General features: G+C 70.1%; 50 protein-coding genes (2 of these 50 cut by a window edge). 27 read left to right on the plus strand and 23 right to left on the minus strand.

What is annotated here, in order from left to right; translation table 11 throughout:
- Positions 1-646 carry the 5' portion of a hydroxypyruvate isomerase family protein gene (locus QRN19_RS04535; protein WP_285025501.1) on the minus strand. It extends 182 nt beyond the left edge of the window, so only the first 646 of its 828 coding nucleotides appear in the window; the start codon lies at positions 644-646; the stop codon falls past the left edge of the window.
- Positions 647-794: 148 nt separating this feature from the next.
- Here QRN19_RS04535 and QRN19_RS04540 point away from each other — a divergent pair, with 148 nt between their 5' ends.
- From QRN19_RS04540 to QRN19_RS04570, 7 genes are all read left to right on the plus strand, one after another.
- Positions 795-1,679, plus strand: coding sequence for an NAD(P)-dependent oxidoreductase (locus QRN19_RS04540; protein ID WP_285025502.1), 885 nt, complete (start codon positions 795-797; stop codon positions 1,677-1,679).
- On the plus strand, positions 1,676-3,751 hold the full coding sequence (locus QRN19_RS04545) for a beta-galactosidase trimerization domain-containing protein (RefSeq protein ID WP_285025503.1): 2,076 nt from the start codon (positions 1,676-1,678) through the stop codon (positions 3,749-3,751). Before QRN19_RS04540 ends, QRN19_RS04545 begins: the two co-directional genes overlap by 4 nt.
- The gene (locus QRN19_RS04550; RefSeq protein WP_285025504.1) at positions 3,741-4,670 is read left to right on the plus strand and encodes a D-2-hydroxyacid dehydrogenase; all 930 of its coding nucleotides are present in this window, start codon (positions 3,741-3,743) and stop codon (positions 4,668-4,670) included. Before QRN19_RS04545 ends, QRN19_RS04550 begins: the two co-directional genes overlap by 11 nt.
- Before the next feature lie 75 nt (positions 4,671-4,745).
- The gene (locus QRN19_RS04555; RefSeq protein WP_285025505.1) at positions 4,746-6,050 is read left to right on the plus strand and encodes an ABC transporter substrate-binding protein; all 1,305 of its coding nucleotides are present in this window, start codon (positions 4,746-4,748) and stop codon (positions 6,048-6,050) included.
- Positions 6,050-7,015, plus strand: coding sequence for a carbohydrate ABC transporter permease (locus QRN19_RS04560; RefSeq protein WP_502928028.1), 966 nt, complete (start codon positions 6,050-6,052; stop codon positions 7,013-7,015). The genes QRN19_RS04555 and QRN19_RS04560 overlap by 1 nt, the downstream gene beginning before the upstream one ends.
- Complete coding sequence (locus QRN19_RS04565; protein WP_502928029.1) at positions 7,012-7,917, plus strand: carbohydrate ABC transporter permease; 906 nt, start codon at positions 7,012-7,014, stop codon at positions 7,915-7,917. Before QRN19_RS04560 ends, QRN19_RS04565 begins: the two co-directional genes overlap by 4 nt.
- Positions 7,914-10,052: an alpha-amylase family protein gene (locus tag QRN19_RS04570; RefSeq protein ID WP_285025507.1), complete on the plus strand. Its 2,139-nt coding sequence runs from the start codon at positions 7,914-7,916 to the stop codon at positions 10,050-10,052. The genes QRN19_RS04565 and QRN19_RS04570 overlap by 4 nt, the downstream gene beginning before the upstream one ends.
- Positions 10,053-10,128: 76 nt before the next feature.
- Here the strand turns inward: QRN19_RS04570 and QRN19_RS04575 are convergent, their stop codons facing one another.
- From QRN19_RS04575 to QRN19_RS04615, 9 genes are all read right to left on the minus strand, one after another.
- Positions 10,129-11,181, minus strand: a complete 1,053-nt coding sequence (locus QRN19_RS04575; RefSeq protein ID WP_285025508.1) for a LacI family DNA-binding transcriptional regulator — start codon at positions 11,179-11,181, stop codon at positions 10,129-10,131.
- Positions 11,182-11,247: 66 nt separating this feature from the next.
- Positions 11,248-12,138, minus strand: a complete 891-nt coding sequence (locus tag QRN19_RS04580; protein WP_285025509.1) for a siderophore-interacting protein — start codon at positions 12,136-12,138, stop codon at positions 11,248-11,250.
- Entirely contained in the window at positions 12,135-13,946 is a 1,812-nt protein-coding gene (locus tag QRN19_RS04585; protein ID WP_285025510.1) for an ABC transporter ATP-binding protein, read from the minus strand. The genes QRN19_RS04580 and QRN19_RS04585 overlap by 4 nt, the downstream gene beginning before the upstream one ends.
- Complete coding sequence (locus QRN19_RS04590) at positions 13,939-15,591, minus strand: ABC transporter transmembrane domain-containing protein (protein ID WP_285025511.1); 1,653 nt, start codon at positions 15,589-15,591, stop codon at positions 13,939-13,941. The genes QRN19_RS04585 and QRN19_RS04590 overlap by 8 nt, the downstream gene beginning before the upstream one ends.
- On the minus strand, positions 15,588-16,376 hold the full coding sequence (locus QRN19_RS04595) for an ABC transporter ATP-binding protein (RefSeq protein ID WP_285025512.1): 789 nt from the start codon (positions 16,374-16,376) through the stop codon (positions 15,588-15,590). Before QRN19_RS04595 ends, QRN19_RS04590 begins: the two co-directional genes overlap by 4 nt.
- Positions 16,377-16,387: 11 nt before the next feature.
- Positions 16,388-17,428, minus strand: coding sequence for a FecCD family ABC transporter permease (locus QRN19_RS04600; RefSeq protein WP_285025513.1), 1,041 nt, complete (start codon positions 17,426-17,428; stop codon positions 16,388-16,390).
- Between the two features lie 2 nt (positions 17,429-17,430).
- Positions 17,431-18,528 (minus strand): FecCD family ABC transporter permease, encoded by a 1,098-nt coding sequence (locus QRN19_RS04605; RefSeq protein ID WP_285025514.1) that lies wholly within the window; start codon positions 18,526-18,528, stop codon positions 17,431-17,433.
- 8 nt (positions 18,529-18,536) lie between these two features.
- Positions 18,537-19,598, minus strand: a complete 1,062-nt coding sequence (locus QRN19_RS04610) for an ABC transporter substrate-binding protein (RefSeq protein WP_285025515.1) — start codon at positions 19,596-19,598, stop codon at positions 18,537-18,539.
- A gap of 162 nt (positions 19,599-19,760) precedes the next feature.
- Positions 19,761-20,603, minus strand: a complete 843-nt coding sequence (locus QRN19_RS04615; RefSeq protein WP_159878645.1) for a helix-turn-helix transcriptional regulator — start codon at positions 20,601-20,603, stop codon at positions 19,761-19,763.
- Positions 20,604-20,781: 178 nt separating this feature from the next.
- Between QRN19_RS04615 and QRN19_RS04620 the strand changes: the two genes are divergently transcribed.
- Together QRN19_RS04620 and trxA are read left to right on the plus strand one after the other, a co-directional pair.
- A complete protein-coding gene (locus QRN19_RS04620) occupies positions 20,782-21,666 on the plus strand; it encodes a DUF2510 domain-containing protein (RefSeq protein ID WP_285025518.1) in 885 nt (294 codons plus the stop codon).
- A 95-nt stretch (positions 21,667-21,761) separates the two neighbouring features.
- On the plus strand, positions 21,762-22,139 hold the full coding sequence (gene trxA, locus QRN19_RS04625; protein ID WP_285025519.1) for a thioredoxin: 378 nt from the start codon (positions 21,762-21,764) through the stop codon (positions 22,137-22,139).
- Between the two features lie 20 nt (positions 22,140-22,159).
- Here the strand turns inward: trxA and QRN19_RS04630 are convergent, their stop codons facing one another.
- Genes QRN19_RS04630 through QRN19_RS04650 form a run of 5 tightly spaced genes read right to left on the minus strand, consistent with a single transcriptional unit; the run spans position 22,160 to position 30,677 of the window.
- A complete protein-coding gene (locus QRN19_RS04630) occupies positions 22,160-24,550 on the minus strand; it encodes a glycosyl hydrolase family 95 catalytic domain-containing protein (RefSeq protein ID WP_285025520.1) in 2,391 nt (796 codons plus the stop codon).
- Entirely contained in the window at positions 24,550-25,848 is a 1,299-nt protein-coding gene (locus QRN19_RS04635; RefSeq protein WP_285025521.1) for a glycoside hydrolase family 27 protein, read from the minus strand. The genes QRN19_RS04630 and QRN19_RS04635 overlap by 1 nt, the downstream gene beginning before the upstream one ends.
- Positions 25,845-27,377, minus strand: coding sequence for an alpha-N-arabinofuranosidase (locus tag QRN19_RS04640; RefSeq protein WP_285025522.1), 1,533 nt, complete (start codon positions 27,375-27,377; stop codon positions 25,845-25,847). Before QRN19_RS04640 ends, QRN19_RS04635 begins: the two co-directional genes overlap by 4 nt.
- 37 nt (positions 27,378-27,414) lie before the next feature.
- Positions 27,415-29,625, minus strand: a complete 2,211-nt coding sequence (locus QRN19_RS04645; RefSeq protein WP_285025523.1) for an alpha-galactosidase — start codon at positions 29,623-29,625, stop codon at positions 27,415-27,417.
- A gap of 53 nt (positions 29,626-29,678) precedes the next feature.
- The gene (locus tag QRN19_RS04650; protein ID WP_285025524.1) at positions 29,679-30,677 is read right to left on the minus strand and encodes a LacI family DNA-binding transcriptional regulator; all 999 of its coding nucleotides are present in this window, start codon (positions 30,675-30,677) and stop codon (positions 29,679-29,681) included.
- A 258-nt stretch (positions 30,678-30,935) separates the two neighbouring features.
- Between QRN19_RS04650 and QRN19_RS04655 the strand changes: the two genes are divergently transcribed.
- The 7 genes from QRN19_RS04655 to QRN19_RS04685 all read left to right on the plus strand — a co-directional run bounded on the left by QRN19_RS04655 (position 30,936) and on the right by QRN19_RS04685 (position 40,537).
- Entirely contained in the window at positions 30,936-32,195 is a 1,260-nt protein-coding gene (locus QRN19_RS04655; RefSeq protein ID WP_285025525.1) for an ABC transporter substrate-binding protein, read from the plus strand.
- Positions 32,196-32,277: 82 nt separating this feature from the next.
- Positions 32,278-33,237 carry a carbohydrate ABC transporter permease gene (locus QRN19_RS04660; protein ID WP_285025527.1) on the plus strand — a complete coding sequence of 320 codons (960 nt, stop codon included), beginning with the start codon at positions 32,278-32,280 and terminating at the stop codon, positions 33,235-33,237.
- The gene (locus QRN19_RS04665; RefSeq protein WP_285025528.1) at positions 33,237-34,130 is read left to right on the plus strand and encodes a carbohydrate ABC transporter permease; all 894 of its coding nucleotides are present in this window, start codon (positions 33,237-33,239) and stop codon (positions 34,128-34,130) included. Before QRN19_RS04660 ends, QRN19_RS04665 begins: the two co-directional genes overlap by 1 nt.
- Positions 34,127-36,481, plus strand: a complete 2,355-nt coding sequence (locus QRN19_RS04670) for a beta-glucosidase family protein (protein WP_285025530.1) — start codon at positions 34,127-34,129, stop codon at positions 36,479-36,481. Before QRN19_RS04665 ends, QRN19_RS04670 begins: the two co-directional genes overlap by 4 nt.
- Positions 36,482-36,483: 2 nt before the next feature.
- Positions 36,484-38,736 (plus strand): beta-L-arabinofuranosidase domain-containing protein, encoded by a 2,253-nt coding sequence (locus QRN19_RS04675; protein ID WP_285025531.1) that lies wholly within the window; start codon positions 36,484-36,486, stop codon positions 38,734-38,736.
- 49 nt (positions 38,737-38,785) lie between these two features.
- Positions 38,786-39,796 carry a LacI family DNA-binding transcriptional regulator gene (locus tag QRN19_RS04680; protein ID WP_158596572.1) on the plus strand — a complete coding sequence of 337 codons (1,011 nt, stop codon included), beginning with the start codon at positions 38,786-38,788 and terminating at the stop codon, positions 39,794-39,796.
- Between the two features lie 30 nt (positions 39,797-39,826).
- Positions 39,827-40,537 (plus strand): cyclodeaminase/cyclohydrolase family protein, encoded by a 711-nt coding sequence (locus QRN19_RS04685; protein WP_285025532.1) that lies wholly within the window; start codon positions 39,827-39,829, stop codon positions 40,535-40,537.
- 7 nt (positions 40,538-40,544) lie between these two features.
- On the opposite strand, the gene QRN19_RS04690 is transcribed toward QRN19_RS04685, so the two are convergent.
- Positions 40,545-41,552: a diacylglycerol/lipid kinase family protein gene (locus QRN19_RS04690; protein ID WP_285025533.1), complete on the minus strand. Its 1,008-nt coding sequence runs from the start codon at positions 41,550-41,552 to the stop codon at positions 40,545-40,547.
- A 79-nt stretch (positions 41,553-41,631) separates the two neighbouring features.
- On the opposite strand from QRN19_RS04690, the gene arfB reads away from it, so the two are divergent.
- Together arfB and QRN19_RS04700 are read left to right on the plus strand one after the other, a co-directional pair.
- A complete protein-coding gene (gene arfB / locus QRN19_RS04695; RefSeq protein WP_285025534.1) occupies positions 41,632-42,054 on the plus strand; it encodes an alternative ribosome rescue aminoacyl-tRNA hydrolase ArfB in 423 nt (140 codons plus the stop codon).
- 111 nt (positions 42,055-42,165) lie between these two features.
- Positions 42,166-43,152 carry an NAD-dependent epimerase/dehydratase family protein gene (locus QRN19_RS04700; protein WP_285025535.1) on the plus strand — a complete coding sequence of 329 codons (987 nt, stop codon included), beginning with the start codon at positions 42,166-42,168 and terminating at the stop codon, positions 43,150-43,152.
- Between the two features lie 12 nt (positions 43,153-43,164).
- Here the strand turns inward: QRN19_RS04700 and QRN19_RS04705 are convergent, their stop codons facing one another.
- Together QRN19_RS04705 and QRN19_RS04710 are read right to left on the minus strand one after the other, a co-directional pair.
- Entirely contained in the window at positions 43,165-44,496 is a 1,332-nt protein-coding gene (locus QRN19_RS04705) for an LLM class flavin-dependent oxidoreductase (protein WP_285025536.1), read from the minus strand.
- On the minus strand, positions 44,493-45,848 hold the full coding sequence (locus QRN19_RS04710; protein WP_285025537.1) for an O-acetylhomoserine aminocarboxypropyltransferase/cysteine synthase family protein: 1,356 nt from the start codon (positions 45,846-45,848) through the stop codon (positions 44,493-44,495). Before QRN19_RS04710 ends, QRN19_RS04705 begins: the two co-directional genes overlap by 4 nt.
- A 211-nt stretch (positions 45,849-46,059) precedes the next feature.
- On the opposite strand from QRN19_RS04710, the gene QRN19_RS04715 reads away from it, so the two are divergent.
- From QRN19_RS04715 to QRN19_RS04730, 4 genes are all read left to right on the plus strand, one after another.
- Positions 46,060-46,719 (plus strand): ThuA domain-containing protein, encoded by a 660-nt coding sequence (locus QRN19_RS04715; RefSeq protein ID WP_285025539.1) that lies wholly within the window; start codon positions 46,060-46,062, stop codon positions 46,717-46,719.
- A 177-nt stretch (positions 46,720-46,896) separates the two neighbouring features.
- Positions 46,897-47,247 (plus strand): hypothetical protein, encoded by a 351-nt coding sequence (locus tag QRN19_RS04720; RefSeq protein ID WP_079705855.1) that lies wholly within the window; start codon positions 46,897-46,899, stop codon positions 47,245-47,247.
- A gap of 72 nt (positions 47,248-47,319) precedes the next feature.
- Positions 47,320-48,363 carry an LLM class flavin-dependent oxidoreductase gene (locus tag QRN19_RS04725; RefSeq protein ID WP_285025541.1) on the plus strand — a complete coding sequence of 348 codons (1,044 nt, stop codon included), beginning with the start codon at positions 47,320-47,322 and terminating at the stop codon, positions 48,361-48,363.
- 45 nt (positions 48,364-48,408) lie between these two features.
- Positions 48,409-49,185, plus strand: a complete 777-nt coding sequence (locus QRN19_RS04730) for an SGNH/GDSL hydrolase family protein (protein WP_285025543.1) — start codon at positions 48,409-48,411, stop codon at positions 49,183-49,185.
- 24 nt (positions 49,186-49,209) lie between these two features.
- On the opposite strand, the gene QRN19_RS04735 is transcribed toward QRN19_RS04730, so the two are convergent.
- Positions 49,210-50,781: a molybdopterin-dependent oxidoreductase gene (locus QRN19_RS04735; RefSeq protein ID WP_285025544.1), complete on the minus strand. Its 1,572-nt coding sequence runs from the start codon at positions 50,779-50,781 to the stop codon at positions 49,210-49,212.
- 90 nt (positions 50,782-50,871) lie between these two features.
- Positions 50,872-51,516, minus strand: a complete 645-nt coding sequence (locus QRN19_RS04740) for an FMN-dependent NADH-azoreductase (protein WP_285025545.1) — start codon at positions 51,514-51,516, stop codon at positions 50,872-50,874.
- A gap of 71 nt (positions 51,517-51,587) precedes the next feature.
- Between QRN19_RS04740 and QRN19_RS04745 the strand changes: the two genes are divergently transcribed.
- The 3 genes from QRN19_RS04745 (at position 51,588) to QRN19_RS04755 (ending at position 54,196) form a co-directional block, all read left to right on the plus strand.
- Positions 51,588-52,886, plus strand: a complete 1,299-nt coding sequence (locus QRN19_RS04745; RefSeq protein WP_285025546.1) for a kynureninase — start codon at positions 51,588-51,590, stop codon at positions 52,884-52,886.
- 10 nt (positions 52,887-52,896) lie between these two features.
- A complete protein-coding gene (locus tag QRN19_RS04750) occupies positions 52,897-53,823 on the plus strand; it encodes an aldose 1-epimerase family protein (RefSeq protein ID WP_285025547.1) in 927 nt (308 codons plus the stop codon).
- A 133-nt stretch (positions 53,824-53,956) separates the two neighbouring features.
- Positions 53,957-54,196, plus strand: coding sequence for a hypothetical protein (locus QRN19_RS04755; protein WP_285025549.1), 240 nt, complete (start codon positions 53,957-53,959; stop codon positions 54,194-54,196).
- A gap of 14 nt (positions 54,197-54,210) precedes the next feature.
- Here QRN19_RS04755 and QRN19_RS04760 read toward each other — a convergent pair whose 3' ends face one another.
- The 3 genes from QRN19_RS04760 to QRN19_RS04770 form a co-directional block, all read right to left on the minus strand.
- Positions 54,211-54,375, minus strand: coding sequence for a hypothetical protein (locus QRN19_RS04760; protein WP_285025550.1), 165 nt, complete (start codon positions 54,373-54,375; stop codon positions 54,211-54,213).
- 80 nt (positions 54,376-54,455) lie between these two features.
- On the minus strand, positions 54,456-54,875 hold the full coding sequence (locus QRN19_RS04765; protein ID WP_064293757.1) for an organic hydroperoxide resistance protein: 420 nt from the start codon (positions 54,873-54,875) through the stop codon (positions 54,456-54,458).
- A 63-nt stretch (positions 54,876-54,938) separates the two neighbouring features.
- Entirely contained in the window at positions 54,939-55,838 is a 900-nt protein-coding gene (locus QRN19_RS04770) for a LysR family transcriptional regulator ArgP (RefSeq protein ID WP_285025552.1), read from the minus strand.
- A gap of 68 nt (positions 55,839-55,906) precedes the next feature.
- Here QRN19_RS04770 and QRN19_RS04775 point away from each other — a divergent pair, with 68 nt between their 5' ends.
- Together QRN19_RS04775 and QRN19_RS04780 are read left to right on the plus strand one after the other, a co-directional pair.
- On the plus strand, positions 55,907-56,524 hold the full coding sequence (locus tag QRN19_RS04775) for a LysE/ArgO family amino acid transporter (RefSeq protein WP_285025553.1): 618 nt from the start codon (positions 55,907-55,909) through the stop codon (positions 56,522-56,524).
- 36 nt (positions 56,525-56,560) lie between these two features.
- Positions 56,561-56,954 carry the 5' portion of a Nif3-like dinuclear metal center hexameric protein gene (locus QRN19_RS04780; protein ID WP_285025554.1) on the plus strand. The gene runs 422 nt beyond the window's last position, so the window shows 394 of its 816 coding nt (coding positions 1-394); the start codon lies at positions 56,561-56,563; the stop codon falls past the right edge of the window.

Genomic DNA, 56,954 nt, shown 5'->3' on the forward strand with positions numbered 1-56,954 from the left:
GTCCCGGGCTGTCCGCGATCTGCACGTGGCCGATCCGTCCGACGTGCGTCATGACGTCCCGCATGACGTCCGCACCGTTGTTGTGCAGGTGGTAGGCGTCGAACAGGAGTCGGACGTCGGGGTGGTCCACGCGGTCGAGCACGTCGAACGCGTCGTCGACGGTCGTCAGCGGGTATGAACCGTTCTCGCCGTTCGTCAACGGTTCGAGGACGACCGTGACCCCGAGCGGAGCCAGGACGGCGACGATGCGCCGCAGGTTGCCGACGGCGGTCTCGCGCAGGACGTCGTCCGGCATCCCGTCGGGCCGGACGCCGTAGAGGGCGTTGACCGTGCGACAGCCGGTCGCTTCGGCGATGCGGGCGACGACCGCGGTGTTGTCGGCGAGCAGATGCTCCGCACCGGGGTGCGAGAGGACGCCGCGGTCGCCGGAAGGCATGTCGCCGGCGTACAGGTTGATCGCCCGCAGCGAGACCTCCGCCCGCTCGATCGCCGTGAGGAAGGCCTGGAGCTCCGTCTCCTCGGGGACCGGCGTGGCGAACGGCCACCAGCATTCGACGTCGTCGAACCCTGCGGCCTTGGCGGCGCCGAACCGCTCGAGGAACGGCACCTCGGTGAACATGATGGACAGGTTTGCGGAGAACTGCATTGTTCGTTCCTTTTCGATCGGGGTGCTTGACACCAGTTTGGTATATCGAAATACTCGAACGCAACGCCGGGGCGATGGAGCTCACTTCTTGTCTTGGTATATCGATAGCTCGATCAACCGGGCGACAACGACGACAGGAAGAGAGACGATGACGACCATCGGATTCGTGGGACTCGGCGTCATGGGGCGCCCGATGGCGGAGCACCTCGCCGCCGCCGGACACGACGTGACGGGGTTCAGCCGCGGCGATGCGAGCCGATCGGCCGCCAGGAACGTCGGCCTCCGCGTGGCCGACTCCGTCGGCGAGGCCGTCGTCGGTGCCGAACTCGTCATCACGATGCTGCCGGACTCGCCGGACGTCGAATCGGTCGCGCTCGGCGCGGACGGGATCCTCGCACAGCTCGCCGACGGGGCCGACTACATCGACATGTCGACGATCCGGCCGGAGACGGCTCGCGACGTGGCCGCCGCATTCATCGAGGCGGGCCACGGCGCACTCGACGCCCCGGTGTCCGGTGGCGAGGCAGGCGCCCGCGAGGGCACCCTCTCCGTCATGGTCGGCGGGGAGTCATCCACCTTGGAGCGGTGGCGGCCGGTCCTGCAGGCCGTCGGCGCCTCGGTGGTGCACGTCGGCCCGAGCGGCAGCGGCCAGGTCGTGAAGGCGGCCAACCAGCTGGTCGTCGCCCTCCACCTGCAGGCCCTCGCCGAGGCGGTCGTCTTCCTCGAGGCGCAGGGCGTCGACGTGGGGACGGCGCTCTCGGTGATCCGCAAGGGTCTCGGCGGTAGCACCGTCCTCGAACGCAAGACCGATTCGGTCCTGGCGGACGACTTCCGGGCCGGCTTCCGGTCCGAGCTCCACGCGAAGGACCTCGCGATCGTCGAAGCGGCTTCCCGGACCGCCGGCGTGGGCCTGCCGGCGACCGGACTCGTCGCACAGCTGGTCCGCTCGGTGGTCGCCCGCGGCCAGGGCGGATCCGATCATTCCGCGCTCGTCGAGCTCGCCCGCTCGATGAACGGCGGGGCGCACGCATGACCGTCACGGAACCGCGCGCGGCCGTCGAGACCGCCGACGTCCGCCCGGGATGGTGGCACGAGCCGTTCGACATGTTCCAGACGAACCTGCGCGAGATCGACGCGCTGCTCGACGTCGAGACGGTCCTGGACGCGATCCAGGAGCACGGTGCCGGCGTCTGGCTGCTCAACGTCGGCGGCATCCTCTCGCACTTCCCGTCGACGCTGCCGTTCCAGTCGAGGAACCCACTGCTCGAGGAGCGACCCGGGGGCGACCTCGTCGGAGACGCTGTCGACGCCGCGCATCGTCGTGGCGTCCGGCTCCTCGCCCGCATGGACTTCTCGAAGGTCGCCTCCCGCGTCGCCGACGAGCACCCCGAGTGGTGCTTCCGGTCACCGAATGGCGAACGCCAGGTCTATGAGGGACTGGTGAGCGTCTGCCCGAGTGCCGGGTACTACCAGGACCGGTCACTCGACATCATCGACGAGATCCTCGACGCCTATCCCGTCGACGGATTCTTCTTCAACTGGTTCGGGTTCAACGAGGTGGACTACGGAGGCCGGGTCCACGGTGTCTGCCACTGCGACGCCTGCGCCGAGGCCTTCGTCCGGGAGACCGGGATCGAGCGGCTGCCGTCGTTCGCCGGTGATCCCGGCTACCTGGAGTGGAAGCGGTTCGCCGCGGCGACCATCGACCGCTTGACGGCGCGCATCCGCGGGCACATCGCCGACCGAGCACCCCACGCGGGGCTCATCCTGGGCCGCTCAGCGGACATCCTGTTCCACGAGGCGAACAACGCCCTCGGTCGTCCGCTCTGGCCGCACGCGACGAGTGAGTCGGTGAGCGCGTTCCGGGTCGCGCAGCCGGGCAAGCCGGTCCTGGTGAACGCGGTCGCCTTCGTCGACATGCCGTACCGGCTGGCGAGCGAGCAGCCGGAGATGTTCGCGCAGTACCTCCTCCAGGCGGTGTCGCGCGGGGCGAACCCGTCGACGTATATCATGGGGCCGGCCGGGCTCATCGACTACGCCTGTCTCGCTCCGGCCGGGGTCGTGACGCGCTTCCATCGGGACCACGCCGAGGTCTACGCCGGACTGTCGCCCGCGGCCGACGTGGGTGTCGTCCGACCGAACCCGCTCGCGGCGCCCGCCGAGGTGCAGCTGGCGTCGGTCGCCGAGTTCCGCGGCCTGTTCTCCGCCCTGCTGGAACGGCACGTCGCCGTCGACGTCGTGCCGGCCGAGTCACTGCCCGTTGTGGACCTCGGACGCTTCCGCGTGCTGGTCCTCCCGGATCTCATCTCCCCGACCGCCGAGGAGGACGCCGCCCTCGAGGCGTTCGTCCGCGCCGGTGGACGGATCGTCGCGACGGGGCGGTCCGGCATCCGCTCCGACGGCTCCGTGGTCTCCTGGCTGCCCGGAGCGCAGCAACGGTCGCTCGAGGACGACGCGGAGGCGCTCAAGTCGAGCTACGTCCAACGGGGCGGTGGGCCGTCGGTCGAAGGCTCGGAGCTCGTGCCCGTGCGTGGGCGGCTGCACACCCTGGCGTGGCGTTCCGACGCCGAGCTGCGCCACCCGGTCGTCCCTCGAGCGCCATACGGACCGCCCGAGAAGGCCTACGGTCACTCGGTCGGACCGGCGTCGGCCTGCGGTGTGCTCACGCTCGGTCGGGGACGGGCCACACAGGTTCCTTGGACCGTCGGAGCGGCCTACCGTGAGCTCGGGCTCACGGCCATTCGCGACCTGATCGCCGATCTCGTGATCGACGCCGTCGGGGAGGATGGAACGGTGGAGGTCGAGGCGAGCGAACACGTTGAGGTGTCCGTCGGTCGTTCACGAGCAGGCCTCGTCGTGCACGTGCTCAACCACTCCGGTCAACGTCGGAACTCCTTCGGTCCCACCGTCCCGGTCCGCGGAACCCGGTTGCGGTTCCCCGGGAGGGCGGCCGACGCCGCCGGCACCCGCGTCCACCACGTGACCGCCGCCGACGTCGACGTCACCGTGTCGACGGTCGCGGACGATCTCCTCGTCGAAATCGTCGATGTCGTGGACGCAGCGGTCGTCGTGATCCCGGACGGAGGCGAGCGGGATGACGCCTGAGGTGGTCCTCGTCCGCGGCGGCCAGGCGGACGCCGTGCGCTCGCGTATCCGGAGCGACCTCCCCGAGGTCCGTGTCCTCGACGACGAGACCGCCCACCCTGCGACCACGATCGTCGCAGGCCGGGTGCGCGACGAGGAACTGCCCGGGCTGCCGGCGCTCGCCTGGGTGCACTCCTGGGCCGCCGGTGTCGAGTCCGAGGTGGGACCGGCTCTCCGTGGGAGCGGCGTCACAGTGACGTCCTCGGCGGGCAACGGGGCGGTCCCGCTCGCGGAGCACGCAATGCTGCTGGCCCTCCAGCTCGACCGCGGCGGACGTCGCTGGTCTGATGCCGCCCGCGAGGCCAGATGGGACCGGTTCACCCACGGCGAGCTCGCCGGCAAGACGATGGGCATCTACGGCTTCGGCAACATCGGCGCCGCCCTCGCGCCGCGTGCGAGCGCCTTCGACATGACCGTCATCGGCCTCCGTCGTGACGTCGGACGCACTCCGGTCGCCGTCGAGCGCCTGTACCGACCGGAAGAGGTCCTCGACTTCGCCGGGCGGTGTGACGTGCTGGTCGTGACGGCTCCGCTCACCGTGGAGACGCGCGGAGCGATCGACCTCCGCGTCCTGTCGGCGCTCCGCCCGGGAGCCTCCGTCATCGTCGTCTCACGAGGGGGCATCGTGGTCGACGCAGACCTCCTGGCGGCCCTCGACTCCGGTGCCGTCGCGGGAGCCGGTCTCGACGCGCACACGGTCGAGCCGCTGCCGGCGGACTCCCCGTTCTGGTCGCGGGACGACGTGGTGGTGACTCCGCACAACGGGGCCACCACGACCGCCACCGCTGATCGCGGAACCGCGATCTTCCTCGACAACCTCCGACGTCGGGTCACGGGGGAACCGCTCGTCAACCGTGTCGACCCGAGCTCCCTCGCCTGATCTCCGGCGTCCTGGAAGCGCCGTCATCGCAGCACCGTCACCACTCATACAACGCCGTATCGAAAGAAGGACATCATGTCGAACATCCCGCAGGACGTCAGCCGACGACGCTTCCTCACCTACGCCGGAGTCGGCGCACTCTCCCTCGGAGCCTTCGCCCTCGCCGGCTGCTCCATCGGAGGTGGTTCCGGTGCCGGCGGTACCACCACCATCCGCTTCGCCTGGTGGGGAGGCGCTGAACGCCAGAAGGCCTACCTGGCCGGGATGGACCTGTTCAGCAAGCAGAACAGCGACGTCACGATCGAGCCGGAGTTCGGTGACTACACCGCCTACCAGGAGCGCATGACGACACAGATGGCCGCGCGCGACGTGCCGGACGTCTTCTGGATCCCGTCGCCGGCCGTCCTGACCTACCGGGACGCGAAGATCTACCGACCGCTCGAGGACGTCGGCACGCTCGACCTGTCCGCGTTCAGCGACGCCGAACTCGACCTCTTCCGGATCGACGGCGAGCTGAACACCTTGCCGAAGTCGATGTTCTCCCCGGTCCTCCGCTACAACCAGACCTTCATGGACGAGGACGGCGTCGCACTCCCCGAGACGCTCACATGGGACAGTCTGGCCGAGTTCCTGACGGACTACTCGAAGAACAACGCCGCAGGCCGGAAGGGCACCACGTACGGCGCGTACCACGACATGCCCTTCGAGTCGTTCCTGCGCCAGCGCGGCGAGGACCTGTGGTCGAAGGACGGCAGGCTGGCCGCGAGTGAGGACGGCGTCGCCGCATGGATCGACTGGTGGGAGCAGCTCCGCAAGGCCGGCGCCACCACCAGCATCAGCGAGCAGGACGGCATCGAACCCGGCTGGTCCGACACCGGCGCCAAGGTGCTCGCGACGTTCGCCAACTCGAACCACATCGTGGACGAGGCCGCGGCGTTCCCCGACTACGAGTTCCGGCAGCGGGACGTCCCGGCCCTCGCTGACGCGGCGCCCGGATACCACTTCACCTACTTCAGCCGGTTCGCGATGTACGCGGGCATCGACGACGACCGCGTCGACGCGGCGGGTGCGCTGATGAGCTACAACCTCAACTCGATCGACCTGCTGAAGCTCGTGGGGCTGTCGGCCGGCGCACCGCCGAGCCTGGCTCTCCTCGACGAGTACGAGCCGTCGGCGACCCCGGACGAGCGGAAGGTGATCGCGACCACCCGCGAGATCGCGGCCATGGAGCAGCGGCCCCGGTACGAGGCTCCCGCGGGTTCCGGTTCGTGGCGCACCGTGATGATCCGCGAACTCGAAGGCGTGACCCTCGGGAACACCTCGGTCTCGAAGGCCGCCTCGAACTTCGTCTCGGCCGTCTCCTCCTCGGTGGGCAACTGATGACCCTCACGATGAAACGCGAGCCCGAGGTGCGGACCGGGACGACCGGATCCGCGACGACGACCGGACGGAAGCGGCGTCGGGCCTCCCACCAGCGGCAGGGCTGGGTCGCGCACGTCTTCCTCCTCCCGTGGATGATCGGGATGATCGCGGTCACGGCAGGACCGCTCATCGCCTCCGCCGTCCTCGCCTTCACCGACTACGACCTCCTGACCGCACCGTCGTTCATCGGGTTCGACAACTTCACCCGCATGATGGGCGACGAGCGGTTCTGGGCGTCGGCACGCGTGACGGGCCTGTACGTGCTCGTCTCGGTGCCCTTGCAGCTCGCCTTCGCGTTGTTCCTGGCGGTCATCCTCGACAAGGGGATCCGTGGGCTGTCCCTGTACCGGAGCGCCTTCTACCTGCCCTCGCTCCTCGGCGGCAGCGTCGCGATCGCGATCCTCTGGCGCCAGCTGTTCGGCGACGCCGGGCTGATCAACACGGTGCTCGGGTTCTTCGGCATCGAGGCTGACAGCTGGTTGCAGAACCCCGCGACCGCGCCGTGGACGCTGATCATCCTCAACGTGTGGACCTTCGGCTCGCCGATGGTGATCTTCCTGGCCGGACTGCGTCAGGTCCCCGACGAGCTCCTCGAGGCCGCCGAGGTCGACGGGGCCGGACGGGTTCGACGCTTCTGGTCGATCACCATCCCGCTGCTCACGCCGATCATCTTCCTGAATCTGATCCTGCAGATGATCAGCGCGTTCCAGGCGTTCACCCAAGCCCACGTGGTTAGTGGCGGCACGGGCGGACCCCTCGACTCGACGCTGTTCTACACCCTCTACATCTATCAGGAGGGATTCGTGAACTTCGACATGGGCTACGCCGCTGCCATGGCGTGGGTCCTCCTGATCGTCATTGCGATCGCCACGGCGGGCAACTTCATCCTTTCGCGCCGCTGGGTGCACTACGGAGACGAATGATGGCCATCACCAGTACCACCCTCGACGCCCTGCCCGCCGACCCCGATCCGACGCCCACCCGGCGCAATCGGGACGCCGGCCGACCACGGCGGATCATCCGCCACATCCTCCTCGTGGTGTTCGCGCTGCTGATGCTGTACCCGTTGCTGTGGATGGTGGTGAGCTCCTTCAAGCCGAGCAACCTGATCCTGTCGCAGACGGGCCTCATCCCGAGCGAGGTGACGCTGTCGAACTACGTGGACGGATGGGACTCCCTGGGGACGCCCTTCACGGCGTTCCTCCTCAACTCCGGCCTCATCGCCGTCGGGGCCATCGTCGGCAACCTGTTCTCCTGCTCCGTGACGGCGTACGCGCTCGCCCGGCTGAACTTCCGGGCGAACAAGCTGTACTTCGGCCTCACCCTCATGACGATGATGCTGCCGTTCCATGTGCTGATCATCCCGCAGTACATCCTGTTCGCGGAGCTCGGATGGATCAACACCTACGCGCCGCTGCTCATCCCGAAGTTCCTCGCGACCGACGCGGTGTTCATCTTCCTCATGGTGCAGTTCATCCGCACCATCCCGCGGGAACTCGACCACGCGGCGATGCTCGACGGTGCAGGCCCGTTCCGCATCTTCTGGTCGGTGATCCTGCCGCTCATGCAGCCGGCACTCATCACGACGACGATCTTCACCTTCATCTGGACGTGGAACGACTACTTCGGACCACTCCTCTACCTGACGAAGACGAAGCTGTACACGGTGCCGGTGGCGCTCAAATCGCTCGTCGACACGGAGACGCAGAGCGGGATCGGCATCATGTTCGCGATGTCGCTCATCTCGCTCGTCCCGATCCTCCTCTTCTTCCTCTTCGCGCAGAAGTACATCATCAAGGGCATCGCCACGACGGGAATCAAATGACGACGACACAGCCGCTCACGACCGGTACCGACACGATCGCCTGGTTCTCCGGCGACCAACGGTGGACACAACTGACCTTCGTCGAGGACGACCCGCTCCACTTCGACCTCGACGCGTGGGCCGACGTCATGGACCGGACCGCGTCGACCGCCATCTGCATCAGCGCCGGGGGGTACATCGCGTTCTATCCGACCTCGATCCCGTTGCACTACCGCAGCCGGCACCTCGGTGACCGCGATCTCCTCGGCGAGATCGTCGACCTCGCACGGAGTCGTGGCATGGTCGTCATGGCTCGGATCGACCCGCACGCCGTCCATCGGGACGTCCGTGAGGCCCACCCCGAGTGGATCGCCCGTACCGAGGACGGGGAGCTGCAGGAGCACTGGGCGCACCCGGGCACCTACGTGACGGACGCGTTCGGCGGCTATAACTGGGAGTTCACGACCGAGGTCGCACGCGAGGTCACCGCGGACTACGACATCGACGCGGTGTTCGCGAACCGGTGGCAGGGCCATGGACCCGGATACACCGAGACCGCGCAACGACGCTTCCGCGCGGCGTCCGGGCTCGCCCTGCCGACCTCGCGCGACGCCGTCGACGGAGCGTCCTGGCAGGCCTATCGGGGATGGCGTCGGGAGCGGCTGAGCGACCTGGTCGCGCACTGGGACGCGGCGGTCCAGGACGTGAAGCCGGAGGTGCGCTTCATCCCCAACCTCGGGTCGTTCGCAGCGGGCGAGCTTCGCGACGACGTCGCCCGTCTGCACGTCCCGTTCTTCCTCGTCGACCACCAGGCGCGTAACGAGGGGGAGACCCAGTGGGCGGCCGGCCGTGACGCGAAGCGGACCCGGTCCATCCACCCCGACAAGCCCGTCGGGCTCATCACCTCCGTCGGGCCCGAGTCGCACGGGTATCGCTGGAAGGACTCCGTCAACGCGGGTCAGGAGACCGTGGGCTGGATCGTCGACGGCTTCGTGCACGGCGCGTTCCCGTGGTTCACGAAGTTCGCGGCGCGTATCCATGACACACGCTGGATCCCGGCGGTCGAGCGGGCGTTCACGCTGCATCGCGAGATCGGCGCGACCTGGCAGCAGTCGCGCCCGGTCGCCGAAGTCTGCGTCTGGGACGTGGACAACGCCTTCGCCGACGCCCGGACGCGACGGGCCGCCTCCGGCATGTACCAGGCGCTCGTCGAGCTGCGGACGCCGTTCGAGTTCGTCGGCCCCCGTGGCCTGCACCGGCTCGGGCTGCCAGAGACGAGGGTGGTCGTCCTTCCCGAGATCGACGAGATCGACGAGCGGTCCGCCGCCGCACTGCGTGCCTTCGTCGAGGGCGGCGGCGAGCTCGTGGTGACGGGGGCCGGCCCCCTGATCGACAGGGGTACACCGCTCGTGACCGAGCTGACGGGCGCGCCGCTGACCGCCCGTTCGGCCGGGGTCGTCCGGAACAACTACGTGCAACGGGCGTCCGACGGCGTCCTGGCCGCAGGACTCGACGGCGCGGACCGCATCATCGGAGGAACCCGTCTGGCCCGCTTCGCGCCTGGCGCCGAGGCGAGCGTCCACTGGCGGTTCGTACCGGATCACCCCGACCTCCCCATGGAAGAGGTCTACCCGCGAGGGGAGGCCGTAGACCCGGCGGTGTTCCGTGCGTCGCTGGTCGCGTCGGACGCTGGCGGGACGGTGCCGGCGGGCGCCGGGACGGTCCAGGTCATCGGGTTCAACCTCGCCGAGCTGTACCACGAGACGCTCCTCGGAGACCACCTCACCCTGCTCGGCAACACGATCGAGGCCGCGCTCGGGGGGTCGAGTCTGGTCCACATCGACGGCCCGGGGTTCCTGGATGCGGCGGCGTGGACGGACGGCGAGGCGTTCACGCTCGCGTTCGCCAACCTCACCGATCCGTTGGCGATGCGCGGCCAGCAGCGCGCGGTGACGGAGCTCACCGGCATCCGGGTGCGGATCGACGCCACCCGCCTGTCGGAGGCCACGGGGCGTCCCGTCGTGCCGGCCGAGCTCTCGGCCGAGGTGGTCCTCGACGATCGGCGGACGCCGGCGCCGCTGGCGGTGGTCGACGGCACGATCATCGTGGAGCTCCCGACCGTCCGCGAACTCGGGATGGTCAGGCTCACCTCCTGAGGCGGGAGATGCGGGCTCACGCCTGCTGATCGGGGTCGGCACCGCGCGGTGTCGGCCCCGACGTGTCCCGGTCTGATCAGCGGCTACGCGGCGGGGCGGTCGACTGTCGGACGATGAGCACCGGCTTCTCGAGCGGTACGTCCTCCTCGATGGTCTCGCCGAGGAGGCCGAGGAGCTTCGCCGCCGCCGCCCGTCCACGCTGGAACGCGAACCGCTGGACGGTCGTGAGCTGGGGGTCGACCCATTCACCGACCTCGAGCCCCTCGAACCCGACGACCGAGACGTCCTCGGGGACGCGCAGGCCACGGCTCTGGACGGTCCGCATCCCGGCGATCGCCATGGTGTCGGTGCCGTAGAGGATCGCCGTCGGTGGCGACGCCCCGTCGAGGAGTCGGTTCGTCTCCTCGGCGGCGGCGGCCGGCGAATAGCCGACGCTCGAGATGGAGTGCGGGGTGAGCCGGTGGTGGGCGAGCCGGGCGGTGAAGGCCTCGCGTCGGATGTTCGGGAGCACGAACCCGGCGGGGCCGCTCACGAACGCGACGTCGCGGTGGCCCAGACCGACGAGGTGATCGACCGTCTCGGGGATGCCGGCGCTCGGCGGGTCCGCGTCGATGTAGTCGACCACGCCCGGTTTCCACGGGGTGCCGACGAGCACCGCCGGCACCCCGAGGTCGCGCATGAGGTCGAAGCGGGTGTCGCCGACCACCGAGTTGGTGAGGATGACGCCGTCCATCCGCTGGCGCTCCGCCAACGACCGGTAGAACGCGGACTCGTCGTGTCGTCCCGTCAGGAAGACGTTGAGGAGCAGCCCGTATTCGCGGGGACTCAGGAGGGATTCGATCCCGGAGATGAGTCCGACGTTGGCCGCGCCGACCTCGGGGACCGGGGAGGAGCTGGTGAGGACGAGCCCGATCGCCTGGGCGCGCGAGGTCCGGAGCGCGATCGCAGCCGGGTTCGGCGTCCAGTTGAGTTTGCGCGCGGCCTCCCGGACGCGCTCGGCGGTCGGCGGCGAGATGCGACCCGTGCCGTTGAAGACCTTCGAGACCGCTCCGGCCGACACGCCCGCAAGCGCGGCGACATCGGAGATGGTGGGGCGGCCGTGTTTCCGGCGCCCGGCAGGTGAGGTCATGACCGTGTCGTCCTTTCGCCCTCAGCCTATTGCGCGGGACGCTCGAACCGGTGGAGCGGCGAGTGGTCAGAGCCCGTGCCGTTCGAGCTGGTCCTCGTACCGGATCTGTACGTCCTCCGGCTCGACGCTGTCGATCGGCGCCCAGATCGCTTCGAGTTCCTGCCGGACCGCGGTCGGCAGGGCGGCGAACTTCTCGTCCCATGCGGCGATCGGCGTCCAGTACCCGACCACCTTGAACCGGGTGGCGGGCAGCCCGAGCTCCTTGCGCAGGTACTTGCGCACGTCGCGGAGCGCCACCGTCTCACCCGCTACCCAGATGTAGCCCTGATCGAGCGGGAGGCGCTCGTCCACGACGCTCCGGACGAGTCGGCCCAGCGTGCTCGGTCCGTGCCCGTTGCCGCCCACCACCCAGGTGACCGTCACGTCGTCGTTCGTCTCGACCGCGATCCGATCCTGTTCGCTCGGTACCTCGAGCACCACGCGGGTCCGCAGTCCGCGCGGTGTCTGTGCGACGATCCGTTGGACGGCGGGAAGGCCGGTGAGGTCCGCGACGAGCACCTGCCAGCCGATGTCGGCGGGCGGCGCGTACAGGCCGGTGGGCGAGTTCAGCCCGAGCACGTGCCCGGGCTGGGCGCGAGCCGCCCACGGCCCCGCGACCCCGGCCTCGTGCACGACGAAATCGATGTCGATTTCGACGGGGTCCTGCCGCACGGCGCTGATGGTGTAGGTCCGCATCGGTGCCTGCGGTGAGCCTTCCGGCGTCTCCCACCAGTCGCCTGCCGGTACCGGGAGCGACACGTCCGTCGGGTCGGCACCGTGGGGGAAGAACACGCGGACGTACTCATCACCCGTCCCGGTGCTGTCGAAGTCCTCGACGCCCGGACCGCCGAGGGTGATGCGGATCAGGTTCGGACTCAGGGGTGTCGCTGCGGTCACGATGCCGCGGTGGATCTTCATGGCGTCTCGGCCTTTCGGGTCGGTTCGGTGTGCTGGGTCTGGTGCGGGCTGTGCGCGAGCCAGGACTCGCGGTAGGGGCCGGGGGAGGCGAGGAGGTCCGCGTGCGTGCCGTGTTGGACGATCCGACCGTCCGCGAAGACCGCGATCCGGTCGGCGGTGGCGGCCTGTTCCAGCCGGTGCGCGATGAGCAGCGCGGTCCGGTCCGTCCGGAGGGCGGTGATCGCCGCTTCGACGGCGTCGCGATGGTGCAAGCCGACGTCGGCGGTCGCCTCATCGAGGATCACGATCGCCGGATCGGCCAGGAACGCCCGAGCGACCGCGAGTTGCTGGATCCGTCCCTCGTCCAGCGGCACGGGCGACGGCCTCGAGTCGGTGAGGTCCGCCGTCGGGCCGTCCCGCAACGCGGTGACCGCCCACTCGGCTCCGACGGCACGGAGTGCCGACACCATCTCGTCCGGGCTGGCGTCCGGCGCGCCGAGCCTGAGGTTGTCGGCGATCGAGCCACGGAAGTGATGGAGCTCCTGCGACAGGTAGTACGGGGTGTGGCCGACGAGCACGCGTCCCGACGTCGGGGGATGGTGTCCAGCGACCACCCTCGCCAGGGTGCTCTTGCCCGAGCCGGACGTGCCGACGAGCGCCGTGGTCGTGCCGGGCGGCACGTCGATGGAGACCTCCGCGATCCCACGGTCCGTGGTCGGATACCGGAACGTCAGGTCGCGCACTCGGATCCCAGGCGCTGCGTCGACGCCGTCTGCGACACCGCTGACGGGGGAGGGCGACTCCGGCATTGCGGACGACGGTGCTGCGAGGTCGATGACCCCGACGAGTCGAGCCAGCCCGACCGTGGCCCGCTGGATGTCGTCGAGCCCGAAGATGAGCCGGCCCACCGGATCGAACAGCCGGTGGAACAGGAGCGCGGCGGTGGTCACGAGCCCGACGGTGATCGTGCCCTGCAGGTTGAGGAGGAAGCCGGTCGCCAGGATCGCCGACAGCCCGACGAGCTCACCCGAGTTGATCCATCGGAACAAGCGGTTCGCGACGCGCACACCCTCGATCTGCGCGTCGATGGAGGCGGCCGCGCGTTCCCGGACGCGTTCGAGCGCGTGGTCCGTCCCGGTGAACGCGGTGAGGGTCTCCGAGCCGTCGACCGCGTCCAGCACGGCCTGACTGCGCGATGCTTCGCGGATCCGGACCGCGCGGAACACCACTCGGGATCGCCGGAGGAACGCACGGGTCCCGAGGACGTAGCACGGTGCCGAGGCGAGACCGGCGAGCGCGAGCCACGGGTCGACGGCTGCCAGGGCGACGGCCGACACCCCGATCGCGAACCCGGCGGAGAGCAGTGTCGGGGCGACGTTCCCGCCGGCCTCCGCGACCGCGTCGACGTCGCCGGTGACCCGGGACAGGAGATCGGCACGCTCACCGTCGTCGACCGCGCTCACCGGGAGCCGCATGGCCGAGGCGAACACGTCCTCGCGCAGTTCGGCGAGGAGGTCCTGCACCAGCCCGGTGAGCACCCGAGTCGCCCACAGCGTCACGGCGACGGCCCCGACAGCGCCGACGGCGGCTGCTGCCACCCAGCCTGAGACGACGCTCAGCCCGGCATCTGTGGCGACGGCGTCCACGATCCGCCCGAGACACGCGGGCATCACGACGCCCAGTGCGGCGGCCGCGAGGAAGAGGACGACCACGGCGGCGGACCGTCCGCGGTGTCGTCTGAGGAGGGCACCGACGACGGTTCGGACGCGGGAGCCGTCGGCGACCGGGAGCATCTCGGCGGTGGTGGGCTCCATGGCGGGATCAGTCATGGTGAGTCTCCGAACCGGGAGCGAGCTCGACGACCCGGTCGCAGGCGTTCAACAGGACCGGCGAGGTGGTGATGACGACGACGGTGCCGGAGTGCGCCGCGAGTGCTCGGGCGATGCGGGTCTCCGTGAGGACGTCGACGGCCGACGTCGGTTCGTCGAGGACGAGCACGTCCGCACCGGTATGGAGCGCCCTGGCGATGCCGACGCGCTGGCGCTGCCCGCCGGAGAGCCGTCTGCCCGCCTCACCGACCGGTGACGACCAGCCGCCGAGCTGCACGACCGCGTCGTCGAGCGCCGCCATGCCCACGAACACTGCATCCGGGTCGCCGGTCACGTCATGACCGCGGACCGCCTCCGCCAGGGTGCCGCTCATGATGCGCTGGCCGTGCGGGGGCGCGACCACACGACGGCGGTACGCCACCGGGTCGAGGTCCAGCTGGTCGAGGAGTCTGCCGTCGACGGCGAGCGAGACGCTGCCGCGATCCGCGGGGGTCCGCATGCCGAGCAGGCGGGAGAGGGCGCGCGCGGTGTCGCTGTCCGGCGGCCGGACGCCGAGCAGTTCACCAGCACGGACGTCCACCGGTCGGTCCTGGTGTTCGGGACGGAAGGACAGCACGACGTCGGTCGCCGGGCCGGAGTGGGACATCGTGTCCACCCGGCCGCCCGCTTCGAGGAGGTCGTCGGCGTCGACGACCGCGGCCAAGCGCTTGGCGGAGGCGAGCTTGTGGATCCAGTTGGACGGGAATGATCCCGCCTGTGCGAGGTATCCGCTGATGAACTGCGCGAGGCCGAGCACCGTCACGAGTTCGCCGATGCGGATCCGCCCCTCCGCGGCGAACCAGGCGGACAGGCCGACGAGTGCGGCCATGACGAATGCCGCCAGCGTGCCGCTCACGGCGTCGAAGAGGGCGAGGGACCGCCCGGCGGCCGTCGCTGCGCGTCGTGAGACATCACTGGCGGCGTCATACCGACGCACGGCCTCAGTACGTCCGCCGATGCCGACGAGCACTCGGAACCCGCTCATGAAGTCGGCGGCCACCGCTCCGGCCTCGGTCGCCGCCCGCTGCTCGGCGAGCCCGCGGCGCTCCAGCGGGCGTGACACGATGCGCATGACGAGCATCATCCCGATGGTCGACACGAACACCACGATCGTCGCCACCGGCGAGATCACCGACATCGCCAGCGCTGCCCCGATGATCGCCGCGATGGTCGCGGACTGCTGCGCGACCGACCAGGCGACCCCGGCCACCCGGTAGGTGTCGGACGTGACGACCGTCAGGGCCTCACCCGCCGTCAGGTTCTGCCGCGAGAGCTGCGGCCGAAGCATCCGGGAGAGGGTGAGGTGCCGGAGCGCCTGTTCGCCGTGCCCGTAGATCGACACCATGAGGCGCGACGCCGACTGGTAGCTCACCGTCAGGACGAGGAAGGTTCCGACCAGGACGCCGATCCAGAGTCCGAGGGCGGCCGGATCGGACGGCACCACCGCGCGGTCGATGGTCGCCCCGATGATGACGGGGATCGCCGCCTCCGACAGGGAGTGAGCGATGAGGAGGGCGGTCGCGGCGACGAGCCGGACTCCGCGCCCGTCCGCTGCCAGCGCGATGCCGAAGAGTCGCCGCGGCGTGCCCGTCGTCGTCCCGCTCACCGGCTCCGCCGTCCGAGCGGGAGCACCAGTGGGGTACCGGAGACGGGGTCGGTGATGACCCGGCACGGCAGGTCGTACACGGCCCCCACGAGGTCGGCGGTGATGATCTGCTGCGGATCGCCTTGGGCGACGATCGCACCGTCGCGCATCGCGACGAGATGGGTCGCATAGCGGGCCGCGTGGTTGAGGTCGTGGAGGACCGCCACGAGGGTGGTGCCGCTGCGGTGCAGATCCGTGAACAGCTCCATCAGCTCGATCTGGTGCGCGATGTCGAGGAAGGTCGTCGGTTCGTCGAGCAGCAGGTGCTTCGTCTGCTGGGCGAGTGCCATCGCCACCCAGACGCGTTGCCGCTGGCCGCCCGAGAGCTCGTCGACCAGCCGGCGGGACAGCTCCGTGACCCCCGTCGCGGCCATCGCCTCCGCGACCGCCGTTTCGTCGGCGCTGCTCCAGGTCCGCATGGCGCTCTGGTGCGGGAACCGTCCACGCCCGACGAGGTCGGCGACGGTGATCCCGTCGGGGGCGATGGCGGATTGGGGGAGGAGCCCGAGTCGGCGAGCGGTGTCCTTCGGTTTCGACGCGCGGATGTCCGCCCCGTCGAGGAGGACGGCACCGGCGGTCGGACGCAGGAGCCGTGCGAGTCCGCGGAGCAGGGTCGACTTGCCGCAGGCGTTCGGTCCGATGATGATCGTGAACGAGTCGTCCGGCACCTCGAGCGACAGCTCGGACACGATCGGAGCATCCCCGTAGCCCAGGGTGAGGTCGCGGGCGAGGAGCGACGTGGTCATGGGAGTTCCTTTCACGTGCGGCGCACGAACTGGGCGGCCAGCAGGCAGGTCAGATAGATGCCACCGACCGAGAGCGTCACCACGCCGACCGGGACCGCGAGCAGCTGGGCGACGGCGTCGGAGACGACGACCAGGGCGGCTCCGGTGAGCATCACCGGCGCGAGGCCCATCGGGGTGTTCGAGCGGGTGAGCCGTTGAGCGATCTGCGGGGCGGCCAAAGCGATGAACGAGATGGGGCCGGCGGCGGCGGTGACGAGGGCCACGAGGGCTACACCGACGACCATGGCGATCACCCGGGTGCGTCCCGGACGCACCCCGAGGGCCATGGCGGCGTCGTCGCCCATCTCGAGCACGGGAAGCGAACGTCGGAGTGGCCGTGCCAGCAGGGCGAACACGACGAAGGCCGTGGCGGCGGGGAGCAGCTGGTCGAAGCCGAGCGAGGCGAGGGACCCGGCACCCCAGGTGGCCGCCATCATCGCCTGCTCGACGCTGACGGAGATGAGGATCCAGGAGGTGAGGGAACCGAGCCCGGCCGAGACGCCGATGCCGACGATGATCAGCCGGAAGGACGACATGGTGTGGCGGTTCGCGAGGAGGGCGACCAGGAGGGCGGTCAACAGACCGCCGACGAGTGCCCCGGCGGCTTTGAACAGGTAGGTGTTGAGGCCGAGGACGAGCATCGTCAGCGTGACGCCGAACTGTGAGCCGACACCGAACCCGATGATGTCCGGTGAGCCGAGCGGGTTGCGGGTGAGCGACTGGAAGATACCCCCGGAGAGCGCGAGTGCCGCCCCGCAGAGCACCGCGAACAGCACCCGCGGCAGTCGCCACCCGGTCACGACCTGGCGGACGTCCGGGTCGGATGCGGGGTCGACGATCGCCCGGATCACCGCGTCGAAGCCGATCTCGTACGCGCCGATCGTCGTCGCGAACAGCCCTGCTCCGATGATCACCACGATGAGCGCGAGGCACACGAGGACGGACCGCGCGGGTACGAGCGTCGCGATGTGCGCGGTCTCCACGCGGATCAGGCGTCGGCCGTGGTCGATCACGCTCACAGTCCACTCACCCGCTTCCGACGCACCAGCATGATCAGGATGGGAGCGCCGAGGAGCGCTGTGACGATCCCCACCCGGAGCTCTCCGGACGGCAACACGATCCGGCCGAGGACGTCTGCGAGCAGCAGGAACGCGGGGCCGATCACCATCGAGTACGTCAGCACCCAGCGTTGGTCGGGGCCCGTGAACCACCGCACGACATGGGGGATCATGAGTCCCACGAAGGCGATGGGACCGGCGGCTGCGACGCCCGTACCCGCCAGGAGGGTGACGGCGACGACGACCCACACCCTGGTGCTGCGCACTCGCGCCCCGAGCGCCTGGGCGAGTTCGTCTCCCAGGGTCAACGCGTTCAGCGACCGGGCGCAGAGCAGACCGATCACGAGGCCCGCGACGATCAGCGGAGCAGCCCACGTGAGCTGGTCGAGGGTGCGGCCGCCGATGGATCCCACACTCCAGAAACGCATGACCTGGAGGGTGCCTTCGTCCCGCAGCACGATCGCGGTGGTGAAACCGGTGCAGGCGGCACCGAGGGCGACTCCCGCGAGCGTCAGTTTCATCGGGGTCGCACCCGATGCCCCGACGGATCCGAGCGTGTAGACGACCACGGTGAGGATGAACGCACCCGCCAGGGCGAACGGGACGTAGGTGCCGGGAGTCGTCAGTCCCAGGACACCGACCGCGAAGGTCACGGCGAACGACGCACCCGCGTTCACACCGAGAACGCCCGGGTCGGCGAGCGGGTTGCGCGTGAAGGCCTGGATGAGCCCGCCGCACACGGCGAGCGCCGCGCCGACCAGGATGCCGAGCAGGGTCCGCGGGACGCGGAGCTCCATGACCATGAGGTGCAGGGGGTTCGCGTCGTCGTAGGCGACGAGCGCTCCGACGACGGTCAGGGGGTCGATGGCCCGATTGCCGACGGCGAGCGAGGCGACGGCTGCGGCGATCAGCACCACGGTGGCGACGAGGAGTCCGGCGGCGAGCGTCCGGGTGCGGTGCGGCGAGACGTCTGCACGTCCGGCCGCACCGGGCTTCGGGACGTCCGGTCCGTCGCCCGCGACCAGCACTGCCGTCGGGGCGGCGGACCGGGACATCTCCGACGTCACTTGCCGTCGATGGTCGGCTCGCCCTGCAGCGCCGCTGCGAGGTCGTCGACGTAGCCGGGCAGGACGTACTGCAGGGACAGGACGGTCGGCGCGCTGATCGCCGAGGCCTTGGCGGCGTCGGCGTAGATCACGTAGGACCCGGCGGCGATCGGCGACCAGCGCGACACCACGGCGTTCTCGACCGTGTACGTCCCTTCCTCGGCACTCCCGCCCCATGCGGCGAACAGGTCGGCGTCCACGTCGTAGAGCTGCTCGAGGCTGACGCCGGTGTACCAGTTGTCGCCCTCGGCGCTCGCGAGGAAGCCGTCCATCGCCGAGGTCGAGGTGAAGCCGAGCGCTTCGGTGATGCGGACCCGCGGATCGTACTCGAGGTAGACGCCGAGGTCCGTCCCGCCCTCGTTCAGCGTGAGGCCCCAGACGAAGCTCTTGTCGTCGAACTCCGGGTGCGCGTCGGCGAGGGAGGTGATGAGGTCCTCGGTCTCGCCGATGAGTTCCTCGGCCTTGGCCTCCTCCGACATCGCCTTCCCGACGGTGCGGGTCATGCCCTCCCAGGTGCCCGGGTTCCAGGGTCCCTCGATGTAGGGGACGGTCGGGGCGATCTCGGTGAGCCGCTCGTATTCGATGTCGGTGACACCGGAGTAGAGGCTGAGGATCAGATCGGGCTTCAGGGACTTGATCGCCTCGTAGTTCGGGCCGTCGTCCGTGAAGGGGATGATCTCGGGCATCTCACCGTACGCCTCGGAGACGTAGTCCTCGAACCAGGGCTGGTAGCCGCTCTCACCGGCACCCCAGACCTCTTCGATGCCGACGGGGTTGGTGCCGAGGGCGGCGACGATGTCGGGCGTCATCCACCCGAGAGCCACGATCCGTTCCGGTTTCTCCGGGATGACGGTCTCACCGTGGGCGTGTTCGATGACGACGCCGTCGGTCGATGCCGTCGTCGATCCGGTGTCGCCGGTGGCGGCCGAACATCCGGCGAGGGCGAGAGCGGTGGCGATGACGGCGGCGAGGAGGGTGGATCCTCGGCGGGCGTTCGGGCGCGCGGAAGCGTGCGGCATGGGGCTCCTTTGAAGAGGGGGGAGTGGGATCACCGCTGGCGATCCCGAAGTTAGGTAAGCATGTCCTAACAGAACGATCGTAGGGCGCATCCGCGCGCGCCTGCGTCGAGGAACCGACGAGTTCTGTCGCGGATCCGACACGATGATGCGTGCCCGGGTGGATCAGCGCCAGTAGAGCTGGTGGGCGGGGTCCGCCTGCACCCGTGCTACGTACTCCCGCGGGGTCATGCCGAACCGGGCTCGGAAGCTCGCGGAGAAGGCACTCGAGGACGCGTACCCGCACCGGTGCGCCGCCGCCCCGATCGGCATGCCGTCGATGATCAGCCGCGCCGCCAGCGTCATCCGGACGCCCGTCCGCCACCGGGCGAAACTCATCCCGGTGTCGTGCTGGAAGATCCGCAGCACGGTGCGCTCGTGGAGGCCGTGCACGTCGAACAGCTCGCGCGCGCCCCGGAGGTCTCCCGGGTCGGCGAGGATCGCACGGACGAGCGGACGGACACGATCGTCGGACGGCATCGGGATCTCGCCCCAGCCGTCCGCCGTCTCCGGCGCGGGCTGCTGCAGCATCTCGATGAGGACCGCCTGCGCGCGGACCCGGAGGTCGGTCGGCATGTCGTTGATCCCGAGGTGGAGCAACATCTCCTGCACCGCACGCGGGACCAGGACCTGGGTGACGGTCTCGACGGGCGCGATCAGCGAGGTGGCGGGAAGGTAGGTGTAGCACCCGGTGGAGTCGCGCTCGTGGTGCGCCGTGTGCGGCGTGTGTGCTGGGATCCACACGCCCTGACCCGGTGCGAGGCGCCACATCGCGTTCGGGAGATGCACCCACACGGTGCCGCGGTAGCACCAGGCGAGCATGGCGTCCGGATGACGGTGCGGTGGCGAGAGCGGGCGACTCCCGGTGTCCTCGTCGGTGACGACACCGGTGCCCATCAGATACGGTTCGGCGACCGACGACGGATGCTCGGGGCTCGCGTCCCAGTCGACCTGGCTGTACGGGCTCAACGAGCGCTCCGCGCTGTGCGACCGTCCACGTCATCGTGACGCCGTGTCGCTGAGCCTGCCATGTCCGCCATGCTAGCGGGCCGGTCCTCGCCGGCGGCTTGCCGCGATGACCCGCAGACGGGACACTGGGGTCGCTGCATGGACGTCATGAGCGGGATCTTCGGGGGAAGGAGCAGCGATGACCGCTGCACCGGGATGGTACGAGGCGGGGACGCCGGGCAAGCTGCGCTGGTGGGATGGAACGCAGTGGACCGCTCAGGAGGCCGACGCCGCGCCACCGGTGCAGCAGCTGATGCCGGTCGCACATCGGGCGCCGACTTCGATGGCGTCACCGTCGCAGCTGCCGTCCGGACCGCAGCTGGGCTGGTATCCGACGGGGCCGGATCAGCTCCGATGGTGGGACGGCTCGCACTGGACGGGGCTCAGGGTCAAGAACGGGAAGCCCGGGACCGATTGGGCGACCACGGAGCAGCCGAGCTTGGCCTGGGTGTTCGGCTCGGTCTTCCTCGTGCTGGCGATCGCGCAGTTCAGCCTCGGCGCGCTGTCCAGCCACCTGTCGTTCAACGGATTCCCGATGCTCCTCCTGACGCTGCTCTGGTTCGGCATCGCCGCCCAGACGACCGCCGTACGGCGGATCCCGCAACCGGTCGGCGCGCCGGTGGTCATCGACGTGGTCCGTCCATTGCCAGGTGAGCACGACGGTCCCGGTGCCGGTTGGTACTCCGTGTCGCCGCGGGCGACGAGGTGGTGGACCGGCTCTCGCTGGGCCCAGTACGTCGGAACCCAGTACGGCATCCGGCCGACGTTCCATGGAGCGCGCGCGTTCCGCACCTATCTCGTCATGTCCTGGGTCGTCCTCGGGATCGGTGTGCTCGCCTTGGCCGTCGGTGTGGTGATCCTCGTCAACAGCAGCGGCGACGGCTACGGCTTCCTCGGAGGGTTGATCGGCGGCATCGTCGTCGGTGGCGGTGTCCTGTTCGCGGTCCTCGGCGGGGTGCTCCTGATCATGTCGCGGATACAGCGCCGGCTCCTGCTGCTCCCGGAGCAGCCGCCCGGGCGCTGACCGCGGCGCGGTACAAGGGGAGGGCAGCCCGTCGTCCGCGGGTAGGCTCGTCAGTCGGATGCGACGCGTCCGACCACCGATCCGAAGGGCACACGATGACCACGCAGGAACTCACCATCTCGAACTTCGAGGACACCGTGTCGGCCGAGGGCATCGTCCTGGTCGACTTCTGGGCCGAGTGGTGCGGCCCGTGCAAGGCTTTCGGGCCCGTCTTCGAGCAGTCGAGCGAGACGCACCAGGACGTCGTGTTCACCAAGGTCGACACGGAGGCGAACCAGGAGCTCGCGAGCGGGATGCAGATCACGTCGATCCCGACGCTCATGGCGTTCCGCGACGGCGTGCTCGTCTTCTCGCAGGCCGGTGCCCTCCCCGCGCCGGCACTCGAGGACCTCATCTCGCAGGTGCGCGGTCTCGACATGTCCGAGGTGCACGCCGCCATCGCAGCGGCGAAGGCCGAGGCACAGGCCGAGTAGCCGACGTCCTGAAGAGGCGGTCAGTCTTCCAGATCGCCGGGCGGACGCGCGAACTCGAACCGGTGGACACCGGGCTCGTCGAGCCTGATCCGCCGCCGCCCGGCCGGCGCGCCGTCCTCCAGCCGGGTCGGCAGTGCACCGCCAGGGCTCGTGATGGTGATCGTCGAGCCGTCGTCCGGCAGCTCGACGAGCACGCCGCCGGCCGTGAGCAGCAGGGTCGCCGCGACGGGGTGGTGACGGCTCCACTCGACATCCACGACGTGTCCACCCCGGACCCGGAACCCTCGGAACCGTCCCGCCGACCACGCTGCCGGGAGGGTCGGCAGCAGCGACAGGACATCGCCGTGCCCCTGGACGAGCAGTTCGACGACACCGGCCGTCCCGCCCAGGTTGCCGTCGATCTGGAACACGTCGTCGAGGTCGCCCATCGGGTGCAGGTCGAGCAGCGATGCCGATGACAGCGGACCGAGCAGCGTGTCGAGCGCCTCGGACGCGAGCCCTGGATCACGGAGTCGTGCAGCCAGGCAGAGGACCCAGGCCATGCTCCACCCGGTTCCGCCACCGCCGTGCGCGAGTCTCCGCCGCAGTGCGCGTCGGGCCGCCTCGAAGTGCTCGGGCGTGTCCGATTCGGTGATCCGTGTCCCCGGGTACAGGCCGTACAGGTGGGAGAGGTGCCGGTGGCCGGGCTCGGTCGGCTCCCGCTCCTCGGCCCACTCCAAGAGCGTTCCGTCGCGGCCGACCTGCGGCAGTCGCAGGGTGGTCAAAGAGTCGCGCGCCCGAGCCAGGAGCCCGACGTCCGCGATGCGGTCGCCGACCCGCTCCGCGAGGGCGAGGTACTCGCGGAGGCACTCGTGCACCAGCTCCTGGTCCATCGCCGCGCCGGCAGTCACCGCCGCCGTGTGACCCGCGTCGACCACGTACCGGTTCTCCGGTGAGGTCGACGGACTCACGACCAGCGAACCGGCGACATCCGTGACGAGCATCCCCAGGACGAACGAGACCACCGGCTCGACGGTCTGCAGCACGGCGACGCGCGCGACGTGATCAGCACCGCCGTCGTCCAGACGGCGGTGGAGGTGCGCGACGAGCCAGGGGAGCGCGCTCGGCCAGTTCGCCCAGTGCGCGTCGAGCGGCACGGCGTCCGTGTGCCGCCAGAGGTCGCTGTTGTGGTGCGCTGCAGCCCCGTCGAGGCCGTAGGACTCGCCGGCGGTGCGCCGCCCGGCGTCCACCAGTTCGCCGATGAACCGGGTGAGTGGCTCGACCAGGTCACCGAGGCCGGTGCTCTCCGCCGGCCAGTAGTTCATCTGGAGGTTGATGTTGGTGGTGAAGTTCGCGCTCCAAGGTGGCCTGACCTGATCGTTCCAGACCCCCTGGAGGTTCGCCGGCTCACTCCCCGGTCGGGAGCTGCCGATGAGGAGCGCCCGACCGAGGTCGAAGTAGCGCTCCGCGAGGTCGGCCGACGTGGACGCGGATGCCGAGAGGTCCAGGTCGACGCGGTCGAAGAGCGACCGGTGGTCGGCCACGTGCCGTTCGAGCAGTGCTTGCCCGGTTCGCCGCAGTGCACGCGAGACCGTCGCCCGGGTGTGCTCCAGCAGCGTGGCCGGGGCGCCCACCGGCCGATCTCGCCACCCACGGTGCCCGGAACGGGCACCGGCGACGAGGCGGAAGCCGCCCGGGATCGGCTGCACCGCGACCGCCAGCGCCCAGGCCATGCCGGCGTCGACGAACCCGTCGGCGTCCGGGACGTCGGTCGGGTACCTGACGGCCTCGTGATCGTCACCGCCGAGATACGAGGGTCGCACACTCGCCGGCGCACGGCCGGCCGCCGACCACCATCGGATGGCGCCGACCGTGCGCTCCTCCGTCGTCGACGGGTGCGGCGTCGCGAACCCGACCCTCGGTTCACGGACACCGTCGCCCAGTAGCTCGACGACCAGCACGTCGTCCACCGCCGATACGAACGCGCGGAGCGTGACCGCCGCGCCACCGCACGTGGACGTCGTCTCGACGACGCCGCGCGCGAGATCGGCGGTCCGTGTCGAGCGCGAACCGTCCTCGGGTGACGCGTAATCGACCGTGAGGCGGCCGAGCGGCTGGAAGGATTCGGTGAACGTGGCCCCGCGCAGGGCAGCCGCGCGGGCGTCGGCCGTGACGGGATCGTTGTCGGCGATCGCTCGGCGCACGGACTCGAGCGGGCTGGGCCGGGGTCGGAGTGCCAGCCCACCGCCCGGGCGTCGCGGACCTCCCGACCACAACGTGTCCAGGGAGAGGTCGATGCCCTCCCGTCCGGGCACCCCGTCGAGAGCCGCGCCCAACGTCCCGTTCCCGATGAGGAACCGATCGACGAACCGGGCGGCCGGTCCGTCGAGCTCGATTCGATGACGCTCGACGTCTTGCTTTCGGTGGTCCATCAGCGGTCGAGTCGGAGCAGCACGGCACCGTGAGCGGGCAGGGACGTGTCGACGGCGCCGTCGACGACCGGCATCGGGCGACCACTCCACAGCTCGGTGACGGACGCTCGATCGGCGCAACCGAGATCGGCCAGGTGCACCCGCAGCTCGGTGTCCGCATCGCCGAGCCAGAACACCGCGCGCCACTGCGTCTCGCCGAGCTCAGCCGCCCAGACGACGAGGTCGCCGTCACGGATGATCTCCCGGCTCCCGTCGCTACCGAGCAGCGCGAGCACGTCCGGGTTGGTCAGGAGTGCGAGCGTGTGGGCCGGGGTGTCCGGGAGGTGGCCGCCGAAGAAGAGCGGCGACCGGGCGATGCACCAGAGCGTCATGAGCGTCTGCTGCTCGGCCGGGGTGAGGCGGCTGAGCCGGTCCGAACCGACGTGGGCCCGGATGCCGATCCGCCCGAGCGGGAGCATGTCCGCATCGGCCCACGCCCCCGGGCGCTGGAGGGGCGCCCAGCGAGCCAGGCGTTGGAACTGTTCGAGCACCGCCGACCAGTCGTCCCAGAGATCGTCGGAGATCCGCCACAGCTGGGCCGTCGATCGAAGGGTGTCGAGGTGCTCGGTGGAGAGTCGCTTCCCCGGCGACAGGCTGAGCACCATGGGTCTGCCGGTCGCATCGATGGCTCGCGAGATGGCCTCGATCTCGGCGGTCTGGATCGGTGGGTAGAGCACATCGTCGAGCTTGATGAGGTCGACACCCCACTCGGCGAGCTGCAGCATGACCGAGTCGTAGTAGGCCTGTGCGCCCGGGGCGGTCATGTCGACGCCGACGTTGTCGGGGTTCCACGGGCAGACGTTGGACGGATCGGCGATCTCCCCGCAGCGGGCCGTCGAGCCGAGGATCGGTAGGTCGAGGTCGACGGCCAGACGCGGCACGCCGCGCATGAGGTGCACTCCGAAGCGGAGCCCGAGCGCGTGCACGCGGTCGGCGAGCGCGCGGAAGCCGCCGGACGCCGCAGACGGGAACCGGTTCGGAGCGGGTTGCGGTCGACCCCAGGCGTCGAGCGTCGGCTGGGAGACACGCTCGTAGTCGCCGGCCCCTGGGGCCGATTCGTACCACTGGATGTCGACGACCACCGTGTCCCAACCGACGGGCAGCAGGTGCTCGGCCAGGAAGGCCGCGTTGGCGAGTACCTCGGCCTCCGTGACGGACCCACCGAAGCAGTCCCAGCTGTTCCAGCCCATCGGTGGACGGCTCGCCAGCGCACGACGTGCTGCACGCATCGCGGTGACCGCGACCTCCACCTCGCTCATGATGCGACCTGAGCCGTGATCGTGGCGAACGAGTGCGGTGGCAGTGTGACGCGAAGGCCCGTCGGTGTGACGTCGAGACCCGTGAGCGGTCGCGGTGACACGGCGTCGGTCTCTCCGGGACGGTTGTGCGCGTCGGGCCGTGCGGCGGTGAGCAGTCGCCCGTGTGGCTCGACCACGGACCCGCCACGGACGTCGATCTCGACGACGAGTGGTGCGTCGAGGTCGACGTTCGTCAGCGAGCAATGGAGGACGGCGTCCTTGACGCTCGCCGAGGCCGAGACGGTCGGGATCCCACCCGCGTGGGCGGCCTCGGCGTCGCGGACCGGCCCGACCACGTGCGTCGGGAGGGACGTGGCGTCCTGGTGCGGACTGTTCATCTCGAAGACGTGGAAGGTGGGCGTCCGGACCATCTCGCCGCCGTCGGGATCGGTCAGGAGCATCGCCTGCAGGACGTTGACCGTCTGCGCGATGTTGGCCATGCGCAGCCGGCCCGCGAATCGGTGGAACACGTCGAAGTGCCAGGCCGCGACCATGGCGTCGCGGATGGTGTTCTGCTGGAACAGGTGCCCGGGGTGCGTGCCCGGCTCGACGTCCCACCACGTGCCCCACTCGTCGAGCACCATGCCGAACCGTTCCTCAGGGTCGTAGACGTCCATGACGGCGGCGTGCGACGACAGCAGCTGCTCGACACCCTGTGCCGCGGCGATCGTGCTCCAGTACTCCGCGGCGTCGAACGCGGTGGCACTGCCCTTCGCCTTCCAGCTGCCACCGATCGTGTAGTAGTGCACCGAGACGGCCTCCCAGGGCGTCGCTGAGAACGGGTGGGTGGCCACGTCGGCGACGACCTCCATCAGCGTCTTCGTCCAGGCCACGTCGAACCCGTCGGCACCGGCGGCGACCCGGTAGAGCGGGACCTTCCCGCCGCTCTCGCAGAAGGTGCCGAACTGGCGTGCCAGGTCCGCGTACGCGCCGGCGCGTAGGTTGCCACCGCACCCCCAGGGTTCGTTGCCCAAGCCCCAGAACGGGACGTCCCAGGGTTCCTCCCGACCGTTCGCGCGCCGCAGTTCGGCCATCGGGGTCTCCCCGGCGCCGGTCAGGTACTCGATCCAGTCGGCCATCTCCTGCACCGTGCCCGAGCCCAGGTTGCCCGAGACGTAGGCATCGGCGCCGAGGAGTTCGCACAGCTCCATGAACTCGTGGGTGCCGAACGCGTTGGTCTCGCTCGTCCCACCCCACTGCGTGTTGATGAGCTTCGGGCGGTCCTCGCGAGGTCCGATGCCGCTCGTCCAGTGGTAACGATCCGCGAAGCAGCCGCCCGGCCAGCGGAGGTTCGGGATGCGCAGTTCGCGGAGCGCCTCCACGACGTCGAGCCGGATACCGCCGACGTTCGGCACGGACGAGTCCTCGCCGACCCAGAAGCCGTCGTAGATGCCGCGCCCGAGGTGTTCCGCGAAGTGGCCGTAGACGTGTCGACTGATCGTGGGGCCCGGCCGGTCGAGGTCGACGGTGACGGTCGCAGTGGAGTGCATGGCTGATGTGGTCCTGTTCTGTGCAGCGGGTCGTGGATCAGACGGCGGTCACGAGGATCGTGATCACGCGGTCGGGCTGGAAGGTGGGGAGGTCGAGGCCGATCACGGCGAGCTGGCCACCGCTCAGCACGGGCGCCACCGCGAGCGTGGCCGGGTCGGCGTCGAGTGGCGGCGCATCCCGGAGCCACTGGGGGATCACCCAGCGCGGGCCGAGCGAGTCGTCCTGCGCGACGGCGAGGCGGTAGTGACCGTCCGGGCGGAGTCCGGGAAGGCGGACCCGACGACGGGAGTCGGCCGATCGCGGGGGAGTCACGAGGGTGTACAGCGCGGTGGTGCCATCCTCGGCGACGACCCCGCGCAGGGTCGGAGCGTCGTCGTCCCACTCGCCGTCGCCGACGACGCGGCCGGTGGCGATGAGTCCGCGATGACGCGTGAACACGGTGACCCATCTGGTGAGGGTCGTCCGATCCGCATCGTCGAGCTCGCGCAGATCCCACTCCACACCGAAGTGCCCGAGGAGCGCGATCGCGCACCGGGTGTGGAGCGTGTGCGTGCGTCCGGTCGTGGCCGATCTGGCCGAGGCCACATGCGACCCGAGCATCTCGGGCGGGACGAGGAGCCCCGTCCACCGGAGCATCCGAGCCCGCTCGATCGGGTCGTGGTTGTCGGAGGTGTGGACGCGATCGGACCGCTCGAGGATGCCGAGGTCGACGCGGCCTCCGCCAGATGCGCAGCTCTCGATCTCGAGGTGCGGGTGCCGCGACCGGAGCTCGTCGAGCAGCCGGTAGAGGGCTTCGGTCTGGTCGTGCACAGCCGCCCGCCCGGTCGACGGATGACCGGCATCGACGAGGTCGCGGTTGTGGTCCCACTTCAGGTACGCGATCCCCAGCTCGACGACCAGCGTGTCGATGGCCTGCAGGATGTGGTCGAACGCCGCCGGATTGCCGAGATCGAGCACCTGCTGGTGCCGGACGGGCGACGGGAGCTCGTCCCTCGCCCGCAGGATCCAGTCCGGGTGCTCGCGCGCGAGGTCGGAGTCCTCGTTGATCATCTCGGGTTCGAACCACAGCCCGAATTCCATGCCGAGTGATCGCACCCGGTCGGCGAGCGGCGCGAGACCGTCCGGCCAACGCTCGGGGTCCGGGGTCCAGTCGCCGAGGCCGCGGGTGTCGTCGTGACGTCCGCGGAACCATCCGTCGTCGAGCACGTAGCGCTCGACGCCGATGGCCGCGGCCCGGGTCGCCAACTCGGTGAGGACGTCGAGATCGTGATCGAACAGGACCGCCTCCCAGACGTTCAGGGTGACGGGGCGCGGACGCCGAGCCGCCCGCGAAGTCGAGCGCAGGTGACGGTGGTACCGCGACGAGGCGGCATCGAGGCCCACGCCGTAGGCTCCGTACACCCATGGAGTCCGGTGGTCCTCGCCGGGGCCGAGTCGGACCTCGCCAGGCAGGAGCAGCTCGCCGCCGCGGAACGCGAGGTGACCGTCGGTGCGCTCGACGCCGATCGTGTGGTTGCCGCTCCAACCGACATGGCACAGCCAGACGTCACCCCGACGGCTGTCGAACCCCGGTGTTCCGATCGCGGTGACCCCGGTGGCGTCGAGACCGGGACGACCGTGCCGCGACTCGCGGAGGTGGGTCCCGGTCGTGACCGGACGTCGCTGCGGCAGCTTCTCGTTGCCCCACCGGCCGGCGAAGTCGAGGATCTCCCGAGCCGACGTCGGGATCGGGAGGGCCGGCACGACACCCTCGATCTGCAGGAGGTCGTCGCCCCGGTTCGTGACCGTCACGCGCGTGCGCAGCAGGCCACTCGGTGTCAGTTCGATCGCCACGAGCAGTGCGATGCCGGTCTGGTCGTCGACCGCGGTCACGTCGACCAGCGCGGCACCGCACTGCCGTACCGCGCCGGCTGGGAGGGCTTCCCCGTCCACCTCGATCGCGATCACGTCGAAGCGCGGCGACCAGGCCGTTCCGGCACGATGCGCCCGGATCCCGGGGAGACCCGACCAGCCCAGGGCGTGCTCGGGCAACAGGCTCGGCTCGTACGGTGCGTCCGAGCCGTCGACGAGGTCGCCGCGCTCTGTCGCTGTGGCCGCGGCCAGCCACTCGAGGTCGTCGGCCTCGACGGCGGCTCCCCAGTGCGCGATGGTCGGGAGACGGGTCCCGTGCTGGACGATGACGACGGAGACGCCGTCGCACTGCAGATGGACGACGCGGTGGTCGAGCGTCGCTGAGAGGTCGGACATGGTTCCTCCGAACCGGTCGATGAGTGAGGTGTGCTGGCCGGGTGGGCCGATGGTCAGGCGGAGTCCCGGACGACGAGCGTGGTGTCGAGCCAACGCGGAGCGGTCGTCCGGCCGGCGATGAGCTCCATGACGAGTTCCGCGGCGACCCTGCCCATCTGCTCCAACGGCTGGCGGACCGAGGTCAGCGGTGGTTCCGCCGTGGCGGCGACGACCGTGTCGTCGAATCCGACGAGCGCGATGTCGTCAGGGACCGTGCGGCCGCTGGCCTCGAGGACGCGCATCGCTCCGACCGCCATGAGGTCGGAGCCCGCGAAGACGGCGTCGAGGTCCGGGTACCGGGAGAGCAGCCGCGCCATGGCCGACGAACCGCTCGGCATGGTGAAGTCGCCTCGGGCGACCGCCCGGGTGTCGAGGCCGCGCTCGGTGAGGACGTCCCGCCAGCCTCGGACACGGTCGCTGGAGGCGGCCATGTCGGCGGGGCCCGAGATGACGCCGATCCTGGTGCGGCCGAGCGCGATGAGGTGTTCGGCCGCGAGCCGACCGCCGGCGTAGTTGTCGGAGTCGACGAAGGTGACGTCGTCCGTCTGCTCGCCCATCGGGCGGCCGACGAAGACGATCGGGAGGTCCACCGAGGCGAGCGCCTGGGTGATGGTGCTGATCTCGTGCTGCAGGATCACCACCGCCCCGTCCACGTAGTGCGCAGCGAGGTAGGCGACGAGCGCGTCGAGTTGGCGCGGGTCCGCGAGGAAGAGTGCGGGCTGCTGGGCCGCCGAGAGGAGCGCTGCGGTCGCACCTTTGAGTGGCGCCGCGACGAACGAGCCGGAGAACGGTTCGAGCTCGCCGGCCGCGAGGACGATCGCGACGGCGCCAGTCCTGCCGCCGGCGAGCGATCGGGCCGCGACGTTCGTGCGGTAGGCCAGTTTCGCGGCCGCATCGCGCACCGCGACGACCATCGAGGCGTCGACCGTCGATGCACCGGCGAGGACCCGTGAGGCGGTCGCTCGGGAGACGCCGGCCTCTCGGGCGACGTCGACCAGGGTCGGTTTGCGCATCCTCGCTCCTTTGCGATCGTCCACCTGGCGGTGGTCTGGCAACGAGCTTCGCAGAATCCGAGAGAGCGATCTCCGAGTTGCGCAATATTGCCCTGGTGCCCTGCAACCCCGCTGCCTATGGTGATCACCACGCCCGAACGGTCCGGATGCTCCCAGATCCAGCCGACATCGGCGCGAGCCGGAGAGCGATCTCTGGCCGGTGACCGCAACGTAGCGCGACACCGCGGAACACGATCCCGCATAGGAGGGGGATTTCCAGTGAAATTCCGTCTTGCAGCAGCAGCAACCGTCGCCGTCATGGTCGGCGCCCTGGTCACCGGTTGTTCCGGGTCCGGCGGCGGCGATGACAAGACCTTCCAGTTCTGGTCCTTCACGGGCATCAACCAGAAGGCCGATGTCGAGAAGTACAAGGAAGCGCACCCCGACATCACCGTCAAGCTCACCGAGGTCGGCAGCACGCAGGAGACCGCCCAGGCGCTCACCGCGGCGTTGGCCGGCGGCAAGGTCCCCGACCTGGTGCTCATCCAGGGCGACGACATGCCCAACTTCGTCGCCAACCCCGACAACTTCGTCGACCTGAGCACGATGGGCGCCGGCGACATCTCCGGGGACTACCTGCCGTGGGTCTGGGACCAGGCCGTGGCCCAGAACGACGCCGTCATCGGGGTGCCGACCGACGTGGGCGGGATGTCGATGGCGTACCGCGCCGACCTCTTCGAGGCCGCCGGTCTGCCGTCGGAACCGGACGCGGTCGCGGCGCTCTGGCCCACCTGGGACGACTTCATCTCCGTCGGCCAGCAGTACGTCGCCGCCACCGGGAAGCCGTTCCTCGACAACGCCGGCACCTCGGTCTTCTTCCAGACCGTGAACCAGGTCGACGAGAAGTACTACACGCCGGAGGGTGAGCTCGTGTACGACACGAATCCGCAGGTGAGGGAGGCGTTCGACATCTCGATCAAGGCGATCGAGGCCGGCATCACCGCGAACGTCCCCGCCTTCTCCACCGGCTGGAGCACGGGCAAGACCAACGGCGCCTTCGCCGCGATGGCAGCTCCCTCCTGGATGCTGAAGAGCATCAAGACGGACGCGCCCGACACCTCGGGCCAGTGGCGCGTGACGACGGTGCCCAAGGTCGCCGGCAACTGGGGCGGCAGCTACCTCGCCATCCCGAAGCGCGCGGCGAACCCCGAGGCGGCGTGGGCCTACATCAAGGAGATGCAGTCACCCGAGTCGCAGCTGGAGAACTTCACCGACACCGGCGCCCTGCCCAGCACGGTCTCGGCGTACGAGTCCACGGCGATCGCCGACTACACCGACCCGTTCTTCGGCGACTCGAAGATCGGCGCCGTGCTCGGCAAGTCCCTGCAGGAGTTCAAGCCGTTCTTCAACGGTCCGGAGACGGCGACGATCGGTTCCGCGATGATCAACACCGTGACGGACGTCGAAGCCGGCAACACCCCACCGGACAAGGCCTGGGACGTCGCGATGAAGGCCGTGAAGGACGCCCTCGGCGGCTGACCCGACGACCCCGTCCATTCGTCCGCTCCGACCCGGGGCGTTCCGGCCGAGTAGCACGCCGGAACGCCCCTGAAGGATCATCGTGACCACTCACATCGCCCCGCCTCGGCTGCTGCCGAAACAGTCGCCACCCGGTATCGGGACGCGGATCCGCAACACCCTGCCGGAACGCTTCGCCCCCTACCTCTACATCGCCCCGTTCTTCCTGATCTTCGCCGTCTTCGGCCTGATCCCGCTCCTGTTCACCTTCGTGGTGTCCCTGTTCGACTGGAACCCGATCGGTCAGCAGACCTTCATCGGCTTCGACAACTTCACCAGGCTCGCGGCCGACCCACGGTTCTGGAACGCGATGCTCAACACCTTCGCGATCTTCATCATCTCCACGGTGCCACAGCTCGTCATCGCGCTCGGCCTCGCCCACCTGCTGAACCACGTCCGCCTCCGGTTCGCGACGGGGTTCCGGATGGCGATGCTCGTGCCGTACATCACCTCGGTCGCGGCGACCACGATCGTGTTCGCCCAGCTGTTCGACCGCGACTACGGACTCTTCAACTACCTCATCAGCTTCTTCGGGGGCGACCACGTCGACTTCCTGAACGACAAGGTCGGCTCCTGGTTCCTCGTCGCGCTCATGGTCGTCTGGCGGTGGACGGGGTACACGACCCTGCTCTACCTGGCGGCGCTGCAGGCGATCCCTCGCGACGTGTACGAGGCGGCCGCCGTCGACGGTGCCGGCGGCTGGAAGCAGTTCGTCTACATCACCATCCCGTCGTTGCGTCCCATCATCGTGTTCACGATCGTCACCTCGACGATCGGCGGGCTCCAGGTGTTCACCGAACCACTGCTGGTGAATCCGGCCACCGGCCTCACCTGTGGTGCGGCACGACAGTGCCAGACGCTCACGCTGTTCCTCTACGAGCAGGGCTTCGGCCAGTTCGAGTTCGGCTACGGCTCGGCGATCGGCGTCGCGCTGTTCGTGATCGTCGTGCTCGTCGCCCTGCTGAACTTCTTCCTGTCCACGCGCACCCGAGGAGGACGCTGATGTCCGAGACGCTCAACTCCACCCAGCTGATGGCGAGTGCGACCTCCGCCGGCCGCAAACGGAACGGCGGCCGCATCGGCCGCATCCCGTGGTACACCTACGTCCTCCTGGTGTGCGCCGTCATCGTCAGCATGTTCCCGCTGTACTTCATGTTCGTCGTCGCGACGACGGACTCGGCGACCGCGACGACGCTGCCGCCACGGCTGTACCCGGGCGACAACCTGTTCCACCTCGTGGGTCTGGTGTTCGAGACGGTGCCGTTCATCCAGTCGATGATCAACAGCCTCATCGTCGCGCTGTCGATCGGCGTCGGATCGGCGCTGCTGTGCGCCCTGGCCGGATTCGCCTTCGCGAAGCTGGAGTTCCGCGGCCGCAACGCGCTGTTCATCCTCGTGGTCCTCACCATGACCGTCCCGACGCAGCTCAGTGTCATCCCGCAGTACCTGATCATCTCCGCGCTCGACTGGGTGGACACGCTGCAGGCACTGATCGTCCCCGGCCTCGCGAGCGCGTTCGGCATCTTCTGGATGCGTCAGCACATCTCGAGCTCGGTGAGCGACGAGCTGCTGCAGGCGGCGAGGCTCGACGGTGCCAACACCTGGCAGATCTTCTGGCGGATCGTCTTCCCCGTCATCCGACCGGCGGCGTTCGTCCTGGGGCTGCTCGGCTTCGTCGGATCGTGGAACGACTTCCTCTGGCCGTTCATCGTCCTGAAGTCACCCGAGATGTACACCGTCCAGATCGCGATCAAGGCCCTGCAGTCGCAGCGGTCGATCGACCTCGGCCTGGCGATGGCGGGGTCGTTCCTGGCCACCATCCCGCTGCTCATCGCGTTCGTCTTCGTCGGCAAGCGCATGGTGACCGGGATCATGGACGGAGCGTTCAAGGGATGACCCTGCAACACGACGGCGTCACGCCGACCACGCCGGGCGTCGTCCGCGGTGTCTGGAACGACCGACGGGCGTCACCCGACGAGCGGGCGCGGGCACTCCTCGACGAGATGACCCTCGAGGAGAAGGTCGGCCAGCTCGGCTCGATCTGGTTCACCGACGCGGCGGGCGACTTCGCGCCGAGCGTGGAGGGCTCCGACGACTCGGCCTCGCCGGCCTCGCCGACCACCGGTGACTTCACCGGTGGCCTCGGGCAGTTGACGCGCATCTTCGGGACGGAACCGGTGACGGTGGCCGAGGGCGTCGACCGTCTGCGGGAACGGCAACGGCAGGTCGTGGCCGGCAACCGGTTCGGCATCCCCGCGATCGCGCACGAGGAGTGTCTGACGGGGTTCGCCGCCTACGGTGCGACCGCCTTCCCGACGCCGCTCGCCTGGGCCGCCTCGTTCGACGAGGATCTCGTGGAACGGATGGCCGAGGCGATCGGAGACGACCTCCGCTCGGTCGGTGTCCATCAGGGACTCGCGCCGGTCCTCGACGTCGTGCGCGACTATCGCTGGGGCCGGGTCGAGGAGACGCTGGGGGAGGACCCGTATCTCGTCGGCCAGCTCGGCGCCGCGTACGTGCGTGGTCTCGAGCGGGCCGGGATCGTGGCGACCCTGAAGCACTTCGCCGGCTACGCCGCATCCCGGGGTGCGAAGAACCACGCCCCCGTGAGCATGGGGCGCCGTGAACTCGCCGATGTCGTCCTCCCGCCGTTCGAGACGGCGATCCGGCTCGGCGGAGCACGAAGCGTGATGAACGCCTACACGGACCTCGACGGCGTCCCCGCGGGCGCCAGTGTCGAGCTGCTCACGGGCATCCTGCGCGACGACTGGGGTTTCGACGGCACCGTCGTCGCCGACTACTGGGCGATCCCGTTCCTGGCGACCATGCACCACGTCGCGAACGACGCGACAGCAGCCGGCGCGCTCGCCCTCACCGCCGGGATCGACGTCGAACTGCCGGAGACCGCCGGATACGGTGCCGGCCTCGTCGGCCTCGTCCAGGACGGGACGCTCGACGAGCGGCTGGTCGACCGGGCCGTGCTCCGGCACCTGCGGCAGAAGATCGAGCTCGGCCTGCTCGACGGGGTTCCGCTCGTGCCGGAGGACGCCGGATCGACCGACCTCGACGGCCCTCGGAACCGCGCCATCGCGACGCGGCTCGCCGAGGAGTCGGTGGTCCTCCTCCGGAACCGCGAGGTGCTCCCGCTCCAGGCGCCCACGCGTATCGCCGTGATCGGGCCGGCGGCCGACCAGTTCCGCAGTCTCGTGGGCTGCTACGCGTTCCCCAACCACGTGCTCTCGAAGCATCCGGGGCACGACCTCGGCATCGCCATCCCGACGATCCTGGACGCGGTGCGTGCCGAGTTCCCCGCGGCGGACGTCGTCGTCGAACCGGGATGCAGCATCACCGACACCGGTCAGGACGACGTCCCGGCCGCCGTCGAGGCTGCCCGGGCGGCAGATGTCGTGGTGCTCGCCGTGGGGGACATCGCGGGCCTGTTCGGCGACGGCACCTCGGGAGAGGGCTGTGACGCCGAGGACCTGCGTCTCCCCGGGGGCCAGCACGACCTCGTGCTCGCCGTCCTCGCGACCGGGACGCCGGTCGTCCTGACCGTGCTGTCCGGGCGACCCTACGCGCTGGGGGACTACGACCGGGCCGATGCACTGGTCCAGGCGTTCTTCCCCGGACAGGAGGGCGCGACGGCCGTCGCGGGTCTGCTGTCCGGCCGGGTGCAGCCGAGTGGTCGGCTCCCGGTGCAGATCCCTCACTCACCGGCCATGCCGAGCACCTACCTGCAGCCCCCGCTCGGTCTGGCGTCCCGCGGGATCAGCGTGCTCGACCCGTCACCGCTCTTCCCGTTCGGCCATGGCCTCACCGCCGGTGACGTCCGTTACCGCTCGCTCACGAGCGCAGCGAAGCTCGCCGTCGACGGTGAGGTGCTCGTCGACGTCACCGTCGAGAACGTGGGCGTCGACGACGCCGTCGAGGTGATCCAGCTCTACGGCACGGATCCGGTCGCCTCCGTCGTGCGTCCCTCGGTCGAGCTGCTCGCCTTCGCCCGCCTCACGGTCGCTACCGGGACATCGGCCACGGTGCGTTTCTCGGTGTCGGCCGACCGTTTGTCCTTCACCGGAGTCGACGGCCGCCGGGTGGTCGAACCGGGGACGTACGTCCTGTCCGCCGGACCCTCGGCACTGGATCGTCCGCTCACCCACACGATCGAGGTGACCGGCAGCCGGCGGGAGCTGGTCGGGCCGCGCGAGCTCCGCGTGGACTGGCGCCGTGTCGCCCCGAGGGAGGCCTGACCATGTCGTTCGTCCCGATCTCCCAGGTCACCCTCACCGGTGGGCCGTTGTTCCAGGCCCAGGAGGCCGACCGCGCCTACCTGCGGGCCCTCGAACCCGATCGCCTGCTCGCCCCGTTCCTCCGTGAGGCGGGCCTGGAGCCCCGGGCGGCGTCCTACGACGACTGGGAAGTGCGCGGCCTCGACGGACACACCGCCGGACACTACCTCTCGGCCTGTTCCCTCATGGTCGCCTCCACGGGCGACGACGTCCTGCGGTCCCGGCTCGAGTACACGGTCACCGAACTGGCCCGAGCGCAGGACCATCTGGGTACCGGCTACGTCGGCGGTGTCCCACGGAGTGCCGAGCTCTGGGCGGAGGTGGCAGCGGGGATCACCGAATCGACCTTCCGTGCCGGTCGCTGGGTGCCCTGGTACAACCTGCACAAGCTCTACGCCGGTCTCATCGATGCGGCCCGCTTGACCGGGAACCACGTGGCACGCGATGTGGTCCTGCACCTCGCCACCTGGTGGGAGGAGCTTGCAGCGGGGATCGATGACGAGCACTTCCAGCTCATGCTCGAGACCGAGATCGGCGGGATGAACGAAGCGTGCGTCGACCTCTTCGACCTCACGGGCGACCCCCGACATCTCGCGATGGCCGCCCGCTTCACCTCCATCGCCCTCAGCGAACCGCTGTCGCGCCGGTCCGACGAATTGACCGGCCTGCACGCCAACACCCGCATCCCGCAGTTCGTCGGGTTCGCCGCCCTCGCCTCGCGGAGCGGTGATCGGGCCCTGGCCGGTGCGGCCCGGTTCGCCTGGGAGACGATCCTGACGCGGCGAACGGTCGCGATCGGGGGCAACAGCGTCCGGGAGCACTTCCATGCCGTCGACGACTTCACCCCGATGACCGAGGACCGGGAGGGTCCGGAGACCTGCAACAGCTACAACCTGATCAAACTCGGCCGGCGGCTCAGTGCCGACGAGCCCGACCCGGTGATCGCCGACGCGCTCGAACGGATCCTCTTCAATCACGTCCTGTCATCGCAGCACCCCGAGCACGGCGGGCTCGTCTACTTCACCTCGATGCGACCCGACCACTACCGCGTCTACTCCTCGCCGGAACACAGCTTCTGGTGCTGCGTGGGGACCGGACTGGAGAGTCACGCGAAACACGGCGAATCGCTGTACCGGTTCGACGGCGACGCGGTGTCGGTCGAGATCTTCGCGCCCTCCGTCGTGCGGATCCCCGAACTCGGTCTCGAGCTGGAGCAACGGACGGCCTTCCCCTCCGACGGCGTGGTCGGACTCGCCCTCGGGCTCACCGGTCCGCGGCGGTTCCGGCTCCGCGTCCGAGTCCCCGGGTGGAGCGTTTCGACACCCGAGGTGTTCGTCAACGGCGCGCCGGTGACCGCCGGACTCGAACGCGGCCATCTCGTCGTGGATCGTGTCTGGAGCGACGGCGACACCGTGTCGTTCGAACTCACCATGGGCGGTCGCGCGGAACCGTACCCGGACGGCTCCGACTGGACGTCGCTCCTCTGGGGTCCGTCCGTCCTGGCGGCCCGCGGTGAGTCGCTCCCGACCGACGTGGTGCTGGCCGGCCGCGCTCACGCACCGCACACGGCGGTCGGCCCGCTCAACCCGCTCGCCTCGGCACCGATCGTCCTGCGGTCGGCTGTGCCGTACCGGGACGCCGATGGGCGACTCCGGGTCGACTCCGATCGAGGACCGATCCCGCTGGAACCCTTCGCCGGGCTGCACGATGCGCGGTACACCGTCACGTTCCCCGTGGCGCCGACCGGGGACGAGGACGCCATCGCTCGGCGCCGGACAGCCCTGGTCGAGCGGGACCGACGCGCCGCGAGCATCGACGGGCGGACGGTGGACCGTGTCGCGCTGGGCGAGCAGCAACCGGAGGCGGATCACGGGTTCGAGGGGGTGTCCAGCGCCAGCGGTGCGGTGGGTGGTGTCCGCTGGCGGAACACGACCGAGCGTCTGTCCGTGACGCTCGTCGACCCCCATCTCCTCGGCCGGATCGTCAGAGTGACCTGGCTGCACGACGCGGCCGGCCACGGGTTCACCCTGGAGATCGACGGCACGCCGGTCGCCCCGCGGGAGGGCGGGCGAGACGGCGACCTCGAATGGGCGGAGTACCCGCTGACGCCCACCAGCGCTGGATGGGGCGTCCGGCGGTTCGCGCTCGTCGCGCAGCCTGATCGCGAGACCCCGCGGTGCACCGAGCTCCGCGTGCTGACCGCCGAGGGAGCCTGACCACCGGTGCCGATGCGCGCGGCACCCCGGAATGCGGGACCATGGAGCCATGACGACGACGCCGGAGCGGGACGACCTCAGCGTGACGCTCGCGGACGTCGCCGCGAGGTCGGGATGCTCGGTGTCGCTCGTCTCGCGGGTGCTCGCCGGGAAGCGTCATGCATCTCCGGACACCCGGGATCGCATCCTCGCCGCAGCGCACGACCTCGGCTACGACCGCGCAGCGCAACGCCGCGGGCGGCCTCGCTCCGTCCCGCGCCTGCTCGACCTGGCGATGAGCCAGTGGGACGACCCGTGGGCGAACACCGTCGTGACGAGCGTGCGGCGTGCTGCCGCTGCGGCGAACTACGATCTGGTCCTCACGCCGGAGAGCGAGTCGATGGTCGACGACTGGCCGAGTCGGGCACGAGCGCGGGGATCGGCCGGTGTCGTCGTGTGCCTCATCCGTCCCAACGTCTCCCAGCTCGACATCCTCGCCTCGGCGAACATCCCCGTCGCGCTCCTCGATCCGCGTGCGGAGCCGGCGCGGAGTCTGCCGAGCGTCGGGTCCACCGACTGGCAGGGCGGCTTCGACGCGGGTCGGCATCTCGCCCGGCGGGGGACACGTCGGTTCCTCATCATCACCGGCCGGCCGAAGTACCGGTTCGGCCGTGCGAGGGAGGCCGGTTTCCGAGCGGCGGTCGAACGGCACGCCGACGGGGCGACGGTCGAGGAGATCTCGTCGCCCTGGTCCTCGGAGAGTGCGTTCGTCTCCGTGCGCAAGCTGCTCAGGCAGGGCGGGCTCCCGATCGGCGTCTTCAGCTGCAACGACGAGATGGCCTACGGCGTCTACCGCGCCGCTGAAGAGCTACAGCTCCGCATCCCCGACGACATCCGGGTCGTCGGCTTCGACGATCTCCCGCAGTCCAGGTTGATGCCGCCGCCGATGACGACCGTGCGGCAGCCGATGCGCGCGATGGCCGCGCGTGCGGTCCAGCTCGTCCTCGAGGCGGAGCCCGGGACGGACCCGGGGGATCGGGCGGAGTTCCCGACCGAACTCATCGTCCGCGCGTCGAGCTGACGCGGACGCGGACGCGGGACAATGGTCGCCATGACGGGATCATCGGACACCGACGAGGTGTCGACGGAACACTCGAGCGTGTCGACGTGGATGCAGGCGCTCGGCACGGCGACCGGGAACCCCGGCGGCGGGGCCGCGTCCGGACTCATGCTGGCGATCGCCGCCGGCCTCACCGCGATGGTCGCCGGCTACACCCGAGCCACGCATGCGGCCGAGGACGCGAGCGGGCACGGCGAGCACGGATCCGAGGCCGAGGCGACGATCGCCGCACTCCGCGGTCGCGCCGAGGCACGCTCCGAGCTGGCGCTGCGTCTGGCCGACGAGGACGCCCATGCCTCACGGGCGTTCGGCAGCGCCTTCCATCTCCCGGCCGGCGTCGAACGCGACGAGGCGATCCGTGCTGCGTCCATCGAGGCGGCCGCGGCCTCGGCGCGGATGGGCGAGCATGCCGTCGACGCGATCGACGATCTCGCCTGGCTGACCGAGCACGGCAACCCGGCGCTCATCGCCGACGTGGCGGTCGCCATCGGCGCACTCCGCGCCGCGATCACGGGAGCGCGGACCAACGTCAGCTTCGATCTCGGTTCGGTCCGCAGCGCACACGGCACACTCGAGGAGGTCCGCGCCGACGAGCCGCGCCTGTGGGAACTCGTGCCGGTGTTCGACCGTGCCCTCGAGCGGATCGACCGGCTCGCGGCATGGATCGACTCCGAGGCCGCTCCCACCGACGCGGTGTCATAGCCGGCGGTCAGCGCCCGCCGGGACGCGCAGACTGCCCGCTCGGAACCCGGACGATCAGAGCGTGGTGCAGGTTCGTCAGCGAGACCGAGATGACCGAACCGTGCGAGTCGCCGTCCAGCTGGATCTCCTGCGGCTCCTCGAGCCGGAGGTGCATCGTCCGTGCCTGTGCGTAGCTGATCGCGCGTGCCTTCGGCGAGAACCGTCCGACCAGCCGGCCGAATCGCGTCCGGTGCAGCATCCGGTTGAACGTCAGGCGGTAGCCGATGTTCCCCCAACCCGGACCCTTGCCAGGGCGCAGCATGACGGCGTCGAGCAGGCCGTCGTCCACGACGGCCTCGGGGAGCAGCAGGACCCCACCGGTGAGCGTTCCGGAGTTCCCGACGATGATCGTGTGCGCTCGGGCAGCCGCCTCAGGACGGTCGTCCAGGCGATAGTGCAGATCGAACTGCCGGTTGCCGATGATGCTCCGCGCGATCGGGTCGGAGTAGGCGAGCCAGCCGATCCGCCGCTTCAGCCGCTCGTTGGTGTGGCCGGCCATGTGCGCATCGAGGCCGATGCCGGCCATGACGAGGAAGACCTCGTCCCGGTTCGTGCCGTCGCTGCGCCCGAGACTGACCTGGCCGACGTCGACCACCTGGTCACGACCTGAACAGGCGATGTCGACCGACCGCTTGAGGTCGCCCAACGGCAGGCCGAGTGCTCGGGCGAAGAGGTTCCCCGTTCCGGCCGGGACCAGCCCGAGGGGGATGCCGGTGGATGCGATGGCCTCGGCGGCGACCCGCAGCGTCCCATCGCCTCCCGCGACCAGGATGACCGAGGGGGCCGAGGCGATCGCGGCGGCGGACGCGCCCCGGCCGTCGTCGTCGGCGCTCGTCTCGTGCCAGGTGGAGGGTGCCAGTCCGTGAGTCGATTCAGCGGCTGCGACGACCGAGCGGAGGACCTTGATGTCGACCTTGGAGGGGTTGACGACGACGGCTGCGCGTCGAGGTCCGCGTTCGGCTGGTGCATCGTTCACAGCGTCAAGGATAGGAGGCGCCGGCTCGGAACCAGCGCTGGACGCGAGCCGTGCCGCGGGTTCGTGAGACGCTTGCCCCATGGACCTCGAGGTGTCGCCCGGACTGACCATCCCAGCAGCCGAGCTGCAGTGGCGTTTCTCACGGTCGTCCGGCCCGGGCGGACAGCACGTCAACACCTCTGACAGCCGTGTCCAATTGACGTGGAGTGTGGCTGAGTCGGCCGCACTCACCGACGAGCAGCGGGACCGCCTGCTCGAGCGGCTCGGCGCCCGGCTGGTCGGCGGTGCCATCACCGTGACGGTCTCCCGCGAGCGATCGCAGCTCCGGAACCGCGAACTCGCTCTCGAAGCGCTCGCGACACGCATCAGATCGGCACTCGCGCCGGCGGCGCCGACGCGCCGACCCACGCGTCCGACCCGCGGATCAGCGCGACGCCACCTCGCCGCGAAACAGCAGCGGAGCGCCACCAAGCAGCAACGGCGACGGCCCCACGACGACTAGCGGGTCCCGCAGCCGCTTCCCGCAAGGGCGTGCGTCGGACGGTCCGGTCCATTAGCGTTCCCGGAGAGCGCACCCGTCGACGCCGTCGTCGTGCGCGAAGGGAGGAACACCATGCGCATCGTCGTCATCGGCGGGACCGGCCACATCGGCACCTTCCTCGTCCCGCGACTCGTCCGGGCCGGCCATGAAGTCGTGAGCGTGAGCCGCGGTGATCGGTCGCCGTACACGGACGCGCCCGAGTGGGACCAGGTCGAGCGGATCCGGGCCGATCGGGAGGCCGAGGACCGGGACGGTGTCTTCGCTCGACGCATCGCGGAGCTCGCCCCGGACGTCGTCATCGACCTGGTCTGCTTCACGGTCCCCTCGGCGACAGCGATCGTCGAGGGTCTGCGTGGCAACACGGGCCAGCTGCTGCATTGCGGATCGATCTGGCGCTACGGTCCCAGCGCGTCCGTCCCCATCGTCGAGGGCTCCGGGACGGCGCCGTTCGGCGACTACGGCGTCCAGAAGGACCAGATCGCCCGGCTGCTCCGGCAGGAGACCGCCGACGGAGGACTGGTGACGACCTCCCTGCATCCCGGACACATCGTCGGACCGGGGTGGGCGCCCATCAACCCGTTGGGCAACCTCGACCCCGGGGTCTGGCGGACCCTCGCACTCGGTTCACCGCTGCGCATCCCCGGACTCGGAGCCGAGCTGCTGCACCACGTGCATGCCGACGACGTCGCGCAGGCGTTCGAGCTCGCCGTCGCGAACCGGGACCGTGTCGCCGGCGAGGACCTCAACGTGACCTCGGCCGCCGCGGTGACCGTCCGCGGCTACGCCGACGTCGTCGCCGGCTGGTTCGGACGCTCGGCCCAGCTCGAGTCGGTGACCTGGGAGCGCTTCCGAGCCGAGACGTCGACGGAGCACGCCGACACCACCTGGGAGCACCTGGTACGGAGCCACTGCGCGTCGATCGACAAGGCACGGTCGCTGCTCGGATACGAGCCCGCCTTCACCTCGACGGAGGCGGTCCTCGAGTCCGTCCGTTCGCTCGTCGCCCGCGGGGAGTTGGACCTGCCAGAACCACGAGCAGCCCTGAACACGAGCCGCTGACGACGCGATCGGTCAGCGGGCCTGCAGTGCGCTCCGGAGTCCGTGCGGTGCGTCGACCTCCGGCCGACGGAGGATCCCGCGGCGCCTGAGGATCGGCACGAGTTCGTCGAGCATGCGGTGCACCGTCACCGGATGGAGGTCGCCGGAGAAGACGAACCCGTCGTTGTCCGCCTCACTACCGGCGCGTTCGATGTGGTCAGCCACCTCAGCTGCCGTGCCGACGACACCGCTGCCGTCGGTGATCCGCCCGAGGCGTGCCTTCGGCACGAGCAGCTCCCGGAGCGTCGCCGCCGCGAAGGACTCGTGAGGCCCGCGCAACGCGTCGAGGCTGCCGCGCGACACATGGTCGCCGAAGACGGCCGGGTCCACCGGTCGGTCGAGGTCGAGCACGGTGAGGTCCGTCTCCAGATCGCTCGACCACGCGAGTGCGACGGAGCGCAGCGTCTCATCATCCGGCTGTTCCGAGGCGGCGACGAGACGATCGGCCTCGGCACTGCTCGACACGATGACGGGCTTGAACACGAACAGGACCGCGGGAGGGGTGTCCCGACCGACGACAGCCGAAGCGTCGAGGACCCGCTTCCGGTACGCGCCGAGGCTTGCGATGTCGAGCGGCGCGAGGGCGAGCTGGACGTCCGACTGTCGTCCGGTGAAGGCGAGCCCTCGCGGCGAGGATCCCGGCGACACGATGACGGGCTCCCCACCGGAGTCCTCGTCGAAGGGGAGGGCGTTGAGCGGCCCGTCGAAGTCGTAGTGTGCGCCGCGGTGCTCGACGCGGTCGAGGTGGCGGCCGTCGGCGAAACGTCCGGAGGCGGTGTCGCCAACGTACGCGCCGGGTCGCCAGCTCCGCCAGAGCGCACGCACGCCGTCGAGCCATTCCTCCGCCCGTTCGTAGGCGATGTCGTGGGGCACGACCGGCTCGCCGAAGTGGCGACTGCTGCCGACGTCGGTCACCACGTTCACCCCGAACCGTCCGCGACTGAGGTGCTGCAGGGTCGCGAACTGCCGTGCCGCCTGGTATGGCGGCAGTTGCAACGGGTTCACGGTCGGGATGATGCCGATGCGCTCCGTCACCGCGAAGAGGAACGGCGCGAGGCTCAACGGGTCGTGCTTCGGCCCGCCGTAGGCGCCGCGGATACGGAGGTCGAGCGTCTCGGGGTTCCCCAGTGACAGCGCGTCCTCGATGATCAGGAGGTCCAGGCCCGCCTGATCGAGCTCGCGGACGGCTTGCTGGTAGAGAGCAGGCTCCTGCCAGCGGTAGTCCCAGTCGAGGTACGGATGCCCCCAACCGTGCGGACCGAACCCACGCGACAGGAACCAGCCGAAGCGTTGCCGGGCGCTCATGCGGCGACCGCCTCATCCGCCGTGACGCTCGCGCCGGCGCTCGTCGACGGTTCCTGGACCGAGAGCGCGTCGAACGCCGAGGTGAGGTCCGCGATGAGGTCGGCGACGTCCTCGATGCCGACGGACATCCGCACGAGTCCTTGGCCGATGCCGCTCGCCGCGAGCTGCTCGGCCGAACGCTGGGCGTGGGTGGTCGATGCCGGGTGGAGGATCAGTGAGCGGACGTCGCCGAGGTTCGTCATCCGTGTGAACAGGCCGACGTGGTCGATGACCGTGCGAGCTGCGTCCCGTCCGCCGTGCAGGGTGAACGAGAACACCGATCCCTGGCCATCCGGCAGGTACCGGTCCGCGAGGCGCCGGTGGGGGCTGTCGCTGAGCCCCGAGTAGTCGACCGAGGCCACTTCCGTTCGCCCCGCCAGCCACCTCGCGATGGCGAGGGCGTTCTCGCTCTGCCGCTGGACGCGGAGCGACAGCGTCTCGATGCCCTGGGCGATGAGGAACGCGTTGAACGGCGACGGCGTCGGCCCGAGGCGCAGCGCGACCGATGCTCTCGCATAGGCGGCAAGAGCGGCACGCCCGTCCGCCTCGACGTGGCTGAGCCCACCGAGCGCGGCGACCGGAGAGGTGAGGTGTCGGTAGCGGTCCGCGCGAGCGGACCAGTCGAACCTACCGCCGTCGATGACGACGCCGCCCAGCACGGTGCCGTGACCCGCCAGGAACTTACTGGCCGAATGGACGACGATGTCGGCGCCGTGCTCGATGGGACGCAGGAGGTAAGGCGTGGCGAAGGTGTTGTCGACGACGAGCGGAACCCCGTGCGCATGGGCGACGTCGGCGACGAGACGGAGGTCCGTGAGGTCGTTGCGGGGGTTCGGGATGGATTCGACGAAGATCGCGCGCGTCTCGGGTCGGATGGCGCGTGCCCAGGCGTCGGTGTCGAGCGGATCGGCGACTTCGCTCGTGGTGATTCCCAGCCGACCGAAGTTCTCCGTGAAGAGGCTGCGCGAGCCCTCGTACAGACTCGGCGCGGTGAGCAGATGGTCGCCGGCCTCGAGCAGGGAGAGCAGGGCGACGCCGACGGCCGCCTGTCCGGAGCCGAGGAGCAGCGCGTCCACCCCACCCTCCAGCGCGGCGAGACGGCGCTCGACGGCGTCGATCGTCGGATTGCCGACCCGGCTGTAGCTGTATCCACCGGGGTCCGGACCGAACCGCCGCTCCGCCTCGTCGAAGTCCGTGAACACGAACCCGGCGCTCGCGTAGATCGGCATGGTCCGCGGCTGGAGCGGCGCGTCGGGTGCACCACCGGCGTGCAGCTGTCGGGTGCTGAAGCCCCCTCGGTCCCGCTCGTGCATCGCCTCGTCCTCTCCGTCAGCTCGGCCGTCGTCGACGCCACGGCGTCGGTGACAGGCACTCTACGGTCGAGACCGGGGCGGGCACAGGAGATGACGACATGCGCGGACACAATCGGCCGGCGACGCCGCCGCCGTGGGAGGCCCCGTACCCTGGAGAAGCGTCGGCCTCGGACTCGGTGACCGGCGCAGACGGATCGGACGAGGGGGAACCGTGAAAGCACTCATCGCATCGGGGAGCGGTCGGTATGCGGATCCGTGGCACCCGTACGCGCGCACGAGCCCGCTCATTGCCGAGGTCCTGGAGACGGCCGGCTTCGCGGTCGAGATCGACGAGGACGTCGATCGTGCGATGACCCGACTCGAAGGCGTGGAGCTCCTGGTGGTCAACGCCGGCGACCCGTGGCGGTCGGAGGAGCAAGGCCGAGCGCCGACGGCCTCGATCGACGGCTTCGCGGAGGCGCTCGGTCGGGGCGTCGGGGTGCTCGCGATGCACGCGGCGCTCGCTTCACTGCGCGACTACCCGGACTGGGCGCCGACGATCGGAGCGTTGTGGCTGCCCGGCGTGTCCTGGCATCCGCCGATGGGCCCGACGATCGTCCGCGGCCTGGCGTCACCCGAAGGCGGACCGCTCGGCGACATCCCCGTAGACGACGAACAGTACCTCCGGCTGCAGCCCGTCGGTCGCAGCACCACGGTCGCCGAGCACGACGTCGACGGCGAGCGGTTCCCTGCGGTGTGGGTGCGCGAGGTGGGGCCCTCCCGGGTCGCCGTCGACGCACTCGGACACGACGAGCGTTCCTACGCCTCGGCGGAGCACCGTGCCCTGCTCGCGACGCTGGCACGGTGGGCGGCCCGGGCGACCTCAGCGTGATCCGTCACGGATCCTCGACCGGCTTCGTCTGTGTCGCGACCACCGCCGGCGCAAGCCCCCGTCGTACGGGAGTCGCGTGTCTTGGCCGGGTCTATGCTCCTGTTCGGGGCTGCGAGCGACCATGACCGCCGGCCGCGGCCCGCGTCAGGAATCGGAACCTCGAGAAAGCCGCACCACGTGTCACAGGACCTCATGTCACCGGAGAACAACGTCCAGCGCATCATGCGCACCGGAACCGTCTGGTTCGGCGTCGCGGTCGGGAGCACCGCGATCGTCCTCGGTCTCCTCCTCAGCTCAGGCTGGCGGCCGGCGGTCCTCGCCGAAGGACTCCGCGTGGTCTGGTGGTGCTGCTCGGTCATCGTGGGGTTGAGCATCGGCCTGCTGGGCTGGTCCGGGTGCCCGATCCTGGAGGTGGACGTCCCGACGGCGTCCCGGAACAAGTCGCTGACCATGCAGCTCGGGACGATGCTCTTCATCCTCGGGAGCCTCGGCGCCATGTTCACCGTGTTGGCCGGGTCGCCGAGCTGACACCCGCGGCGCGGGCACATCCTGCTCCGGCGGCGGCGTCGTCGGACCGGAGCGGCGTCGTAGAGTCGATGCATGGCCCGATCCTCAGCACCGCTCCGCAGACTCGGCTTCCTCACGATGGGTCTGTTCGACCCCGAGGAGCCGGCGGCCGGGCACGAGGCGACCCTGCAGCTCATCGAGCTCGGTGAACGTCTCGGGTTCGACAGCGCCTGGCTGCGGCACCGGCACCTGCAGTTCGGCATCTCCTCGCCGGTCGCCGTCCTCGCGGCGGCGACGCAGCGCACGAAGCGCATCGCGCTCGGCACCGCGGTCACTCCACTCGGCGCGGAGAACCCCTTCCGGCTCGCGGAGGACCTGGGCACGGTCGACGTCCTCTCGGGCGGCAGGCTGCTACCCGGCTTCAGCACCGGGGAGCCGATGCGGTTCGACGCCTTCAAGCACGCGATCTATCCGTCCACCCTCGACCAGGAGGACCTCGGCTACGACCGCGTCCTGCGCCTGCGCTCCTTCATCCGCGGCGACGTCGTCAGCGACAACGCCGGTCGTGAGGGCCAGGAGGACTACTCCTCACGGGTCGAGCCGCATGCCGACGGTCTGGCGGAGCGGCTCTGGTACGGAGCCGGCAGCCTGCGGTCGGCCGGTTGGGCCGGTGAGCAGTCCTTCAACCTGCTCACGAGCAGCGTCATCGCCGCCGAGGACGGCACGACGGACTTCGCCGCGAACCAGGCCGCCCAGGTGCGTCGGTTCCGAGAACTCCACCCGGCGGGTGAGCGGGCCCGCGTGTCGCAGGGGCTCGTGGTGATCCCGACGGACTCGGCGACGGCTTCCCAGCGCGCCCGGTACCACGAGTACGTCGACTCGAGACGACACCGGGTCGGCGTCGCCCACGGGCCGCGGCGGATGCTCTTCGCGGAGGACCTCGTCGGCAGCAGTGCGGAGATCGCCGAGCGGCTGCACGAGCACGCCGGTTTCCAGGAGGTCGACGAGGTCGCCTTCGCGCTCCCGTTCACGCTCGAACCGGACGACTACACGCAGCTGCTCACCGACATCGCCGGCGCGCTCGGGCCCGCCCTCGGCTGGCGACCGGCCGCGGACGGGGAGTCGCGTCCGGCCTGAGCGGACCGGTCGGAGACGGCTTCCGGTCGCGCGTACAGTGCAGGTATGACGCAGCACGGGTTCAGACGGTACGTGGCCATCGGCGACAGCTTCAGTGAGGGATACGGGGATGTCCGAGAGGACGGCTCCCTTCGCGGGTGGGCGGACTTCGTGGCCCTCGGTCTCGCCCGGGCGTCCACGGAGACCGTCAGCTACGCGAACCTCGCCATCCGGGGCCGGAAGCTCCTGCCGATCCTCGCCGAACAACTCGACCGCGCGATCGCGATGGGTCCGGACCTCGTCAGCTTCAACGGCGGCGGCAACGACATCATGCGTCCGCGGGTGTCGATCGACGGCGTCGCCGACCGCTTGGACGGGGCGGTCGAGCGCCTGCGTGCCGGGGGAGCCCACGTGCTGCTGCTGAGCGGGGCGAACCCCTCGGCTCACATCCCGATGGGTTCGCTCCTCGCCCGCCGCGGGGAGCAGTTGGCCCAGGCCGTGCGGGTGCGGTATCCGCGTGACGGGGTGACCTTCGTCGACAACTGGGCCGATCATACCCTCGCCGACCTCCGGTACTGGTCGGTGGACCGTCTGCACCTCAACGCCCTCGGCCATGCCCGGGTGGCGAGCAACGTGCTGACGGCGCTCGACGTGCCGGTCCCCGAGGAGTGGGGGATCGACGATGTCGCTGCGGCGCCGCCCGGTCCGCGTCAACGTCGCACGGCGGCCTACTACCGCGAGCACGTGCTGCCCTGGATCGGGCGCCGTTTGACCGGTCGGTCCTCGGGTGACGGTCGCGAACCGAAGATCGCCGAGCTGCAGCCGGTCGACACCCGCGGCTGACCGGTCTCGATCAGCCGCGAAGCATCAGCCGACGCGGACGAGCGTGCGCTGCCAACCGGAGGATCCGTTGGGAGCGATTGGCGCCTGCTCCTCGATCTGGAGGTTCCCGGCCTTGTCGGTCGCACGGACGGCGACGTAGTGCGTCCCGGCGGTCGCCTCCCAGTCCATCCACCACTGCACCCAGGTGTCGTCGTTGATGGCGGTCGTGAGGTTGACGCTCTGCCAGTCGCCGTTGTCGATGCTGACCTCGACCTTGGCGATCCCGACCGTCTGGGCCCAGGCGACACCCGCGATCTTCGCCGGTCCGGCCGGCAGCTGCTTATCGATCCGCGGTGTGTCGATCCGCGAGGAGAGTTTGATCGGCGCCTTCGCGTCGTATCCGCGCGGGGTCCAGTAGGCCTCGTCCTTGTCGAAGGTCGTGACCGTCAGCTTCGTCAGCCACTTGGTCGCCGACACGTAGCCGTAGAGGCCCGGGACGACCATGCGCACGGGGAAACCGTGCTCGAGCGGCAGGGGCTCGCCGTTCATCGCCACGGCGAGGATCGCGTCCAGGTTCGGGTCGGTGAGCGACTCGATCGGCGTGCTCGCCGTGAACCCGTCCACGCTCGTGGACAGGACCATGTCGGCCTTCGAGTCCGGCATCGCCCGCTTGAGGACGTCGCGCACCGGGACACCGAGCCACTTCGCGTTGCCCAGCAGGTTGCCGCCCACCTCGTTCGAGACGCAGGTCATGGTGATGACGTATTCGTCGAGACCCATGGCGAGGAGTTCCTCGAAGGTGATCTGCACCTGCTCGCCGACCATGCCGTCGATCGTGAGCGTCCAGGTGGCCGGGTCGACCGTCGGCACGGTCAGCGCGGTGTCGACGCGGTAGAACTTGTCGTTCGGTGTGAAGAGCGGGCTGAGGCCGTCGACGTCCGCCTCGGCTCCGTCGGGGATCATGACGGTCGACTTCGGCGCCGGGAGCTTGAGGGCGTCACGGACAGCCGTGATCGACGAGGTGGTGACGTTCACGAGGCGTGCGCCCACGCCGACGACGACGGCACCGGCCGCCGCGATGCCGGCCACGCGGAAGAACCCTCGGCGGTCGAACGCCGCGCGCTCGTCGTCCGATCCGTTCGCGGCTCGCTTCGGCAGGCGGCGACTCAGGATGATGAGGATCACGACGCCGGCCGCGAGCCCGAGGATCACCGGGACGACGGCGAGCGGAGTGGCACCGGCGCGGGTGACGGTCGTCGCACCGGCGAAGACGCCGGCCGCGACGAGCACCACGACACCGAGCGGTGGACGGATCTGCTGCAGGATCCCGGCGATCGCCGCGGCGATCACGACGGCGACCCCGAGGCTCACGAGGAGGAAGATCTTGTCGTTGCTGCCGAAGGTCTCGATCGCGAACTCCTTCGCCCACCGCGGGACGATGTCGATGACGAACGACCCGACGGTGAGGAGGGGACTGCTGCCTCGGGCGAACAACAGCGCCGCCAGCTCGGCGATCGCGAGGAACACCGCTGCTGCGACGATGCCGGACAGTGCTGCCGCGAACCAGACGAGACGTCGTCCGCTCCGAGTGGTGCCGGTCTGGTGGTTCGATGGCATGTGCTACTCCCTGATCGTGGCTCGACAGGAGTTCGGAGCACTGCCCGGATCAGACGGGTCGGATCCGCCGTCCGCCTGTCGTCTCGGCCATCAGGCCGTCGAGACGGCCAGTCGCAGCCCCGTCTCGGACGCGAGCCGGAGGGCCTCGTCGAACTCCTGCTCGCCGCGTTCGCGCTGCGCTGCGAGCGCCGGGTCGCGGTCGGCGAGGGTCAGACTCGTCGTGATGATGTGGACGTCCATGCCGAGCGCTCCACCGAACAGCGTCCGCAGTGCCGGCACCTCGTGATCCCAGCCCTCGGTCGGGCTACCCGCGTCGTAGGCGATCCCGCGGCTGGTGGCGATGACGACCGGCCGGCCGGTGAGCGCTCCCGTATCCGCGGAGGTGACACCCGGCACGTGGATGTGGTCGATCCAGGCCTTGAGCGACGACGGGATCGAGAAGTTGTAGAGCGGCGCACCGATCACGACGATGTCGGCGCCGAGCAGCTCGTCGAGCAGGACGCGCTGGAGGGCCTCGGCCTCGGCGGGCGGGTTCGCACCGGGGTGGCGGTCGGCCGGTGCCCAGTGGAGACTCGCGTCGGCGAGGTGGGGGATCGGATCCAGGTGCAGGTCGCGACGGACGACGATGCCGGTGGGGTCGGCGGTCACCCAGGCGTCCACGACGGCTTGCGAGAGCCGGCGGGACCGGGAGGTGTCGAGATCGGCTGAGGAGTCGAGATGCAGGAGGGTGGGCATGCGGCAACGCTAGCAAGCCGGGTCCCGTCCACTTCCTTGCGGCGCGCACTGGTGACGGTTACCGTCGCAGGATGGTCGACGCCCCAGCCCCCACCACGTCCGCCCGCCAGGACGCACGCGTCCTCGACGAGGCCGACCCGCTCGCGGAACACCGCGCGGCGTTCGTCCCGGCCGAGGGCGTCGTCGCCTACCTCGACGGGAACTCCCTGGGGCGGCCGTTGCGGGCCACGGCGGAGCGGCTGCAATCGTTCATCGCGGAGGAATGGGGGACGAGGCTCATCCGCTCGTGGGACGACCGCTGGTTCGAGCTGCCGCTGACGCTCGGCGACCGCCTGGGATCGGTCGTGCTCGGCGCAGCACCCGGCCAGACGGTCGTCGCCGACTCGACGACCGTGCTGCTGTACAAGCTGATCCGCGCGGCGGTCGACGCGACCTCGTCGGCTGGAGGAGCTACTCCGCGCGACGAGCTCGTGATCGATGCGGGGAACTTCCCGACGGACCGCTTCGTGATCGAGGGGATCGCCGCTGAGCGCGGTCTGCGTGTGCGATGGATCGATGCCGATCCGATCCACGGTGTCGCCGTGCACCAGCTGCGCGAGGTGGTCCACCAGCGGACCGCACTCGTCGTGCTCAGTCAGGTCGACTACCGGTCCGGAGCGCTGCTCGGCGTCGAGGAGCTGACCGCGATCGCGCATCAGGCGGGAGCACTCGTCCTCTGGGACCTGTGCCACTCCGCCGGCGCGGTCCCGATCGAGCTCGAAGAGTGGGGCGTCGACCTCGCGGTGGGCTGCTCCTACAAGTACCTCGGCGGCGGGCCCGGCGCTCCGGCCTTCGCCTACGTCGCTGCGCGCCATCAGGACCGGCTCCTCCAGCCCATCCAGGGGTGGATGGGCGCCGCGGACGTCTTCGCCATGGCCGACGCCTATCAGCCGGCCGTCGGGATGCGCCGGTTCCTCAGCGGGACGCCACCGATCGTGGGCATGCTGCCACTCGAGGACTCCCTGACGCTCATCGAGTCCGCCGGGGTCGCCGCCATCCGGGCGAAGTCCGTGGCGCTCACCACGTTCGCGATCTCCTGGGCCGACGAGCACCTCGCGGGCGCCGGTGTCAGGGTGATGACCCCTCGTGAAGCGACGCGTCGCGGTGGTCATGTGACGCTCGGTCACCCGTCGTTCCGCGAGATCACCCCGCTGCTCTGGAATGCGGGCGTGATCCCCGATTTCCGGCACCCGGACGGGCTCCGCGTCGGGCTCTCGCCCTTGAGTTCCGGCTTCGTCGAGCTCGAACTCGGGCTGATCCGGATCGCCGAGGCCGTCCACCGGTCGACGGCCTCTCACGGCTCCACCCCGCCTGGCGGAGGTCCGTCGTAGGCTTGGCGGCATGCCCGCTGCCTCTGGAACCCAGTACCGTCTCCACCGCGCCGGTCCGCAGGGCGAGGTGCGAGCGACGGTCACCGAACTCGCCGCCGGGCTGCGTGAACTGACGGTGGGCGGACGCACCCTCGTGCAGTCCTTCGGTGAGGACGTCGTCGCCCCGATGGGGTGCGGGATGGTGCTCGTGCCCTGGCCCAACCGCGTCCGGGATGCCCGGTGGACGCTCGACGGAGAGCCGCAGCAACTCGACGTCACCGAGGCGGCCACCGGCAACGCCTCACACGGTCTGCTCCGCAACACGGGATATCGCGCGGGGGAGCGGTCGGACGACGCGGTGACGCTGCTCGCCTCGGTGTTCCCGCAGCACGGCTACCCGTTCCGCCTCGACACCTCGGTCGCCTACACGTTGGACGACGACGGCCTGCGGGTGACCCACACCATCGTGAACCGGTCGAGTCGCCCCGCGCCGGTCGCCGTCGGCGCTCACCCCTACCTGGCGCTCGGCGACGTGCCGACCGCCGACCTCACCGTGACGGTGGCGGCCGACACCTGGTTCGAGACGGACGAGCAACGCATCCCGGTCGCCTCCCGTCCCGTCGACGGGACACCGTACGACCTGCGTTCCGGCGCTCGGGTCGGCGACCTCTCGATCGACGTCGGCCTGGGTCCGGTCCAGCAGATCGAGGGTGCCATCCGACACCGGCTCACCTCATCAGACGGCGACACCGTCGAACTCTGGGCGGACGACGACTTCCGGTTCGTCCAGGTCTACACGCCGAAGAACTTCCCGGCGGCAGACGGACCGACGCAGGCCATCGCCATCGAGCCCATGACGGCTCCGGCCGATGCGCTGAACAGCGGGACCGGACTCCGGTGGTTGGACCCCGACGAGCGGTGGTCGCTGTCCTGGGGGATCCGACTCACACGGCTGTGACCGGCACGTCGAACGGCGGACCGTCGACGGTCCTTCGGGCGGAGGAGGATCAGCTCAGAGGATGACGCCGCGACCGCGATGATCGACCCGGCGTCCGATGTGCCGCACCCGGGCGTCGACGGACACTTGTGGCATGACCACGCACCTGGACACCAGCCCGAATCTGTTCACCCTGTCCTCGCCCCGGGTCGCGCAGACCGAGCGGCTGCAGGTGACCCGCCCGACGGCTCGACCACGTGGGCGGTTCGGGGCCTTCGTAGGCGTCCTCCTGGGGAACATCGTCCTCTGGAGCACCCTCTTCATCACGATCGGCATCGTGCTCGCGCTGCAACTCGGCATCGTCGGCGTCATCGCCGCGTCGCTGTTGCGCTGAGCTCGATCCCCGCGTCAGTTCCCTGAGCCGGCGAGACCCGTATCGGTTCCATCAGCCGCGTCCTCAGCGGGCGCGTCGTCGTCCAGCGCCTCGTCCTCGACCGCCGCGTCCGGGAGCCCGGGCAGCATGGCCGCCGCTCCCTCGTCACGGATACCTTCGACCGCCCCGAAATCAGACATGATGCTTCCTCTCGATCGTCGTGCCCGCCAGCGTAACCGGCGGGCACGACGATCGACAGCCCTTGCGGACGAGAGGCTCGTCAGTCGACGATCGACACCGTCACGTCGATGTTGCCGCGCGTGGCGTTCGAGTAGGGGCACACCTGGTGCGCCTGGTCGGCCAGCTGCTGCGCTTCATCGTGCGTGACGTTCGGCACGTAGACGTCGAGCTCGACGGCCAGGCCGAAGCCGCCCTCACCGTTCGATCCGATGCCGACGCTCGCCGACACCTCCGCGTCCTTCGTATCGAGCTTCGCGGTGCGTCCGACGGCGTGGAGGGCGCTGAGGAAGCACGCGGCGAAGCCGGCGGCGAACAACTGCTCGGGGTTGGTGCCCTCGCCGCTGCCGCCGAGTTCCTTCGGGGGACGGGTGTCGAAGTCGAGGAGGTCGTCCTCACTGCGGACGTGTCCGTCTCGTCCGCCTCCGGTGGCATGGGCAACTGCTGTGTACGCGATATCCATTGCTCCATCCTCGCACCGTCCCGGACGACCGGCGCACCTTCCCCGCGACCTCTCGGCAGTCGTTCAGTGCAGCGTGGATCGGGCCGCGTCGACCACCGCCGTCGAGACGAGCTCGAGCAGTCGGGAGTGGAGTCGCCACTGCTGCCAGAACAACGGGACGTCGACGCCACCGGTCTCGTCGAGCACGACGAGCGCGCCCCTGCGCAGCGGCGCGTCGGACTGCGCGTCCGGGAGCATGCCCCAGCCGAGACCGAGGCCGACGGCGGTCGCGAAGTCCGCCGAGGCCGGAACATGGTGCCGCGGCGGGTCGGCGGGGTCGACGCCCCGACGCCTGAGGTAGGCGTCCTGGAGGTCGTCCTTCCGGTCGAAGACGACGACGGGCGCTGCGGTGAGCGCCTGAGCGGTCGCACCGTCCTCGAACCAGCGCGCAGCGAACGCCGGCGACGCCATCGGTCGGTATCGCATCCGGCCGAGAGGACGCACCGTACAGCCTTGGACGGGCTCGGCGTTCGAGGTGACCGCGGCCATGACGCTGCCCGCACGGAGGAGGTCGGTCGAATGGTCCTGGTCCTCTCGAGCGAGGTCGAAGACGATCGGCTCCCGTGCCGCGATGTCCGCCAGCACCGGGAGCAGCCACGTGGCGAGGGAGTCCGCGTTCACGACGATCGGGATCACCGCTGGTGCAACCGGTGCGATCACGTCATCGGCGTGCAGCTCGAGCGCCGCATCGTGACCGAGCAGGTGCACCGCGCGACCGAGGCGGAGCACGATCTCACCTGACGCCGTGATGGTGATCGGTTTGGTCCGAAGCAGGAGGACCCGTCCGACGCTCTGCTCGAGGGCCTTGATGCGTTGGCTGATCGCCGACGGCGTGACCATCAGCTCCCGGGCGGCCGACTCGAAGGTGCCGTGGTCGACGGCGGCGACGAAGGCCCGCAGTTGCTCGACGTGGAAATCCATCATAAGAGGATCTTAGGATTCATCAGAATAATGAACTGGATTCATCATGCTATGCCTCCTACGGTCGGGGGATGACCTCCGCACTGCAGGCCGCGACCGCGGGCCTCGGCCTCGGCCTCTCGCTCATCGTCGCCATCGGCGCCCAGAACGCCTTCGTCCTCCGGCAGGGCATCCGCCGTGAGCACGTCTTTCCCGTGGTGCTCGTCTGCGCACTCTCCGATGCTGTGCTCATCGTCGCCGGCGTCAGCGGCATCGGCTTCGTCGTGGAGCGGTTCCCCGTGGTCCTCGTCGTCCTCCGTTGGACCGGGGCCGCCTTCCTGCTCGGCTACGGTCTGCTGGCCGCACGCCGAGCGCTCGCACCATCCGGTCTCTCCGCCGACCGCGGCGGCAACGGCCTCTCGCTCAGGGCGGCGGTGCTCACCGTGGTCGGCCTCACCTGGCTGAACCCCCACGTATACCTCGACACCGTCCTCCTCCTCGGCTCGATCGCGAACACCCACGGCGAGGTCGGACGCTGGTGGTTCGCCGCGGGCGCGGTCCTCGGGAGCATCCTGTGGTTCACCGCTCTGGGGTACGGCGCCCGGTTGCTCCGCGGGGTCTTCGCGAAGCCCGTGGCCTGGCGCATCCTCGACGTCGCCATCGCGGTCGTCATGATCGCCCTCGCGATCATGCTCGTCCTGCGCCCCTGAACGTCCAGCTGCGGGCCTGGTTAGGATTGCCGGGTGATGAGAACCCTGCGTGAGGTCAACACGGTCGTCGAGCGCCTCTGGCCGCTGTCCGGAGCCGAGGACTGGGACGCCCCGGGGCTCCTCGTCGGCGACCCGGGTCAGCCGGTCGGGCAGGTGCTCCTCGCGGTCGACGCGGTCGGCGCGACCGTCGACGAGGTGCTCGAGCGCCCCGACGGTCTGCTGCTGGTCCACCACCCGCTCCTGATGCGCGGTGTCACGACCGTGGCGGGCGACCGGTACAAGGGGTCGCTCATCACGCGGCTGATCCGCGGCGGCGCCGGGCTCATCGCCGCACACACCAACGCCGACGTCGTCGTCGACGGGACCTCGGACGTCCTCGCACAGCGTCTCGGCCTGCACGAGTCGGCTCCGATCGTCCCGGCGGCCGACG

It is taken from the genome of Plantibacter sp. ME-Dv--P-122b (assembly GCF_030209375.1).
Lineage (GTDB): Bacteria > Actinomycetota > Actinomycetes > Actinomycetales > Microbacteriaceae > Plantibacter.

Coding starts and splice junctions, on each gene's coding strand:
- QRN19_RS04560 (WP_502928028.1), top strand. CDS start 6,050: ATGACCCTCACGATGAAACGCGAGCCCGAGGTGCGGACCGGGACGACC.
- arfB (WP_285025534.1), top strand. CDS start 41,632: ATGGACCTCGAGGTGTCGCCCGGACTGACCATCCCAGCAGCCGAGCTG.
- QRN19_RS04585 (WP_285025510.1), bottom strand. CDS start 13,946: ATGACTGATCCCGCCATGGAGCCCACCACCGCCGAGATGCTCCCGGTC.
- QRN19_RS04650 (WP_285025524.1), bottom strand. CDS start 30,677: ATGCGCAAACCGACCCTGGTCGACGTCGCCCGAGAGGCCGGCGTCTCC.
- QRN19_RS04665 (WP_285025528.1), top strand. CDS start 33,237: ATGTCCGAGACGCTCAACTCCACCCAGCTGATGGCGAGTGCGACCTCC.
- QRN19_RS04610 (WP_285025515.1), bottom strand. CDS start 19,598: ATGCCGCACGCTTCCGCGCGCCCGAACGCCCGCCGAGGATCCACCCTC.
- QRN19_RS04620 (WP_285025518.1), top strand. CDS start 20,782: ATGACCGCTGCACCGGGATGGTACGAGGCGGGGACGCCGGGCAAGCTG.
- QRN19_RS04685 (WP_285025532.1), top strand. CDS start 39,827: ATGACGGGATCATCGGACACCGACGAGGTGTCGACGGAACACTCGAGC.
- trxA (WP_285025519.1), top strand. CDS start 21,762: ATGACCACGCAGGAACTCACCATCTCGAACTTCGAGGACACCGTGTCG.
- QRN19_RS04555 (WP_285025505.1), top strand. CDS start 4,746: ATGTCGAACATCCCGCAGGACGTCAGCCGACGACGCTTCCTCACCTAC.
- QRN19_RS04550 (WP_285025504.1), top strand. CDS start 3,741: ATGACGCCTGAGGTGGTCCTCGTCCGCGGCGGCCAGGCGGACGCCGTG.
- QRN19_RS04640 (WP_285025522.1), bottom strand. CDS start 27,377: ATGCACTCCACTGCGACCGTCACCGTCGACCTCGACCGGCCGGGCCCC.
- QRN19_RS04645 (WP_285025523.1), bottom strand. CDS start 29,625: ATGTCCGACCTCTCAGCGACGCTCGACCACCGCGTCGTCCATCTGCAG.
- QRN19_RS04670 (WP_285025530.1), top strand. CDS start 34,127: ATGACCCTGCAACACGACGGCGTCACGCCGACCACGCCGGGCGTCGTC.
- QRN19_RS04740 (WP_285025545.1), bottom strand. CDS start 51,516: ATGCCCACCCTCCTGCATCTCGACTCCTCAGCCGATCTCGACACCTCC.
- QRN19_RS04540 (WP_285025502.1), top strand. CDS start 795: ATGACGACCATCGGATTCGTGGGACTCGGCGTCATGGGGCGCCCGATG.
- QRN19_RS04730 (WP_285025543.1), top strand. CDS start 48,409: ATGACGCAGCACGGGTTCAGACGGTACGTGGCCATCGGCGACAGCTTC.
- QRN19_RS04565 (WP_502928029.1), top strand. CDS start 7,012: ATGATGGCCATCACCAGTACCACCCTCGACGCCCTGCCCGCCGACCCC.
- QRN19_RS04705 (WP_285025536.1), bottom strand. CDS start 44,496: ATGAGCGCCCGGCAACGCTTCGGCTGGTTCCTGTCGCGTGGGTTCGGT.
- QRN19_RS04595 (WP_285025512.1), bottom strand. CDS start 16,376: ATGACCACGTCGCTCCTCGCCCGCGACCTCACCCTGGGCTACGGGGAT.
- QRN19_RS04725 (WP_285025541.1), top strand. CDS start 47,320: ATGGCCCGATCCTCAGCACCGCTCCGCAGACTCGGCTTCCTCACGATG.
- QRN19_RS04770 (WP_285025552.1), bottom strand. CDS start 55,838: ATGATGGATTTCCACGTCGAGCAACTGCGGGCCTTCGTCGCCGCCGTC.
- QRN19_RS04745 (WP_285025546.1), top strand. CDS start 51,588: ATGGTCGACGCCCCAGCCCCCACCACGTCCGCCCGCCAGGACGCACGC.
- QRN19_RS04775 (WP_285025553.1), top strand. CDS start 55,907: ATGACCTCCGCACTGCAGGCCGCGACCGCGGGCCTCGGCCTCGGCCTC.
- QRN19_RS04760 (WP_285025550.1), bottom strand. CDS start 54,375: ATGTCTGATTTCGGGGCGGTCGAAGGTATCCGTGACGAGGGAGCGGCG.
- QRN19_RS04735 (WP_285025544.1), bottom strand. CDS start 50,781: ATGCCATCGAACCACCAGACCGGCACCACTCGGAGCGGACGACGTCTC.
- QRN19_RS04755 (WP_285025549.1), top strand. CDS start 53,957: ATGACCACGCACCTGGACACCAGCCCGAATCTGTTCACCCTGTCCTCG.
- QRN19_RS04570 (WP_285025507.1), top strand. CDS start 7,914: ATGACGACGACACAGCCGCTCACGACCGGTACCGACACGATCGCCTGG.
- QRN19_RS04700 (WP_285025535.1), top strand. CDS start 42,166: ATGCGCATCGTCGTCATCGGCGGGACCGGCCACATCGGCACCTTCCTC.
- QRN19_RS04605 (WP_285025514.1), bottom strand. CDS start 18,528: ATGTCCCGGTCCGCCGCCCCGACGGCAGTGCTGGTCGCGGGCGACGGA.
- QRN19_RS04635 (WP_285025521.1), bottom strand. CDS start 25,848: ATGAGCGAGGTGGAGGTCGCGGTCACCGCGATGCGTGCAGCACGTCGT.
- QRN19_RS04580 (WP_285025509.1), bottom strand. CDS start 12,138: ATGAAGATCCACCGCGGCATCGTGACCGCAGCGACACCCCTGAGTCCG.
- QRN19_RS04575 (WP_285025508.1), bottom strand. CDS start 11,181: ATGACCTCACCTGCCGGGCGCCGGAAACACGGCCGCCCCACCATCTCC.
- QRN19_RS04765 (WP_064293757.1), bottom strand. CDS start 54,875: ATGGATATCGCGTACACAGCAGTTGCCCATGCCACCGGAGGCGGACGA.
- QRN19_RS04750 (WP_285025547.1), top strand. CDS start 52,897: ATGCCCGCTGCCTCTGGAACCCAGTACCGTCTCCACCGCGCCGGTCCG.
- QRN19_RS04630 (WP_285025520.1), bottom strand. CDS start 24,550: ATGGACCACCGAAAGCAAGACGTCGAGCGTCATCGAATCGAGCTCGAC.
- QRN19_RS04675 (WP_285025531.1), top strand. CDS start 36,484: ATGTCGTTCGTCCCGATCTCCCAGGTCACCCTCACCGGTGGGCCGTTG.
- QRN19_RS04680 (WP_158596572.1), top strand. CDS start 38,786: ATGACGACGACGCCGGAGCGGGACGACCTCAGCGTGACGCTCGCGGAC.
- QRN19_RS04710 (WP_285025537.1), bottom strand. CDS start 45,848: ATGCACGAGCGGGACCGAGGGGGCTTCAGCACCCGACAGCTGCACGCC.
- QRN19_RS04545 (WP_285025503.1), top strand. CDS start 1,676: ATGACCGTCACGGAACCGCGCGCGGCCGTCGAGACCGCCGACGTCCGC.